Origin of the sequence: Flavobacterium sp. A45 (assembly GCF_002001005.1) — a bacterium.
GTDB lineage: Bacteria > Bacteroidota > Bacteroidia > Flavobacteriales > Flavobacteriaceae > Flavobacterium.
In genome coordinates this window covers 57,672-108,240 of sequence record NZ_MUNX01000080.1, presented here as the reverse complement: position 1 = coordinate 108,240, position 50,569 = coordinate 57,672, and the positions used below count along the sequence as shown (strand labels likewise).

41 protein-coding genes and 2 riboswitches (1 of these 43 running past the window's edge) are annotated in these 50,569 nt (G+C 35.0%); of the genes, 4 read left to right on the top strand and 37 right to left on the bottom strand.

Going from position 1 to position 50,569, the window contains the following annotated elements:
* The first annotated feature begins 265 nt into the window (after nt 1-265).
* Nucleotides 266-913: a flavin reductase family protein gene (locus B0E44_RS09620; RefSeq protein ID WP_077373643.1), complete on the top strand. Its 648-nt coding sequence runs from the start codon at nt 266-268 to the stop codon at nt 911-913.
* A gap of 53 nt (nt 914-966) precedes the next feature.
* Here the strand turns inward: B0E44_RS09620 and kynU are convergent, their stop codons facing one another.
* The 14 genes from kynU to B0E44_RS09550 form a co-directional block, all read right to left on the bottom strand.
* Complete coding sequence (kynU, locus tag B0E44_RS09615; protein WP_077373640.1) at nt 967-2,244, bottom strand: kynureninase; 1,278 nt, start codon at nt 2,242-2,244, stop codon at nt 967-969.
* Nucleotides 2,245-2,696: 452 nt separating this feature from the next.
* Nucleotides 2,697-3,746 carry a tRNA preQ1(34) S-adenosylmethionine ribosyltransferase-isomerase QueA gene (gene queA, locus B0E44_RS09610; RefSeq protein ID WP_077373637.1) on the bottom strand — a complete coding sequence of 350 codons (1,050 nt, stop codon included), beginning with the start codon at nt 3,744-3,746 and terminating at the stop codon, nt 2,697-2,699.
* A 168-nt stretch (nt 3,747-3,914) separates the two neighbouring features.
* Nucleotides 3,915-5,150: a 3-phosphoshikimate 1-carboxyvinyltransferase gene (aroA, locus tag B0E44_RS09605; protein WP_077373634.1), complete on the bottom strand. Its 1,236-nt coding sequence runs from the start codon at nt 5,148-5,150 to the stop codon at nt 3,915-3,917.
* A gap of 80 nt (nt 5,151-5,230) precedes the next feature.
* Nucleotides 5,231-5,557: a nucleotide pyrophosphohydrolase gene (locus B0E44_RS09600; protein ID WP_077373631.1), complete on the bottom strand. Its 327-nt coding sequence runs from the start codon at nt 5,555-5,557 to the stop codon at nt 5,231-5,233.
* Nucleotides 5,558-5,599: 42 nt separating this feature from the next.
* Nucleotides 5,600-7,591 (bottom strand): DUF3857 domain-containing protein, encoded by a 1,992-nt coding sequence (locus tag B0E44_RS09595; protein WP_077373628.1) that lies wholly within the window; start codon nt 7,589-7,591, stop codon nt 5,600-5,602.
* Between the two features lie 3 nt (nt 7,592-7,594).
* Nucleotides 7,595-9,607, bottom strand: coding sequence for a DUF3857 domain-containing protein (locus B0E44_RS09590; RefSeq protein WP_077373625.1), 2,013 nt, complete (start codon nt 9,605-9,607; stop codon nt 7,595-7,597).
* Between the two features lie 7 nt (nt 9,608-9,614).
* Entirely contained in the window at nt 9,615-11,531 is a 1,917-nt protein-coding gene (locus tag B0E44_RS09585; RefSeq protein ID WP_077373622.1) for a DUF3857 domain-containing protein, read from the bottom strand.
* Nucleotides 11,532-11,585: 54 nt separating this feature from the next.
* The gene (dtd, locus tag B0E44_RS09580; protein WP_077373619.1) at nt 11,586-12,038 is read right to left on the bottom strand and encodes a D-aminoacyl-tRNA deacylase; all 453 of its coding nucleotides are present in this window, start codon (nt 12,036-12,038) and stop codon (nt 11,586-11,588) included.
* Nucleotides 12,039-12,092: 54 nt separating this feature from the next.
* Nucleotides 12,093-13,070, bottom strand: a complete 978-nt coding sequence (gene rsgA, locus B0E44_RS09575; protein WP_077373616.1) for a ribosome small subunit-dependent GTPase A — start codon at nt 13,068-13,070, stop codon at nt 12,093-12,095.
* Nucleotides 13,071-13,261: 191 nt separating this feature from the next.
* A complete protein-coding gene (locus B0E44_RS09570; RefSeq protein ID WP_077373613.1) occupies nt 13,262-14,344 on the bottom strand; it encodes a bifunctional 3-deoxy-7-phosphoheptulonate synthase/chorismate mutase type II in 1,083 nt (360 codons plus the stop codon).
* Between the two features lie 153 nt (nt 14,345-14,497).
* Nucleotides 14,498-15,355: a prephenate dehydrogenase gene (locus tag B0E44_RS09565; protein ID WP_077373610.1), complete on the bottom strand. Its 858-nt coding sequence runs from the start codon at nt 15,353-15,355 to the stop codon at nt 14,498-14,500.
* Nucleotides 15,356-15,495: 140 nt separating this feature from the next.
* Complete coding sequence (locus B0E44_RS09560; protein ID WP_077373607.1) at nt 15,496-16,641, bottom strand: pyridoxal phosphate-dependent aminotransferase; 1,146 nt, start codon at nt 16,639-16,641, stop codon at nt 15,496-15,498.
* 75 nt (nt 16,642-16,716) lie between these two features.
* Nucleotides 16,717-17,544 (bottom strand): prephenate dehydratase, encoded by an 828-nt coding sequence (locus tag B0E44_RS09555; protein ID WP_077373604.1) that lies wholly within the window; start codon nt 17,542-17,544, stop codon nt 16,717-16,719.
* A 595-nt stretch (nt 17,545-18,139) separates the two neighbouring features.
* Nucleotides 18,140-19,384 carry a dicarboxylate/amino acid:cation symporter gene (locus B0E44_RS09550; protein WP_077373601.1) on the bottom strand — a complete coding sequence of 415 codons (1,245 nt, stop codon included), beginning with the start codon at nt 19,382-19,384 and terminating at the stop codon, nt 18,140-18,142.
* Between the two features lie 165 nt (nt 19,385-19,549).
* Here B0E44_RS09550 and gldA point away from each other — a divergent pair, with 165 nt between their 5' ends.
* Complete coding sequence (gldA, locus tag B0E44_RS09545) at nt 19,550-20,446, top strand: gliding motility-associated ABC transporter ATP-binding subunit GldA (protein WP_077373598.1); 897 nt, start codon at nt 19,550-19,552, stop codon at nt 20,444-20,446.
* 105 nt (nt 20,447-20,551) lie between these two features.
* On the opposite strand, the gene B0E44_RS09540 is transcribed toward gldA, so the two are convergent.
* The 15 genes from B0E44_RS09540 to B0E44_RS09470 all read right to left on the bottom strand — a co-directional run bounded on the left by B0E44_RS09540 (nt 20,552) and on the right by B0E44_RS09470 (nt 38,042).
* Nucleotides 20,552-21,406: an alpha/beta hydrolase gene (locus B0E44_RS09540; protein ID WP_077373595.1), complete on the bottom strand. Its 855-nt coding sequence runs from the start codon at nt 21,404-21,406 to the stop codon at nt 20,552-20,554.
* 55 nt (nt 21,407-21,461) lie between these two features.
* On the bottom strand, nt 21,462-22,874 hold the full coding sequence (locus B0E44_RS09535) for a pyridoxal-dependent decarboxylase (RefSeq protein WP_077373592.1): 1,413 nt from the start codon (nt 22,872-22,874) through the stop codon (nt 21,462-21,464).
* An 85-nt stretch (nt 22,875-22,959) separates the two neighbouring features.
* The gene (metF, locus tag B0E44_RS09530) at nt 22,960-23,916 is read right to left on the bottom strand and encodes a methylenetetrahydrofolate reductase [NAD(P)H] (RefSeq protein ID WP_077373589.1); all 957 of its coding nucleotides are present in this window, start codon (nt 23,914-23,916) and stop codon (nt 22,960-22,962) included.
* Nucleotides 23,917-24,026: 110 nt separating this feature from the next.
* Nucleotides 24,027-26,708, bottom strand: coding sequence for a methionine synthase (gene metH / locus B0E44_RS09525; RefSeq protein WP_077373586.1), 2,682 nt, complete (start codon nt 26,706-26,708; stop codon nt 24,027-24,029).
* Nucleotides 26,709-26,983: 275 nt separating this feature from the next.
* Nucleotides 26,984-27,439: a hypothetical protein gene (locus tag B0E44_RS09520; RefSeq protein WP_077373583.1), complete on the bottom strand. Its 456-nt coding sequence runs from the start codon at nt 27,437-27,439 to the stop codon at nt 26,984-26,986.
* A gap of 73 nt (nt 27,440-27,512) precedes the next feature.
* Nucleotides 27,513-28,562: a homocysteine S-methyltransferase family protein gene (locus B0E44_RS09515; protein ID WP_077373579.1), complete on the bottom strand. Its 1,050-nt coding sequence runs from the start codon at nt 28,560-28,562 to the stop codon at nt 27,513-27,515.
* Nucleotides 28,563-28,794: 232 nt separating this feature from the next.
* Nucleotides 28,795-28,902, bottom strand: a riboswitch (SAM riboswitch).
* Between the two features lie 179 nt (nt 28,903-29,081).
* Nucleotides 29,082-30,134 (bottom strand): NAD(P)/FAD-dependent oxidoreductase, encoded by a 1,053-nt coding sequence (locus tag B0E44_RS09510; protein WP_077373576.1) that lies wholly within the window; start codon nt 30,132-30,134, stop codon nt 29,082-29,084.
* 114 nt (nt 30,135-30,248) lie between these two features.
* Complete coding sequence (locus B0E44_RS09505; RefSeq protein WP_254423278.1) at nt 30,249-30,827, bottom strand: bifunctional precorrin-2 dehydrogenase/sirohydrochlorin ferrochelatase; 579 nt, start codon at nt 30,825-30,827, stop codon at nt 30,249-30,251.
* Between the two features lie 62 nt (nt 30,828-30,889).
* The gene (gene cobA, locus B0E44_RS09500) at nt 30,890-31,666 is read right to left on the bottom strand and encodes a uroporphyrinogen-III C-methyltransferase (RefSeq protein ID WP_077373571.1); all 777 of its coding nucleotides are present in this window, start codon (nt 31,664-31,666) and stop codon (nt 30,890-30,892) included.
* The gene (locus B0E44_RS09495) at nt 31,659-33,749 is read right to left on the bottom strand and encodes a HEPN domain-containing protein (RefSeq protein WP_077373568.1); all 2,091 of its coding nucleotides are present in this window, start codon (nt 33,747-33,749) and stop codon (nt 31,659-31,661) included. Before B0E44_RS09495 ends, cobA begins: the two co-directional genes overlap by 8 nt.
* Nucleotides 33,750-33,831: 82 nt before the next feature.
* Entirely contained in the window at nt 33,832-35,076 is a 1,245-nt protein-coding gene (locus tag B0E44_RS09490) for a sulfate adenylyltransferase subunit 1 (protein WP_077373565.1), read from the bottom strand.
* A 128-nt stretch (nt 35,077-35,204) separates the two neighbouring features.
* Complete coding sequence (gene cysD / locus B0E44_RS09485; RefSeq protein WP_077373562.1) at nt 35,205-36,104, bottom strand: sulfate adenylyltransferase subunit CysD; 900 nt, start codon at nt 36,102-36,104, stop codon at nt 35,205-35,207.
* Nucleotides 36,105-36,217: 113 nt separating this feature from the next.
* Nucleotides 36,218-36,919: a phosphoadenylyl-sulfate reductase gene (locus tag B0E44_RS09480; RefSeq protein ID WP_077373559.1), complete on the bottom strand. Its 702-nt coding sequence runs from the start codon at nt 36,917-36,919 to the stop codon at nt 36,218-36,220.
* A gap of 111 nt (nt 36,920-37,030) precedes the next feature.
* Entirely contained in the window at nt 37,031-37,441 is a 411-nt protein-coding gene (locus B0E44_RS09475) for an Rrf2 family transcriptional regulator (RefSeq protein ID WP_077373556.1), read from the bottom strand.
* Nucleotides 37,442-37,505: 64 nt separating this feature from the next.
* Entirely contained in the window at nt 37,506-38,042 is a 537-nt protein-coding gene (locus tag B0E44_RS09470) for an alpha/beta hydrolase (protein ID WP_077373553.1), read from the bottom strand.
* 188 nt (nt 38,043-38,230) lie between these two features.
* Between B0E44_RS09470 and B0E44_RS09465 the strand changes: the two genes are divergently transcribed.
* Nucleotides 38,231-38,884 carry an outer membrane protein gene (locus tag B0E44_RS09465; protein ID WP_165688784.1) on the top strand — a complete coding sequence of 218 codons (654 nt, stop codon included), beginning with the start codon at nt 38,231-38,233 and terminating at the stop codon, nt 38,882-38,884.
* Nucleotides 38,885-38,976: 92 nt separating this feature from the next.
* Here B0E44_RS09465 and B0E44_RS09460 read toward each other — a convergent pair whose 3' ends face one another.
* From B0E44_RS09460 to B0E44_RS09430, 7 genes are all read right to left on the bottom strand, one after another.
* Nucleotides 38,977-40,149, bottom strand: a complete 1,173-nt coding sequence (locus tag B0E44_RS09460; RefSeq protein WP_077373547.1) for a PLP-dependent aspartate aminotransferase family protein — start codon at nt 40,147-40,149, stop codon at nt 38,977-38,979.
* Between the two features lie 39 nt (nt 40,150-40,188).
* On the bottom strand, nt 40,189-40,623 hold the full coding sequence (locus tag B0E44_RS09455; RefSeq protein ID WP_077373544.1) for an OsmC family protein: 435 nt from the start codon (nt 40,621-40,623) through the stop codon (nt 40,189-40,191).
* Nucleotides 40,624-40,656: 33 nt separating this feature from the next.
* A complete protein-coding gene (thrA, locus tag B0E44_RS09450; protein WP_077373541.1) occupies nt 40,657-43,071 on the bottom strand; it encodes a bifunctional aspartate kinase/homoserine dehydrogenase I in 2,415 nt (804 codons plus the stop codon).
* Nucleotides 43,072-43,090: 19 nt separating this feature from the next.
* A complete protein-coding gene (locus B0E44_RS09445; RefSeq protein WP_254423276.1) occupies nt 43,091-44,053 on the bottom strand; it encodes an alpha/beta fold hydrolase in 963 nt (320 codons plus the stop codon).
* Nucleotides 44,054-44,130: 77 nt separating this feature from the next.
* Nucleotides 44,131-44,238, bottom strand: a riboswitch (SAM riboswitch).
* A gap of 237 nt (nt 44,239-44,475) precedes the next feature.
* Nucleotides 44,476-44,685 (bottom strand): hypothetical protein, encoded by a 210-nt coding sequence (locus tag B0E44_RS09440; RefSeq protein ID WP_077373538.1) that lies wholly within the window; start codon nt 44,683-44,685, stop codon nt 44,476-44,478.
* Nucleotides 44,686-45,546: 861 nt separating this feature from the next.
* Nucleotides 45,547-46,548 (bottom strand): alpha/beta fold hydrolase, encoded by a 1,002-nt coding sequence (locus B0E44_RS09435; protein WP_077373535.1) that lies wholly within the window; start codon nt 46,546-46,548, stop codon nt 45,547-45,549.
* 91 nt (nt 46,549-46,639) lie between these two features.
* Entirely contained in the window at nt 46,640-47,932 is a 1,293-nt protein-coding gene (locus tag B0E44_RS09430) for an O-acetylhomoserine aminocarboxypropyltransferase/cysteine synthase family protein (protein WP_077373532.1), read from the bottom strand.
* A 688-nt stretch (nt 47,933-48,620) separates the two neighbouring features.
* Here B0E44_RS09430 and metK point away from each other — a divergent pair.
* Nucleotides 48,621-49,871, top strand: coding sequence for a methionine adenosyltransferase (metK, locus tag B0E44_RS09425; protein ID WP_077373530.1), 1,251 nt, complete (start codon nt 48,621-48,623; stop codon nt 49,869-49,871).
* 109 nt (nt 49,872-49,980) lie between these two features.
* On the opposite strand, the gene rodA is transcribed toward metK, so the two are convergent.
* Nucleotides 49,981-50,569, bottom strand: the final stretch of a protein-coding gene (rodA, locus tag B0E44_RS09420; protein ID WP_077373527.1) for a rod shape-determining protein RodA. The gene runs 647 nt beyond the window's last position; only the last 589 of its 1,236 coding nucleotides appear in the window; its start codon lies beyond the right edge, outside the window; its stop codon occupies nt 49,981-49,983.

Genomic DNA, 50,569 nt, shown 5'->3' with positions numbered 1-50,569 from the left:
TTTAACATACTTTATCAAACTTATACAAAAATCAACAAATTTCACACTCCTTTTTTTTGAAAAGCACATTTTAAAAAGGATGTTTTTTTACTAAATGCAAATAAAATACAATTATAATAAATTTTAGCATTATTGTTAATTTTTTATTATAAAATGAAGAATAAACATCTAAGAAGTTAAAATTCATTATTTAAATTGAGATTTTTACAATTAATTAGACATGATTAACCACCAGTTTATTATATTTGTTCAAACATAAAAAATCATGAAAAATATTTCAAAAGAAACCATTTCGCAAATGGATAAGATTGAAAAATTAAATTTAATTAATTCATGTACTGGTTTTAAATCAGCTAATTTAATTGCTACAAAATCAATCGAAGGCAATACTAATGTAGCTATTTTTAGTAGTGTTACTCACTTAGGAAGCAGCCCATCGTTAATCGGTTTTATCATACGACCAACTACTGTTCCCAGAGATACTTATAAAAACATTATGGAAACTGGTTATTTCACCGTAAACCATATTACAATTGACATGATTGCCGATGCTCATCACACTTCTGCCAATTATGATTCCGGAATTTCTGAATTTGACAAAACCAATCTGGAAGAAGAATATAAAGACGGCTACAACATTCCTTTTGTAAAAGGAAGTCCGGTACAGCTCTACTGTAAATATGTAAATGAATACATCATCAAGGAAAATGACACAATTCATATTATAGCTTCAATTGAGCATGTTTTTTTCGATGAAACTTTAGAGCATAAAGATGGTTGGTTACAATTGGACAAAGGAAATATCGTTGCGTTGAATGGTGTAGATGGTTATTTTTTACCCAAACTAATTGATCGCTTTCAATATGCACAGCAAAATGTTCCTACAAAATCATTTAAAAAAGATAAGGAATAAAAAAACTATATGGTTCAAAAAAAGGGAATAGTTACTACAACTATTCCCTTTTTTTATTTTCCTAAAATTCCTGTTTTCAGAATCTGACCGAAATGATACATATCCTCATAAGACGTATATAAAGGAACCGGTGCAAGACGAATTACATTGGGTTCACGCCAATCTGTTATAACACCATTTTTCATTAAATAATCAAACAAACTGCGACCTTCCCCATGAAGAAAAACCGATAATTGACAAGCTCTTTCGGATGGTACTGTTGGAGTAATAATTTCAAAAGATCCGTGTACTTCTTTGCTTATTTCGTTCAGAATAAATTCTAAATAAGAAGTGATTTTATCTCTTTTTAAAATTAATTGATCCATTCCAATTTCGTCAAACATTTCAACGGAAGCTAAATAAGGCGCTAAAGATAATATTGGCAAATTACTTATTTGCCAACCTCCTGCTCCATGAACAGGGTCGAAAACTGGTTCCATCTTGAAACGACGTTCTTTGTTATGTCCCCACCAACCCGCAAATCGAGGCAATTCTTTATTTTCATGATGCTTTTCATGAACAAAACAACCAGAAGCATTTCCTGGGCCCGAATTCATGTATTTATAACTACACCAAGCTGCAAAATCGACATTCCAATCGTGCAATTCCAATTTAATATTTCCTGCTGCATGGGCTAAGTCCCAACCCACGTAAGCTCCTTGTTTGTGTCCCGCTTCGGTGATGGTTTTCATATCGAAAACCTGACCTGTGTAATAATTCACTCCGCCAATTAAAACCAATGCCAACTCCTCTCCTACATCTTCAATTTTTGCCAATACATCTTCCAATCGGATGTTATGTTCTCCTTCACGACGCTTGATTTCCACAATCACATCTTCAGGTTTATAGCCGTGAAAATTCACTTGGCTTTGAAACATATATTGATCGGAAGGGAAAGCTTTTTCTTCGCAAATGATTTTGTAACGCTTTGTAGTCGGTCTATAAAATGAAACCATCAACAAATGAAGATTCACAGTTAGTGTGTTCATTACGGTGATTTCGGTTGGCAATGCACCTACCAATTTACTTAATGGATTGGCAAAACGCTCTTGATAATCCCACCAAGGTTTTTCGGCATAAAAATGACCTTCGACAGCTAGATTTGCCCAATCGTCCATCACTTCATCAATATATTTTTTGGTTCTTTTTGGCTGTAATCCCAAAGAGTTACCCGTAAAATAAATTACTTTTTTCTCGTTGATTTTTGGAAATATAAACTCGTCTTGGTATTTATGTAGATGATCTTGTGAATCGAGTTGCTTAGCAAATTCTAATGTATTTTTGAAATCCATTTTTTGATTATTTTATGTCGTAAAAATAGAAAAAGAAAAATAGAGAAAAGAAAATAGAATAGAGAAAATAGATAATAGCCAAAATAAAAGTGACAATTCAATAAAAATTGAATTCATTTAAGCTTATATTTTGAATATAAAACAACACATTACTTCTTATGAAAAGGAATTACGCTAGGGATTGCTTCGCCTGTTCGCTATCGCTCGAGTGAAATAGAAAGTTTTTACCTGAAACCATTTAGTGATACTGCAACGAGGAAGCGACCAACGGAAGCTCCCGCAGTGCTAGTATTACTTTGATTTTGGGTAAAAACTTGTAATGGATAGCCCGTAATACGCCCTTATTCAGAAGGCAGTGATCAGATTGCAGTATTCAGTTTGTAAAATTAGTTTTCAGGCAAAAAAAATCTCGCCATTGCTGACGAGACTTGTATTTATAATTTTGAATGTGATTAGATAATCAACATTGCATCTCCGTAAGAGTAGAACTTGTATTCTTCTTTGATTGCTTCTTCGTACGCTCTTTTCATTAAATCGTGTCCGCAGAAAGCTGAAACCATCATTAACAAAGTAGATTTTGGTGTATGAAAATTAGTAATCATACAAGTTGGAATGCTGAAATCGTGAGGAGGAAAAACGAATTTATTTGTCCATCCATCATAAGGATTAAGTGTGTTTTGAGAAGAAACTGAACTTTCTACGGCACGCATAGAAGTAGTTCCTACCGTACAGATTCTTTTCTTAGCAGCTTTGGCAGTGTTCACAATATCACAAGCTTCCTGAGTGATTTTTAACTCTTCAGAATCCATTTTGTGTTTCGATAAATCTTCAACCTCAACTGGATTGAAAGTTCCTAAACCAACGTGAAGCGTAACTTCGGCAAATTTAACTCCTTTGATTTCCAATCTTTTCAACAAATGTTTAGAGAAGTGCAAACCAGCAGTAGGTGCTGCAACAGCTCCTTCTTCTTTGGCATAAATTGTTTGGTAACGTTCCGCATCTTCTGGAGTTACATCACGGCTGATGTATTTAGGAATCGGAGTTTCGCCTAGTTCGGTTAATTTATTTCTGAATTCTTCATAAGATCCATCATAAAGAAAACGCAAGGTTCTTCCACGAGAAGTTGTGTTATCAATTACCTCAGCAACTAATGAATCATCGTCACCGAAGTATAATTTGTTTCCAATTCTAATTTTACGGGCTGGATCTACTAATACATCCCAAAGTCTTTGTTCTGCATTTAGTTCTCTAAGCAAAAATACTTCGATTCTCGCTCCAGTTTTTTCTTTATTTCCATACAAACGAGCTGGAAAAACTTTGGTGTTATTTAATATTAAAACATCGCCATCGTCAAAATAATCGATAACGTCTTTAAACATTTTATGTTCTATCGTTTGCTTCTTACGGTCAATAACCATCAATCGAGACTCATCTCTATTTTCGGCTGGATATTCTGCAAGAAGTTCTTTTGGTAAATTAAAATTGAAATGAGATAATTTCATCTGATAAAGTTATGAGTTATGATTTATAAATTATAAGTTTTGAAATCAAAATTTTAAATCGTGTGCAAATATACGATTGTGAGATAGGCGTTGTCAAGTGTTTAGGTGTTTATTTTTACCTCACCCCTAGCCCTCTCCAAAAGAGGAGAGTCAAAACTCAGCAAAAGTCTATGTAAACGACCATTTTTGAATCATCAAAAAACCTATTTTTTTTAAATCATCCCAAAAATCAGGGTATGATTTTGACACAACATCAGCATTATTGATAATTATTGGCACTTTTAAGCCTAATGGAGCAAATGCCATGGCCATTCTGTGATCGTTATACGTATCGATTCTTACTTCTGGATTAATACTCCTTGTAGCTATTAATGTCAAACTATCATTGGTCACGGAAATATTGGCTCCCAGTTTGGTTAATTCGATGCGAAGCGCTTCCAATCTATCTGTTTCTTTGATTTTTAAGGTATGTAAACCTGTAAGATGACAGCCAATTCCTAACCCTAAGCAGGTAACCACAATTGTTTGTGCAATATCTGGAGTATTATTTAATTCTAAATTCAAGTCTTTGTATTCAAAATCAGTTTGCTTCGTCAAAGTCAATTTGTTTCCTTCGAAATATGAAGTTACCCCCATTTCTTTGTATATCTCAATCAAAGCAGAATCTCCCTGCAAACTGGTTTCTTTGTAACTGGTCAAAGAAATAGACGCTGTTTTTGCCAATGCTACTAAACTAAAAAAGTAAGATGCCGAGCTCCAATCAGATTCTACGGTCATTACTTTTGTTTCTACTTCTTTCTTTTGCTTTACTGTTATTACGTTCCCAACAAAACTCGTTTCAATATTCAAATCATTTAACAAAGCTAAAGTCATTTTGATATAAGGAACAGAAGTTATCTCACCAACCAAAGTCAATTCAATTCCGTTCTCTAATTTTGGCGCTACCAAAAGCAATGCCGATATATACTGGCTACTCACATTGGCTGGAATACTGACTTTATGAGCTGTTATTTTTTGTCCTATGATTCGAATAGGCGGATAACCCTCTTCTTTTTCATAGGTGATTTTTGCTCCTAATTGTTGTAAAGCCTCTACCAAAACTTTAATTGGGCGTTCAGTCATTCTTTGAGATCCTGTCAACACAACTTCACGTCCTTCGTTTACCGCAAAATAAGCCGTTAAGAAACGCATTGCCGTTCCTGCATGATGAATATCTACTATTTCATCGTTCCCTACTAAAGCTTTTTGCATTACCTCGCTATCATCAGAATTGGATGTATTGGCTAAAGTAATATTTGGAAATAATGCTTGAAGTAACAACAGTCGGTTGGTTTCACTCTTGGAGCCTGTAATTGCAATTTGTTCTTGTAAATCGAGTTGGGAAGTTTGTAACAGTAAATTCATTATAGATGTGTTGATAGGTGTGTTTTGGCAAATTTATTTTAAAAAAAGGATGTACCAAAACTTTGTCCTGACTTATAACATTATTTTAGTTTATCGTTGTTTTTGTGGCGGTCTTTGTCTCGAACGGATTTTAAATCCATCTTCTTGTCAAAAGCGGCCTGCAAATCAATCCCTGTCTGATTGGCTAAACACAAAACCACAAAAACAACATCGGCCAATTCTTCTCCAAGGTCTTTGTTTTTATCGCTTTCTTTTTCGGATTGTTCTCCGTAACGACGGGCAATAATTCGGGCTACTTCACCAACTTCTTCGGTAAGTTGCGCCATATTGGTCAATTCATTAAAGTAGCGTACTCCGTGTTCTTTAATCCAAGTATCTACGTCTTGTTGGGCATTTTTTAGGTTCATGGTTGAATTTTTATCACAAATATACAAATGCACAAAGTCTTACTATATTCTTTTAAGAACTATTTTCTCATTTTGCTTGTTAATCATTTTTTGATAAAAATCTTTAATTGATTCATAAAAATTACCTGAAATGACAGCAAAATTTATCTCTTTAATTACAGCAATCTGTATTCTATTATCTTGCGAATTCACATTCATCGAGAAAGACAACTCTTCGCCCTCTGTTGAAATTTTCAAGGGTTTAGGAAGCGATTCTATAACATAACCCTCTGGAATTTCATAACTTATATTATACCTTTCAAATTTTGGATATTCAAAATTGATTGGCATCTTTCTTTTTTCTTGAACGAAAGGATTATGAGATTCCGTAAAAAATAACATCGGGTTGATATATATTTTATCGCCAATAATATCTGAATGATTATTAGTTGAAAAAGCAAAAGTCTGCATAACAGGATTAGCAAGATTAGTCTTTTTATTATCTATGGTATACCCTTGAATTCTAATTCCGTTTAAATTATTTTCTAATTTCTCGAGATAGTTATCCGTTTCCATTTCTGCATACTTATCTCTAAAATTATATGCTTCATAATCAGCTAACTGTGATCTACACCTACCCTCCATTCCGCCAGTTTTATCCAATTTTACCATCAGAGTATAATTTTTACCTGAATTTTTTGTCGACACTAACTCCACTTCCTGAGAAGTTCCATCTTGCTTAATAAGCCGTCCTTTCCAGTTTAAAACATTCAAGGGTAAAATATTTTGTGTAGTGTATTTATGAGTAGCATCTAATAAAATTTGCTTTCCATCAATATTCACAGCCGCTATAACGTAATTAAAACCCGTTCTATTAGGGAAAACTGGCCTTCCATAATCTTTTGTGCTAATCAATACTGGATTTGCATCAAAACCTACCAGTTTTAACATTGAAATGAGTATAAAATTTATTTCAGCAACATTTCCAGTTCTGGCAATATAGGCTTGCTTTACTCCTTTATCTGTGAAGTATCCGTTATCTTTATTCCAATGCATTCGTTCTTGAACAAACTTAAAAACTACTGCTAGTCTTTCTTCCTTAGAATCAATTCCTTTTAAAATCAATCTAGTATCGTCTAGAAGATAAAAACTCTCTTCTAACTCTTTACCAAATTCTTTATCTGCATAAATAGTTTTGGCTACGCCATCCCAATCTTTTGAGAAATTTTTCTCTTTTTCGTCAGGAAAATTTGTTTTTTCAAGTTCATGATACAATGACGATTGGTAATTTCGAATATTATCAACAAAACTTTCTTCCTTTAATGCTGGAACATTTTCTGCACTATATTTATTCTTCAATAGATTGAAACTCAAACTAACTGTCTGATGATATTGATTATCAAACGAAAAACTTCCATTTGCAACTTTTGAATCTACTTTGAGATCTATAAAACCAATTTGAATAGGTTTATACGTAAAAAACAAGGGAATATTAGTAGTGTATTCAGCTGAATTTACTGGAATTTTATCTTGAAAATAGTACACGGGAAATTTAACAATGTTTTCAGTCTTCAAAACATATTTAAACTCTAAAACCGATCCCTCTTTTACATTTGGCAATGTTATGGAGGCCTCATTCCAATATTCATTTACATTTTTTTTAAAACTTCCTTCGTTATTAAGTTTTGTTTTTACAATTGAACCATTCTCAAGATTATAAGTTGCTGCATTCGAAAACTTAACAACATCGTCATTATAATTTTCATACCCCACATAATAAGGCAAGGTAAAATTAGCCCAATCAGACCCTTCTTTTTTATATATTTTAATACGCATAGTCACTTCTGTGATTGCTACAAATCCATCCTTCAAAGAATAATTGAAACTAGTTTTACCGTTTTTAAACAAAACCGCTGCCACAGCACTTGTATCTTTGGGATGTTGCGCTTCTCTTAATTCTGCCACAGACACTTTCCCTAATTCAAAGTTTTGGGCATTTATCTTTATAAAAGAAAAAAAAATCAATAACCTCAAAACGGCTTTATAGTTTCTCATTATTTATACTTTCTTTAAAACAATTTTCTCGGTTTCCTTAGCAATCATACCTTGATAATATTCCTTTAACATTGAATAATATTCTGATGAAACTATAGGTGTATTAATTTGATGACTAATGGATAGCTGTATACTACTTCCGGACGCATTCGATATAAATTTAAAGCTACCAATATTATCCTCCATATTAAACACGGATGATTTTGGAAGTGTTTCTATCACATATCCTTGTGGAATATCTATATTGACAGTAAAATTGTCCATAAACGGGAAACCATAATCAACTGGGTATTCTCTTTCCTCCTGTTTAAATGGATTTTGTTCTTTGGTGAAAAATAACAATGGATTGATATATATTTTTTCGCCTATAATTTCACATAAATTAGTTCCAGTAAAAGAACAGGTTTCCACAATCGGCAATTTAACATCCTTCTCATTTGTTCTTTTATAATCAGCAATTTCAATTTTTGCATTTTCATTTTCCATCCTTTCCAAATAGTCTTCTTCCTTTATGTTTTCAATCTCCGATCTAAAACTCATGGCGTTATGGTCTGTTCGTTGACGTCTTAATTTACCAGTAATTTTACCGCTGGCATCAATTGCATACATGATTACAACATTGTTATTAGAAGCTTTTTTAGGCATTAAATCAACTTCTTGCGATGTTCCGTCTTTTCGGATTAACCTTCCCATCCAATTCAGGTCTCTAAACGGCAAAACATTTGGGGTTGAAAATTTACTTGTTGCATCTAGCAAAATCAGCCCTTCATTACCTTCTACAGCAGCGATTACATAATTGAATGCACTATGGTTTGGAAAAACCGAAACTCCATTAGCGCGTGTACTAATCAAAACAGGATTTGCTTTAAGCCCTGCAGAACGCAACATTGCAGTAAGCATAAGATTAATTTCAGCCACATTACCGGTTTTGTCTTTATAGGCCTTTTTTACCCCATCATTACAGGAATAACCATAATACTCATTCCATTTCACTGTGGATTTCAAATAATTGAGAATAGCCAAAACAATCTCATCCTGAGTGGTCAATCCAACAACAACCGCTTTCAAATCATCCTCAAAATATCCTGTTTTATTTAATTCAGCTCCAAAATCATCATTATCATAAATAGTTTTCACTACGGCATTCCAGTCCGTAGAATATGGCTTAAGAGGTTCATTTGGATATTTGGTCATCGATAATTCCTGCACCAAGCTTGTGGTGTAATTATCGATATTATTTACGAATGCCTCTTCCTTCATAGCTGGCATATTTTGCGCAGTGTACGTTGTTTTTGTTTCTTGATATTCGATTTTATCTGCTGAGAAATTAGTCGAAGAAACAAGACCTTGTGATCTTTCCTTACTGGTAATATTAAACGATTTTTGTGATTTCTCAACATTAATTTGCGGTGTGGTAAACCCTTTCATTTCACTATTATAAATAAAATATTCCGGCACATAGGTTTTATATTCTGCATAGTCTACAGGAATATCCGTTTGAAAATAAAACTCCCTAAGCATCCCAATTCTATTTGACATTATCTTATATCTAAATTCCAATATCGAACCTTCTTTTACATTGGGCAAGGTTATTTTCTTTCTACTCCAATATTTATCTATCTTTTCTTCAAATTCACCTTCACTTTTTAATTTTGTTTTTTCAATCTTTCCAGCCACCAAATTATATGTCACCGCATCCGCAAACAAGACATTCTCTTTTATTGAGCCAGTTCCTGGGATAAATCTTACCGCTTGATTTGCCCAATCATAACCATCTTTTTTATAAATCTTAATACGCATGGCCACCTCGGTAACCACCCTAAAGCCTTCACTTTGCATGAATTCAAATCTTGTCTCCCCTTTTTTAAACAATATTGCTGCAACTGCAGCTGTATCTTTGGGATGTGATTTTTGTTCCAATTCGGCTATGGAGACTTTTCCTAATTTGAATTCTTGGGCATTTGTAGTAGAATAAAATAGTACAAATAATAAAAAGATTAAGTGTTTGGTTTTCATTTTGTAATTAAGATTTGGTTAGAATTATTTTGGCGTTATCATTTCTTGAAATCTGCTCCATAAAAAGGCGGAATTCATCGTATTCTTTATTAGTATACAAACCTTTTTTCAAAAAAAACTTTCGTTTGTAAACAATAGTATTATTATCTTTTTTGACAATCTCTGTTTTATATTCCCCGAATTTTCCATTAATTTCAACATTTCCTGGAAGAAATTCAATCGAGAAATTAACAGGCAAAGCAATTTCTATTTCATCAATATCTACTGAGCCCCTTTGTATTTCTAAAGGATTTTTTCGGTTTCGAATTCGTTTGACACTTTGAGTTAATGGATTAAAGGCATTTATAGCAAACATCATTTTATTAGCCGATACGTTCCCATAATTCACGGCAGTTATTTCGGCATTTTCTGTAAAACTAATTTTTTCAGTATCATTCTTGAAAGTGACTTTTTTAATTTTTAAATTATTAATGGTACTCCAATAATCTTTATAAAAAGCTTCCATTTCCGTTGGGGAAAGCTTATCATTATTAAATTTTTGATTGTATTGAGTACCCTCTGAAACGATACCTATTTTTCCTAAAAAATCACCATTTTCCGCAATAGAATAGACTCCTTTACTTACTTGGGTATTAACTGTATCTTCGTAAACTTTTGTTCTTACAATCTCTCCTCCTTCAGGTTTTACCACCAAAACATTCCTATCATCGGTAAACGTTCCTTGATAACCAAAAGGATCCACCTGACTTGTACATTCCAAAAAAACATATTTATCTTTATTGGGTATAGCCAAAATCATATGATTTCCTTGCATTGAAACAAAATCAGACTCAATATCACGTTTTCTTGGGTTGCCATATAAAACTACATTATAAGACGGTACATCAACCACGTTAAGAAGGGCTTTTGTATAATTGCTCAAAGCTTTGCAATCTCCGTATCCTAAACGATCCACATCATTCGCCTGCATCGGTTTCCATCCTCCAATCCCGACTTGAATGCTAACATATCTTGATTTTTCCTGAACGTATTTATAAATGATTTGTGCTTTCTTTATAGGATCAGTTTCGGTACCTACCAAAGCTTTGATTTTAACTTTGGTCATTTCGGATAAATCAGTGGTTCCCTGCAGAATTTTTTCGCTGTACCATTTTCCAAATTCTGTCCATGTTTTGGCTGTACCGTCAACTCCTTCAAGATGAAACAACTCTAACCCCATCATTACTCTTGGGAAAAGATTACTAACCGAAGGACTAGCGGTTTCTTCTTTTTGAGCCCACATTTTTGATGCTGTATAAGAAAGCTGAGTAGAAGTGTCTATAGTTTTCTTGATATTAAAATTCGAAAAATTGAATTCTTTATATTTAAAACCAAGGCTTGAAGGATAACTTATATTGAGAACGCTTTTTTCTATGCTTACGGCATAATCATTCAAAGGTATCCATTGGGGAAGGAAGGCAGTATTTGATGTTTCTGTTTCACTCTCAAAAACGACTGTAAATGGGTATTGTGTTGGCGTATAATCTAAGTAAATATAACGGCTCTCCGAAAAAAGTGTACTCCCACTTACAGCACTTACATCTCTGAAATCGCCTCTTTTTATTTTTTTTATTTCCTTTCCTGAAACATCATAAACTGTTGCCAATATACTTTTGACAGGACTCGATTTATCGTAATTTTCATAGGCTTCAATAGCATCCAACCCATTTTCATTCAAGACTGTCACCACACGTTTGTTCTTGATATTCATACTGCGTTGAGAGGCAATTACAATATCAATTTGGTTCAAACGAACCACTGCATTGGCATTTTCTTTGAGACTGTCAGAAAGAGTAAGAGTACTGTAATCGCTCTTTTGAGCAAAAATAAATGTCGTGGTAAATAAAAAAAACAGAGAAACAATAGGAGTAATTTTATATGTCATAAAAAATATTTAGCTCCGAAATATAAGAAAATTTCGTTTAAATAAAAGCTAAAATTATTCTTTATTTTTACTATCAATCTGAATAGTAACAGGACCGTCATTCAGCAATAAAACTTTCATATCTGCTCCAAAAATTCCAGTTTGCACTTTTTTACCCAACTCCTTTTCGATTTGTTTTACGAAGTTTTCATATAGCGGAATAGCAATTTCTGGCTTTGCAGCTTTTATATAAGAAGGGCGATTCCCTTTTTTGGTAGATGCATGAAGAGTGAATTGAGAAACAACAATTATTTCGCCATCAATATCTTTTACAGAAAGATTCATTACCTCATTTTCATCTCCAAAAATGCGAAGATTGGCAATTTTTTGGCAAAGCCAATTGATATCGTCTTGGGTATCGGCATCTTCAATACCAACCAAAACGAGTAAGCCTTTTTGAATATCAGCTACTATTTTATTGTCAATGTTTACGGAGGCTTGGAAAACTCTTTGAAGAACAACTTTCATTTATATCAAATTGCAGATTTAAAAATATTACTTTTGACATTGATATTGACATTACTACTCTCTTGATTTATCACTAATGATTCGATCCTCGTTGTAATCATCTGTGCGATAATGTTCATCGTCACCTTCTAATATTTTCAAGTAACTATTGTATCGAGACCAAGCAATCTCATCTCTTTCTAATGCGGCTTTTATGGCGCAATGCGGTTCTTCTTTATGCAAACAATTATTGAACTTACATTGATCTTTCAATTTAAAAAATTCCGGAAAATATCCGCTAATTTCCGCAGGATCCATATCAACCATTCCAAAACCTTTGATTCCGGGAGTGTCTATAATTTTGGCTCCAAAAGACAAATCATACATCTCTGCAAAAGTGGTTGTGTGTTGTCCCTGCTTGCTTGCCACCGATATCGTTTTGGTTTTTAAATGTAAAGAAGGTTCCATCGCATTTACTAATGTTGATTTCCCCACGCCTGAATGTCCAGAGAACATACTTACTTTACCCACCATCATTTCTTGTAAAGCTTCGACTCCCTTATTCTCTGTCGAGGAAACCCGCAAACATTTATACCCTATTTCCTGATACACATGTTGCATATATAACTGTTCATCAAGCGTGACCTCATCCAAAGTGTCTATTTTATTAAAAACCAAAATAGCCTCAATTCCATAAGCTTCTGCGGTTACCAAAAAACGGTCGATAAAATTGAATGTAGTTGGAGGATTGTTTACAGTTACCAACAGAAATACTCGATCAATATTGGAAGCAATAATATGCATTTGATGTGATAAATTTACCGCCTTACGAACGATATAATTCTTTCTTTCATGAATATTATGAATTGTTCCAGTAATAGTATCTGAGGTTTCTTCAAGCTCGTAATCGACAATATCACCCACAGCAATTGGATTGGTACTTTTAATTCCTTTGATTCGGAATTTCCCTTTCATACGGCATTCTATAAAATCTCCTTGTTCTGATTTTACGGTGTACCAACTTCCTGTAGATTTGTAAACGAGTCCTGTCATTCGGCAAAGGTAGTAATTTGTTTTAGGATTCAAAAAGTTTAAGCGGTTTAGGAATTTAGAAGGCTTAATTGCAATCGACATTCATCAATCCTTTCCTAAAACTTAAATATTAAAAGCAAGAAAAGTTTAGACTTTAGTTTTTAAACTAAATTTCTAAACTTTTCTAAATCTTTTAAATAAAAAACTCTTATTTATGAATTCAAGACTTTTTCTTGGTGACCAATACTTTCTTGGTGGATATTTTTGAACAATTTAACTATAAATTCTTCTGTCAATCCTTTTTTAGCACCTTCTGCAATCATTTTTTCTTGGATTTCGTTCCAACGATTGTTTTGAAGAATTGCAACGTTATTTTCTTTTTTCACTTGACCAATTTCGTCAGCCACTTTCATTCTTTTTCCTAATAAGTCCAATAAATTAGCATCAAGCACATCGATATTAGCTCTTAATTTAGTCATTTTACTTGTAAACTCATCAGTGTCTCCACTCACTTTTCTCACTTTCAAATCTTTGAAAATTTGTTTCAAAGCATCAGGAGTTACTTGTTGAGCAGCATCACTCCACGCATTATCAGGATCATTATGAGTTTCGATAATCATACCGTCATAATTTAAATCCAATGCTTCTTGAGTTACTTCAAGGATCATATCACGGTTTCCTGTAATATGCGAAGGATCGATGATCAAAGGTAAATCAGGGAATTTGTTTTGCAATTCAATAGCAATTTGCCATTCTGGAATATTTCTGTATTTAGTTTTTTCATAAGTAGAAAAACCTCTGTGAATTACTCCCAATTTCTTGATTCCGGCAGCATATAAACGCTCAACTCCTCCTAACCATAAAGCCATATCTGGATTTACAGGATTTTTAATCAATACAATTTTATCAGTTCCTTTTAAGGTATCTGCGATTTCTTGAACAGCAAAAGGATTTGCCGTTGTACGAGCACCAACCCATAAAACATCAATATCATTTTCTAAAGCCAATTTACAGTGCGCTGCTGTAGCAACCTCTGTACCCATAAGTAAACCTGTTTCTGCTTTAGCTTTCTTTAACCATTTCAATCCAATCTCTCCAACACCCTCAAATCCTCCTGGACGTGTTCTTGGTTTCCAAATACCAGCTCTAAAAACACTAACGTCTGAATCTTTCAATTCATGCGCGATTTTCAAAACTTGCTCTTCTGTTTCAGCACTACAAGGTCCTGCAATTACAAATGGATGAGACAATTTGAATTCGTTCAACCAATCTCTCATTTCTTTCTTGTTTTCCATCTTTTCTAAAATTATTTACTTTTCCCCTCTCCTCCCGATAGCTATCGGAACTCCCCAAACAACTGGAGGGAGCAAGAGAGATCTTTATTATTAATTGCTTACTACTACTTTATTTTGTTGTTCTGTTTTTATTTTCCTTTAAACGAATTACTGCTACTTTTTAGCATTCATTCCGTTCAATATTTCCTTAATTCGGTTAACGCTCTCCATTTCGTGATAAATCGCTTCGTAATCATCATTCACCAAAAGATCTTTAAACTTGGATAAATTTGATATGTATTCTTCCAATGTTTTAACCACCTGTTTTTTGTTTTGTTTAAAAATCGGTGTCCACATCGCTGGCGAACTTTTGGCCAAACGAACAGTACTTTCAAATCCGGAACCTGCCATATCAAAAATATCTTGTTCATCTTTTTCTTTATTGATCACCGTTTTCCCAAGCATAAAAGAACTGATATGCGATAAATGCGACACATAAGCAATATGTTTATCATGTGATTTTGGGTCCATATAGCGAATTCTCATTCCGATTGCCGAAAAAAGCAACAATGCCCTTTCCTGTAATTTGAAAGTAGTTTTTTCTACTTCACAAATGATATTAGTCTTACCTTGAAACAATCCTTTTATCGCAGCCGATGGTCCAGAAAACTCAGTTCCTGCAATTGGATGCGTTGCTATAAAATTTCTTCTTCTTGGGTGACCCGCAACCGCTTCACATATTGGTGTTTTGGTTGAACCTACATCAAAAACAATAGCCGAATCCGAAATTAAATCCAGTACTGTTGGCAAAACCACAATCGCCGTATCCACCGGAACCGAAACAATCACAAAATCTGCTTTTGACAAATCATCAAAAGTGGCAGCTTCATCAATAACTCCAAGGGCAATCGCTTCCTGCAAATGCTTTTCATTACTGTCAATCCCAAAAATTTTGGCATCAGGATTCAAACCTTTAGCGTCCAATGCTATTGATCCCCCTATTAATCCAACACCTATTACGTATATATTCATCCTTTATTTTTTTAGGAGCTAATCCTGCTATCCGCCATATCTTTTTTGAGGCGAAGAAAAATCGCCTCAAAAAAGGATGCCGCTGCTATCAGGGCTAGGGCTTTCCGTTTTTTCAGAAAATTTATTTTATGGCTATATTTCTAAAATCGATCAATAGCTTCCTGTACTTTCTCTTCTTTTACACAAAGTGCAAATCGAATGTAACCTTCTCCATTGCTTCCAAAAATGGTTCCCGGTGTTATAAAAATAGATTTCTCGTATAATATTTTATCGATAAAATCCTCAGCTGATGCTATTCCTGCAGGTAATTTGGCCCAAACAAATAGTCCAACACCTTCTTTGTACACTTCACAACCTAATTTTTCGGCCAATTGCTCAGTAAGTACACGACGCTTTTTGTAAACGGCGTTCATCGAGTCAAACCAAGATTGATCGCTTTTCAATGCTTCAACAGCCCCTTTTTGGATTCCGTAGAACATTCCGCTGTCCATGTTGCTTTTTACTTTAAGAACAGCGTCAATCAGCTTTGCATTACCCAAAACCATTCCGACTCTCCATCCTGCCATATTGAATGTTTTACTCAAAGAATTCAGTTCTAGCGCCACATCTTTGGCTCCTTCTACTTGCAACAAACTCATCGGTTTATCATTCAAAACAAAACTATACGGATTATCATTGACTAATAATATGCTGTGTTTTTTGGCGAAAGCCACTAATTTTTCAAACAATTCCAAACTTCCTCTTGCTCCTGTAGGCATATGCGGATAACCAATCCACATGATTCTCACTTTTGACAAATCTAATTTCTCTAAAGCGTCAAAATCAGGCTCCCAATTATTCGCTTCTTTCAAATCGTAATAAACAGGTACAGCACCAACCAGATTCGTTACAGAACTATATGTAGGATATCCTGGATTCGGAATCAAAACATGGTCTCCTTCATTCAAAAAAGCCAAGGAAATATGCATAATTCCTTCTTTGGATCCCATCAAAGGCAAAATTTCCACATTAGAATCCAAAGCAACACCATAATTATTTTGATAAAAATCGGCCATTCCTTTTCTAAGTTCTGGCAATCCCTGGTAACTTTGATATTGGTGTGCATTCTCATCCTGCATTGCTGAAACTACAGCGTCCATAACTGCTTTTGATGGCTTTAAATCTGGACTACCAATTCCCATATTGATAATTGGTTTTCCCTCTGAGGCCAATTGTCTCACTTCCCTCAACTTGGAGGAGAAGTAGTATTCTTCAATGATATCGAGACGTTTTGCTGTTGTAATCATGCTTTTTTATATTTCTATTTTCAGAGTTTTTATTCTTTTATTTTTTTGACTTTCGCCCTTTGACTTTCTGACTAATTAAGGTTTTGTGTTTTTGTATTCTCCTAATACTTTAAAAAATTCTGCCATTATTGTTAGCAATTTTTTGGCTTTGGCGAAATCTTCATATTTTTCAAAAGTCACATCTACGAAAAATGAATATTTCCAAGGTGTTTCAATTTTTGGCAACGATTGTATTTTAGTCAAATTCAATTTGCAGTCACTCATTACATTCAAAACTGCCGCCAAACTTCCACGTTTATGATCCAATTCAAATTTTAACGAAGCTCTGTTTATTTCACTTTCTGGCACAAAATGATTCTCTCTATTAATAATCACAAAACGAGTCATATTATTGTTTATCGTTTGGATTTCTGGTGCCAGAATTTCCAAATCGTACATCTCCGAAGCCGTTTTACTAGCGATAGCTGCAATTCCTGTTAACTGTTTTTCGTGAATCCTTCTAGCAGTTTCAGCAGTATCCTTGTCTTCAACTAATTTTATGTTTGGGTATTTTTTCAAGAACTCCATACATTGCAACAAAGCCATCGGATGAGAATGCACTTCTAGAATATCTTCTATTTTTTGACCTTTCAGCGCCATTAGATTTTGATGAATATCAAGATAATGTTCACCAATAATGTGCAGATTGTTTTTGTCAATCAGTGCGTAATTTGGAATGATTGGTCCGGCGATAGAATTCTCGATGGCCATTACCGCCTGATCTGATTTCCCCGAAAGTAAACTAGCTACCAATTCCTCAAAAGACAGACATTCATCCACTTCGATATTTTGATAAAAATAGTCTTGAGCCACTTGATGGTGGAAAGATCCTTTAATTCCTTGTATTGCAATTTTCGTTCTCATTGGGTCAAAAAAAAATCCTGATTTTCATCAGGATTGTATATTAGTTTTATTTGTTTTTTGTTCTTCAAATAACCATAGCACAATCCCTTACTTCCTAAAGAAGAAATAAAAAGAGTTGCTAAAATAAAAACGGTTATTAGACATGATGTGCTTTGTTGATCAATTATTTATTGCAAATGTATGACATATTTCGAGTCAGCCAAAATAAAAATAATCTTTTATGTAACAAAAAAAGATTCGTTTGTTAAAAGGGATTTTAATTCATTATTCCATAAAAAAGAAGCTTTTTAAATGCATAAAATTATTGATTTCAAAACCATCAAACAGACTGCAACTCTTGCTTTCTGTAAAAAGGATACTTTTTGAATCCTTTTCTTTTGGATGTTGATGAAAAAAAGGCGCGTTTCTGGGTTAATCTAAAGATCTTGAAAACCGAGTGAGGGATAGAAATAAGCTACCGAAGTAGCATGGATAGCCCGACCCTGTTGAGTAAAGGAGCCGAATAAGCGGTATCTAAAGTTGGCTCCTTTGCTCAACAGGGTCACTCCCAAACGAGCTTTTGCGAACTGACGAAGTAAATGATTTTTTACATTATTTAGGTGCTCTTTTGGGTAATCCACTTTTTGCCTTCGGAGATTCGGGCAACTACCATTGCGGATACCACATCGCCATTGGCATTCAATAAAGTTGCGATTGGGTCGACCAAGGTTCCAATAATCATTGCTGCCGGCAAGGCTTGCTCCATAGGGAATCCATAAACGGTTATGGCGAGAATCTCTCCTATATATCCACCGTTTGGAATACCACCTTCGACTACAGATACAATTATGGTGATGCCGATTGCGGTTAATAAAGTGTAGGGATCTGTAAAATCCTTCCCAAATAGTGCAAAAATGACGGCGATTTTGACAATCGACGACATACTGGAACCGTCTTTATGTAGAGGCGCTCCGAGTGGAATTACTAGATTTCGAATGTGACTTGGAATATTCATTTGCTCTGCGGCTTCGAGATTGGCAGGAATGGTTGCAATGCTACTACATGTTCCCACGGCGGTCAATGCGGGTGTGATGTTATTTTTCCAAAATATTTTAAGTCCTAGATTTCCTCCAGCGAAAAAAGCATACAAACTGAAAAACACAATAAAGTAAAAAGTACAAACGGCATAATATAACGCCAATGGCTTGGCATAAGCTCCGAATAATTGTGGCCCGAAGATACCGACTTGATAGGCAAAATAAGCCCCAAGACCTATTGGTGCCGTTTTCATAATAAGATGAAGTAATTGTTTCATCACTTCGTTTCCAGAATTAAGGAACCTTGCAAAATCTTTTCCTTTTTCACCTGCACGCAAAGTTGAAAAACCAATTAGAAAAGAAAACAATATAAGCGCCAACATATTTTTTCGGGACAATATTTCATAGAAATCATTGACCGTTACTAATTGAGTCATTTGGGAACCAGTGCTGCTTTCCTGAATGTTTTCTAATGCAACATTTGAAATTACTATACCTTGATGTATTGGAAAAATCAAAACACCAATAATCATTATAATAGCCGAAATAATCACAGTTGTTAGAAACACTCCTAAAACTATCCCGAAAAGCTTTCCTAGTTTTTCAGATTTTTGCAAATTGGCAATTGAGGAAGCAATGGTAAAAAACACCAATGGTATGATAGCTGTAAAAAGTAAATTCAGGAATATATCTCCTAATGCCTTTATGACTTCAACCCCATTTCCAAAAACTAGACCTAAAATGCTACCAACGATTATTCCACCAAGTAACAACAGAATACTACTGTAATTTTTCAAGAAACTGCCAGATTGATTATTTCCCATATTGATTTAGTTTAATTGTAAATATATAAATCTTAACGATAAAGCCGTCATTTCTGACTAACCTTTGTCAAAGTTCAAAACTTTGACAAAGGTTAAAGGGTCATTATTGGACAAAAAGAATAAACAAAAGTTTTTTCTGTTTACTTTTGCAACAAATAAAGTTTTATGTCAATAGAAGTAAAAAACATTTCGAAAAGTTATGGTGCCCAAAAAGCATTGGACAACATTTCATTTTCTGTTAAAAAAGGAGAGATCGTTGGTTTTTTAGGACCAAATGGTGCCGGAAAATCGACCTTGATGAAAATTTTGACGACTTATATTCACGCTGATTCTGGTGTTGCGTTAGTCAATGACTTTGATGTAAACACTCAGGAAAAATCGGTGCAGCTTTCTATTGGATATTTACCAGAACACAATCCGTTGTATTTAGATTTGTATGTGAGAGAATATCTGGCCTTTAATGCTGATGTTTATAAAGTAGATAAATCAAGAATCGAAGATGTGATTCAGTTGACAGGCTTGCAAACCGAAAGCCATAAAAAAATAGGCCAATTGTCCAAAGGCTATCGTCAAAGAGTAGGTCTTGCAAATGCTTTATTACACAATCCCGATGTTTTGATTCTAGACGAACCTACAACTGGATTGGATCCTAATCAATTAGTCGAAATCAGAAATGTGATTAAAAATGTAGGGAAAGACAAAACCGTTTTTCTTTCAACACACATTATGCAGGAAGTAGAAGCGATTTGCGACCGAGTGATTATTATTGACAAAGGACAAATAGTTGCCGATAAAAAACTAGACAATTTAATCTCTGCCGATAAAGAACAAGTAATCGAAGTCGAATTTGATTTAAAAGTAGAAGAAGACCTTATTGCTCAAATTCCACATTTGAAATCGCTTAAAAACATCAACGGTTGTTCTTGGGAATTGACTTTTGTTTCGGATAAAGATATGCGCCCAACGGTTTTTGATTTTGCTTACGATAATGGATTGAAAACTTTACAGCTGAATCAAAAGAATAAAAATCTGGAGGCGGTGTTTAGGGAAATTACGAAGTAAGTTGGCAGGTTGCAGATTTTAGTTTGCAGATACATATAAAAAAACAAGCTCGTTTAAAGTTATTTTAAACGAGCTTGTTTTTTTACCAATATTTAAATAACATTTTTACTTCACAAAATAGTTATTATCCTCGAACCAATCCGTTAGTCTTTGCGGCCAAGTTTTTAAAGCGTTCGTTTTGGCTCTTTTTCCCATATTGAAGGCGTGTCCTCCCTTGGAATACAAATGCATTTCTACAGAAACATTTGCTTTACGATACCCGTTCAGTAATTCAACAATTGGACCAGAGCAACATAGGTCATCATTTGCCGCACATAAAAATGCTGACGGTACTTCTGTTTTGATTTCCTTTGGAATAAACAACGGCCCAGGGTAAATCAAGATTTGGAAATTGGGTTGTGCGTCCAATTTATCTATTGCATCCGAAGTGTCTTTTACAACATTATTGGAATTATAAGCTATCATCGCAACAACTTCTCCTCCAGCCGAAAATCCCATTGCTCCGACGCGGTTTGGATCAATTTTGAATTCAGCAGCCTTGCTTCTTATCAATCGCATTGCTCTTTCGGCATCCTGTTTAACGTGTATTTCCAATTTGTACGGGGATTCTTTTTCTCTTGCCAAACGGTATTTTAGCACAAAAGCTGTTATACCAATACTTGCAAAATATTCCGCAGCATCTCTGCCCTCTGAGTTGAAAACCAAATTTTCATGCCCCCCGCCAGGGCAAATAAGTACCGCCATACCATTTGGCTTTTCTGGAAAATAAGCAGTTATCGACGGATTATGAATATTCCTTACCCACCAATCTTTGGCTTGTTCAGGTTCGTCTTTACGATTTTCAAAACCAGGGGCGCCATTTTCCCAAAGAGAAATTTTTAAACCCTTTTCTTGTGAGAACCCTTTATTACAAATAGTTAAAAAAAATAAACAGACATACAGTTTCACCATTGTTTTCATTCAAGATACATTTAAAAATACTAATTCCTAAATATACTACAAAAACATTTATAATCTACTGTGTCACAACTGTTGAAATAATTTTCTTCATTTCTTCTATCACTATTTTAATATCATTTTCATTCGTTCTCCAATTGACAAACGAAGCTCGAATTCCTTTGCGGTTTTGATATACTGTTGGTGTCATAAACACTTTGCCTGTATCGTTGAGATGAGTCAAAAATAAATTTACTTTTTCCTGATTGTGTTCTCCCGCCAAAGTAAAACAAACATTATTGAGGCGGGTTGGTGCCAATAATTCGAAACTTTCATCATTAGTTATAAAAGCATCCAACTGCAACGCCATCGCAACGCTATTCTCTACAATATCTTGAAACCCTTGTTTTCCATACGCCAATAGTGAAAACCAAACAGGTAAAGCTTTTAATCGTCTGGAATTCTCAGGCAGGAAATTTAGGTAACTGAAATTCTCCAATGGATCTCCCAAATAGGGAGCATTCGAATTTTGAAACGTTTCCACTTGAAGATTCTTATGTTGTTCTTTTACCAAATAAAAAGCACTTTCGTAAGGAACATTCAGCCATTTATGGCAATCTATGGTAATACTGTCCGCGTTTTCCCAACCGTTTACCAAATGTTTGTATTTTGGAGAACAAGCAGCAAAACCTCCGAAAGCAGCATCAATATGCCACCAGAAATTGTATTTTTCTTTGAGTTTCGTAATTGCATTAAAATCATCAAAATCGGCTGAGTTGACTGTTCCTGCACTCGATATCAAAATAAAAGGCTGACCATTTAAACTTTTTATGTTTTGTTCCAAATCGCTTATATGAATGGCTTCACGGTTTCCTTCAACTGTTTTTATTTTGGTGAAATTTTGACTTCCAATTCCTAACATCGCCAAACATTTTACCGAAGACGAATGTGGTGTAGCCGTAAGAATATTTAGAGGAGCGGTAATTCCGTTTTTTGCAAAATCCTTACCCAATTGCTTTCCGAACCATTGTCGAGCTACCGCCAAACTTGTAAAATTTGACATTGTTGCACCTGTTACAAATCCTCCTAAAAATGATTTTGGCAAATCCAATAATTGCAACAATAGATTAATCGTTTCTATTTCTATCAAAGCCGAAACACCTCCCTGTGCTTTTGTAGCCTGTGCATTTGGGTCATAAATAGTAGTTAACCAATCGCCAACAATAGAAGCAGGTGTCGCTCCACCCGTAACAAAACCCCAATATCTAGGTCCAGACTGTGAAACCATCAAAGGAGCCAAACGTTGATTAAACTCTTCCAAGGCAGACATTGCTCCCAAACCAGAATCGTTTAAATTCCTATTGGTCGTAATTGTATTTTGGGTTGAAGTCGGAACATCATCAATAACATTAAGAAAATCTATTCCTTGTTGTTTTACTTTTTCGAGAATGTTTTCAATGTCTTTTATATCTTTTTGGAGGGTTGGATTCATTTGATTATTGTTGTAAAAAAAATACCCGATTAGTTAAAAATAACCAATCGAGTATTTCAAATTGAAATTAATAATAACTTTTTATTTAAAAAACCTGACTTGCTATTTGTCTGATATTTTCTGATTTTCCCATAGAATAATAATGCAACACAGGAACTCCCGCCGCTTTCAATTCTATTGATTGCTGGATTGCCCATTCGATTCCCACTTGACGTATTTCGACATTATTCTTGCATTTATCGACTGCGTTTATCAAATCCTCGGGTAAATCAATACGGAAAATTTGTGGCAATACTTGTAAATGTCTTTGTACCGCAATTGGTTTAATTCCCGGAATAATAGGAACGGTAATTCCCATTTCACGTGCTTTGGCAACAAACTCAAAATATTTAGCATTGTCAAAAAACATTTGAGTCACGACGTAATCGGCTCCGGCATCTACTTTTTCTTTCAGCCTTTTTAAATCCGATATTAAAGAAGGAGATTCCAAATGCTTCTCTGGATAACCGGCCACTCCAATACAAAAATCAGCTTTGTTGTCGATGTCCATTACATCGTGTAAATACTTTCCGTTATTCAATTGATAAATTTGACTGACTAAGTCGGATGCATAATTATTCCCTCCTTCTTTGGGAACAAAAGACTGCTCATCTTTCATGGCATCTCCACGAAGCGCCATAACATTGTCTATTCCCAGATAGTGACAATCGACCAATAAATATTCTGTTTCCTCTTTGGTGAAACCACCACAAAGTACATGAGGAACCGTATCAACATTGTATTTATGTTTGATAGAAGCGCAAATTCCCAAGGTTCCAGGACGCATTCTAGTCAGTTTTTTTTCTAATAAACCATTGCCTTTATCCACATAAATATACTCCTCACGAGAAGTCGTTACATCTATAAATGGCGGTTTGAACTCCATCAACGGATCGATGTTGTCGTATAATTCCTGAATACTTTTACCTTTTTGTGGCGGAATAATTTCGAAAGAGAATAACGTTTCTCCTTTGGCTTTTTCTATATGTTCTGTTACTTTCATAATCCTCCCCCGACCCCTCCAAAGGAGGGGAGAACTCGGGTAATTTTAATTTAACAATATTTTTTTATTCCTTTTCAACTCCTCCCCTTTGGGGAGGCTGGGTGGGGATTTTAATCTGCAATATTTGGATTCAGCCATTTCATGGCAACATCAGTTGAAACACTTCTTCTTTTGGCATAATCAATGACCTGATCTTCTTTTATTTTTCCAAGACCGAAATACTTACTTTCTGGGTTTCCAAAATAATATCCCGAAACCGATGAAGCTGGCCACATCGCCATACTTTCGGTTAAGGTTACTCCAATTTCTTTTTCTACGTTAAGTAGTTTCCAGATTGTTGGTTTTTCCAAGTGGTCTGGACAGGCAGGATAACCAGGTGCCGGACGAATTCCTTTATAATCTTCTTCGATAAGTGCTTGTTTGCTCAAAACCTCATCGGCTGCATAACCCCAGATCTCTTTACGGACTTTTTCGTGTAAATATTCGGCGAATGCTTCTGCAAATCGATCAGCCAAAGCTTTGACCATAATCGAATTGTAATCGTCCAAATCCTTTTCAAATTCGGCCGCCCATTCGTCAACGCCAAAACCAGTGGTTACACAAAACGCTCCCATGTAATCTACTTTTCCGCTTTCTTTCGGCGCAATAAAATCGGCTAATGCAATATTTGGAGCTCCTTTTGTTTTTTGTGACTGCTGACGCAAAGTCAAGAATGTCTGTAATGGTTTTCCGTTTTCATCAGTCAACTCAATATCATCATCATTGATTTGGTTCGCAGGGAAGATTCCGTAGATTCCTTTGGCTTGTAATTTTTTCTCTTTCAGAATCACTTCCAACATTGCTTGCGCATCCGCAAAAACAGAAGTGGCTTGTTCACCAACAACTTCATCGGTTAAAATCGCTGGATATTTTCCGAATAATTCCCACGTTCTAAAAAACGGAGTCCAGTCAATATATGGAACCAATACATCCAAATCTACTTCGACAATCTGCTCACCGATAACTTTTGGTTTTACAGGTTCAAAATGCCTCCAATCCAATTGCAATTTATTCTTACGGGCTTGCTCAATCGTTAAGAAATTCTTGTCTCGTGAACGGTTCAAGAATGTTTCTCTAAACGCATCATAATCGGCTCGAATATCGCTTGCATAAATTTTTCTATTGTGATCCAATAAGTTTCCTGCCACCGTAACGGCTCTCGAAGCATCGTTTACGTGAATCACGGTTTCTCTATACTGAGGTGCAATTTTCACGGCAGTATGTGCACGTGAAGTAGTAGCTCCACCAATCATTACAGGAATTTTCAATCCTCTTTTATCTAATTCTTTCGCCAAATAAACCATTTCGTCCAAAGACGGCGTGATTAATCCGCTCAATCCAATAATATCTACTTCATGTTCTATAGCAGCTGCAATAATTTTTTCGGGAGGCACCATAACTCCAAGATCCACAATCTCATAATTATTACAAGCCAAAACCACCGAAACAATATTTTTACCAATATCGTGTACATCCCCTTTTACGGTTGCCATTAGGATTTTTCCGTTTCCAGATTTATCGCCAACCTGTTTAGCAGCTTCAATAAATGGCAATAAATAAGCCACCGCTTTTTTCATCACACGAGCCGATTTTACAACCTGCGGCAAAAACATTTTCCCAGAACCAAACAAATCTCCAACAACATTCATTCCTGTCATCAAATTGATTTCGATAACTTCGATAGGTTTTGTGGCAGCCAATCTCGCTTCCTCAACATCAATTTCTATAAATTCGTCCACTCCTTTTACCAAGGAATGCGTGATTCTTTCCTGAACTGTTCCCGAACGCCATTCTTGAACCGCTTTCTCGTTGCTCTTCACATCACCTTTTACGTTTTCGGCAAAATCCAATAAACGTTCAGTAGCATCGTCGCGTCTGTCTAGAATTACATCTTCTACGTGTTCCAATAAATCTTTTGGAATCTCATCATAAATCGACAACATTTCCGGATTTACAATTCCCATTGTCATTCCGTTTTGAATGGCGTGGTACAAGAAAACCGAGTGCATCGCTTCTCTCACAGTATCATTCCCTCTAAACGAAAACGAAACGTTACTCACCCCACCACTGATGTGCGCGTGCGGTAAATTTTCCCGAACCCATTTGGTTCCTCTAAAGAAATCCAAAGCATTCAAGCGGTGTTCCTCCATACCAGTCGCTACGGGGAATATATTCAAATCGAAAATAATATCCTGTGGAGGAAAATCTACTTTGTTTACCAAAATATCATACGAGCGCTGGCAAATTTCAACTCTTCTGTCAAAATTATCGGCTTGTCCAACCTCATCAAAAGCCATTACGATAACCGCAGCTCCGTAACGTTTGATTAGCTTAGCGTGATGGATAAATGCTTCTTCTCCTTCTTTTAACGAAATCGAGTTTACCACACATTTTCCTTGCACAACTTTCAAACCAGCCTCAATGATTTCCCATTTCGAACTGTCAATCATAATGGGCACACTAGAAATATCCGGCTCGGCAGCAATCAAATTCAGGAATTTGGTCATCGCATAAACACCGTCAAGCATTCCCTCATCCATATTGATATCAATGATTTGCGCGCCGCCTTCTACCTGCTGTCTAGCAATATCAAGTGCTTCCTCGTATTTTTCTTCCTTAATCAATCGAAGAAACTTTCTCGAACCTGTAACATTGGTACGTTCCCCAACATTCACAAATACGCTATCCGGCGTAATGATCAAAGGCTCTAATCCCGATAATACAAGGTTTCTTCTATTTTTATTGTGTCCCATTTTTTTATTTTGAGTTACTAAGTTTCTAAGCAGCTTAGATCCTAAGTTTTTATTATTTTGTCTACAGCTAAAAAACTGTAGTTATATTTTATTTTAATTTTCAACTTTATTTGGGCGTGTCCCAAAGGGCCGGGCTATTCGTTTCAAGTCCTCGTCCAATTCCGTTATCACTCCATTGGTCTAAGGGCTTTCCACTACTATCCCTCACGCGATAATCGGTTTCATAACAAATTTATATTTCCCGAAAATTTCAATTTTATTCTTCAATTTAAAAATCATTTCCATTTTAACTTCTCTATATATTTAGATGACACTGCAACGTCATAGATATAATATTTAGTTTTAGTGAAACCAGCTTTAACAAGTGTTATTGAATCAGGGTTTAGTTCTTTTTCTAAAATAATATAGTTTTCTTCAGGGTCTTTTAAATTATATTTTACTTTATAAAACTTATTTATCAATTCTGATTCATCACCATAATAATCGTGTATACTAATCGCTGATATAACTTTTTTACCTGAATAAAAATAGTATTTCAAAGACCTACCTTTACCTGAGCTCTTAATTCTAGTTGCTAATGCAATAGTCTCTCCTTTCAGCGATTTTCTGTAATTCTCATATTCATTATTATTATAATATAAAGAGAATATGAACAAACCCACTAATACAAAAAAGATAATTACTTTCACCCAATTCGTTTTATGAGTAATTCTAACGTCTTCTTTTATCATTTTTAATTTCCGATAAATGCGAAATATTAAATATCGCAGATTTACAATCTACTATCATTTTAATTATGTCAATTTACATCACCGCAGTCGAAACTCTCGGCTTATAATCCTTGGCGATATCGGCAATCAATTTGATATGGTTTGGGGTTGTTCCGCAACAACCACCAATGATGTTTATTAAATTATCGTCTAAATAGCTTTTAATTTGTGCTTGCATTTCCTCTGGTGTTTCATCGTATTCTCCAAAAGCGTTTGGCAATCCTGCATTTGGATGCGCCGACACGTTGAAAGAAGTATTATGCGACAAAGTCTGCAGATACGGTTTCAATAAATCGGCACCAAGAGCACAATTGAATCCTACGCTTAACAATGGAATATGTGATACCGAAACCAAAAAGGCTTCTACCGTTTGTCCCGAAAGTGTTCTTCCTGAAGCATCGGTAATCGTTCCTGAAACCATAATCGGAATATCAAGATTGCGTTCTTCTTTTACTTCTTCAATGGCGAAAAGTGCTGCTTTGGCATTTAATGTATCAAAAATAGTTTCCACCAAAAGCAAGTCGCAACCGCCATCCATTAAGGCTTCGACTTGTTGTTTGTAAGCAATGCGCAAATCATCAAAAGTTACTGCTCTGTATCCTGGATCGTTTACATCTGGCGACATACTCGCCGTACGGTTTGTCGGGCCAATTGAACCGGCTACAAAACGAGGCTGGTTTGGATTTTTGGCAGTGAATTCATCGGCTACTTCACGAGCAAGTTTTGCCGATTCGTAGTTCAATTCATAAACATATTCTTCTAGGTAATAATCCGCCATACCTATGGTCGTTCCTGAGAAAGTATTGGTTTCCACAATATCGGCTCCTGCTTCAAAATAGGCTGCGTGTACTGCTTTGATAGCCTGTGGTTGCGTTAAGGACAATAAATCATTGTTCCCTTTTAGCGGATGCGGAAAATCTTTGAATCGTTCGCCACGAAAATCTTCTTCAGAGAAATTATAACGTTGCAGCATGGTCCCCATTGCTCCGTCGAGCACGAGTATTCTCTTTTTTATTTCTTCTTGAATTGTCCTCCTAACCCCCGAAGGGGGAATTCCAACACTGTCTTTTAAATCTTTTGACATTTTATTTTTTTATTTCTCGCAAAGACGCAAAGGCGCTAAGCTCATTATTAATTCCAAAAATTCCTGATTTTGGCTCTTTAGCCCCGATTGCAGTGAAAATCCCACGCTTTTGGGCGTGGATTGCAACGGAAAGCGGGAACGTTGACTGCAAAAAATGCACCAATCATTCGCTCTAAAAAAATTATCGAAATGTTGTCAGGAAAAGGTTTGAAAAATACAGGGATGTATTCTTGTGTTATCTATCCGCGCAATGCGTGGTAGAATGTAGCACCTTCTTTAAAAAAGTAAAGGGTTGCTAAGGTTTCATCGGGTCTTTTCCCTCCGCCTTTCGTGATAACTTTCAATAAAAATAGGAACAGTGCAAAGAAACGACATAGCGCCGATACTTGCAAGTTTTTTTGAAGGTTTAGGATTGTTTAAAAAAAGTTTAAATTGTTTAAAGTTGTTTAAGATTGTCTGCGAACCCACGCAACACTTAAACTTTTAAACAATTTAAACTTTTAAACCTAATAAACGAAACTACACAATCGCTTTCACAACTGCTTTTGGCGCTTCTTTACGAGTACCGTCGAATCCGTCAACTCCGGAAACAGTGGTGTATTTCATAACATATTTTTTACCTGGATTGATGATTTGGTAAGCCGCTTGACACATTAATGTGGCTTCGTGGAATCCGCAAAGAATCAATTTTAGTTTTCCTGGATAAGTGTTTACGTCACCAATGGCGAAAATTCCAGGAATGTTCGTTTGGTAATCCAAAGCGTTGTTTACTTTAATTGCGTTTTTTTCAATTTCCAATCCCCAGTCAGCGATTGGACCTAATTTTGGCGTAAGACCAAAAAGCGGAATAAAATAATCAGTTGGAATATTTCTGTGAGCGCCTTCAATATCAACATCTACAGATTCTAAATGCTCTGCTCCGTTTAAACCTACAACTTCTCCAGGAGTGATCATTTTGATTTTTCCAGCGTTTTTCAATTCCTGTACTTTCTCAACAGAATCTAATGCTCCACGGAATTCGTTTCTTCTGTGAATCAAAGTTACCTCTGAAGCAACATTTGCCAAGAAAATACTCCAGTCCAAAGCAGAATCTCCTCCTCCGGAAATCACAACTCTTTTGTCTCTAAATTTCTCTGGATTTTTGATAAAATATTTAATTCCTTTGTCTTCGTAGAATTCGATATCTTCGATTAATGGTTTTCTTGGTTCGAAACTTCCTAATCCTCCAGCAATGGCTACAACAGAAGCGTGAAATCTCTTACCTTTATTTGAAGTAACAATAAAACTTCCGTCTTCTTGTTTTTCGATAGTTTCTGCACGCTCACCAAGAGTAAATCCAGGTTCAAATTGCTTGATTTGTTCCATTAAATTGTCCACCAAATCACCCGCTAATACTTCCGGAAATCCTGGAATATCGTAGATAGGTTTCTTTGGATATAGTTCTGATAATTGTCCTCCCGGTTGTGGTAAGGCATCCAGAATATGACATTTTAATTTTAATAATCCTGCTTCGAAAACGGCGAATAGACCTGTTGGTCCAGCTCCTATTATAAGTATGTCTGTTTTAACCATTATATTTAAATTTACTCTTTATATTATTTTTTTATTTGTGCGCAAATAAACGAATGCTTTCAATTTCTGAATATGATAATTATCAGAGAATTTTATCCGTTATTTCTATATTCATTATTTTTTCAATCCTTCTGTAATTTCGTTCATCTTTTGAACTTTCTCTTCAAAATCACCTTTTAAAGTTTTTCGATATTCATTCAGGTTTTGAACCATTTTATTGATGTCTTCCGGAATTACTTCTTCAAAAAACTCGCGTAATCTTTTGGCTGTTGTTGGCGATTTTCCATTAGTTGAAATGGCGATTTTTACGTTTCCTTTGGTTACGATGCCTCCCAAATAATAATCGCATAAATCGGGTGTGTCGGCAATATTGCAAATCAAATAACGCTTTCGAGCTAAATCATAAACTCTTTTATTGACTTTCAAATCATCGGTACAAGCAATAACCATGTGCCGTTTTTTCAACATTTTTTTCTTGAACTTCGCTTGAGTCAATTTAACCGAAGAATGTTTTTCGGCTAATGCTTCCAATTCAGGTAAGAACTTTGTCGCCACTACCTCAACATTCGCATTGGGACTGGATTTCAACATGAACGACAATTTTTCTAACCCCACATTTCCTCCACCTACAATAAGCACATTGATGTTATGCAGTTTTAAAAAAATAGGATATAATTCGTTCCTCACCCCCAGCCCCTCTCCAGAAGAGAGGGAAGCCGAGTTCTGATTATTAGAAAATGAATCGTTTTGTTCCATTATAATTTAATTTCAGCAGTTACGAATTGCTCGTAAAAGCCTTTTAATTGATTGCTTTCTTTCACTACATTTCCAATTACAATAATGGCTGGCGAACTTAAATTCTTTTCAGCAACCACTTCTTGAATGGTATCAATAGTTCCTGCTCCTATCTTTTCGTTTACTGTCGTTCCGTTTTGAATAATTGCTACAGGAGTTTCTCCTTTGCCTTCTTTTTGAAATAAAGTTACAATCTGCGAAAGTTTACTCATTCCCATCAAAATCACAACAGTTGCTGATGATTGTGCTGCAAGAGTAATATCATTAGACAAATTTCTATCGGAAGTTGTTCCTGTGATTACCCAAAAACTTTCAGAAGTTCCTCTTTTGGTTAATGAAATTCCTTGATAAGCGGGAACCGCAATTGCTGATGAAATTCCGGGCACTACAAATGTAGGGATTCCAAAACTTTCTGCGTACTCTATTTCTTCACTTCCTCTTCCGAAGATAAATGGATCTCCTCCTTTTAACCGAACCACGTGCCCGTAAGTAAGCGCATTATCGACAATCAATTGGTTGATTTGATCTTGCGAATATTCGTGACATCCGATTCTTTTTCCCACAAATATTTTTATGACATTTTGAGGAGCATACTTCATTATTTCCTCATTGGCCAAGGCATCATACAAAACCACATTCGCTTCAGCAAGTGCTTTTACGCCTTTTAGCGTAAGCAAGTCTGGGTCGCCAGGTCCTGCGCCTACTAAAGTTACTTTGGGTTGTATCGTTTTATGCATTAGCTAAATCTTTTGTTCTGTATGCTTCTATTTTTCCGAAGAAAGCTATAGCATCTTGTATATATTTTTGTGCAAACGCTTCTGATGGTTCGTTAGCTCTGATTTGATAAACCAAATCTTTGAAATCTGACCCCAATTCTATTTTTTTGCTTTCGATGAAAACAGTATCAAACAAATCAATAATTCCAGCGTGGTGGTTTGTTTTTTCGTTTTCAGCCAATAATAATGCTTTAGCTCCATTTACAAATCCAGCGTAAGCCAAATAAATTGCATCTGACCATTTTTTATCGTCAAAAGCTTCTTGAGCAAACGTTAATTTATCTTTGGCTTCAAATAATAATGTAGCTACTAAATCAATTACAACACCGGCACATTCACCAACTCCAACTGCTTTTACATAGTTATCGGCATTACCCCAATCCACGAAATCAGCTTCGGTTAAATTCGTTACATCAGCCAATGGTTTCAAGAACTCATAGAAATATTTCTCACCTTTGGCATCGTAATAATCCACAAATGGTTGTCCGTTTCCATTGGCTTCAAAATCATTTAAGATTAATCGCAAGGCATCTGGTCCTCTTCTGCTAGGTATTTTGATTACTTTATCAGAAAAACGTCCAACGCCGTTGCCTATATTTTTTCCTCCTAATAATACCTGAAGTGCTGGAGCTACCAGTTTTCCAGCATTGATGGACATTCCTTGAAAACCTATTTCGGACATATTGTGCTGTCCACAGGCATTCATACACCCGCTAATTTTTATGGCAATATCAACATTGCTATTAAATTGCGGATATTCTGTTGCAATAACTCTTTCCAATTCTTCAGCAATACCAGTACTGCTCGCAATTCCTAAATTACAGGTATCAGTTCCTGGACAAGCCGTGATATCAGCCACGGTATTGTATCCTAAAGTCACAAAATCCAATTTGGCTAATTCCTGATAGAAAAAAGGAAGGTTTTCTTCTTTGATATTACGGATAAGAATGTTTTGTCTTAACGAAAAACGCAATTCATTAGCACCATAATTTTTAACCAAATCAGCCAATAATCTTGCTTTGTCAATATAAAAATCTCCTAAAAGAATTTTAATTCCAATAGCAACATATCCAGCTTGTTTTTGTGCAATAACGTTCGATTTTTTCCAAGCTTCATAAGCATCTACATCATCAATCGTTACTGAAGGTACTTCCAATAAAGGCTCTGTAATTGCTCCTTCAAAATCAGTAGTATCTATTTCGTATTTATGGAAAGCCAATGCTTTTCTCTCTTCGTCAACCAAACGCATAAATTCATCACGTCCCAAATCTTTGATTAAGAATTTCAAACGCGCTTTCAAACGTTTTGCTCTTTCTCCGTGACGGTCAAAAACCCTAATTACTCCTTCGGCAGTTGGAATAATTTGGTTAACCGGCACAAATTCTGAAAGCAATTCAGCGTGGCTTGGTTGTGAACCTAAACCTCCACCTAACATTATTTTGAAACCTTTTTCACCATTTACAATTTTTGGAATAAATCCTAAATCGTGCAAATAACTCAAAGCGGTATCTTTATCAGAAGATGAGAATGATATTTTGAACTTACGCCCCATTTCTTGACAAATTGGGTTACGCAACAGATATTGAAACAAAGCGTGTGCATAAGGTGATACGTCAAATGGCTCATCTACATCAATTCCGGCAGTTTCACTAGCCGTAATATTTCTTACCGTGTTTCCACAAGCTTCTCTCAAAGTAATATCGTCTTTGGCCAAATCTGCCCAAAGTTCTGGCGTTCTGTCCAAACTCACATAGTGAATTTGAATATCCTGACGCGTTGTGATGTGCAAACGACCTGTCGAATATTTTTCCGATACATCGGTGATTCTTCTCAATTGCTCACTAGATACTTTTCCGTATGGCAATTTGATACGAATCATTTGCACGCCTTCTTGACGTTGACCGTAAATACCACGTGCTAAACGAAGACTACGAAAACGCTCATCATCAATTTGTCCGTTACGGAAAGAAAAGATTTTTTTCTCTAAATCAATAATCTCTTTTTGGACAATTGGGTCCTCTATTTCTGTTCTAAAACTTTGCATCTTATCTAGTTTTTTTTGTCTATTGTTTATTGTTGCTGGCTAATGGTTATTTACATCATAACTATTAACTAAAAACCATCAACTATTTAATAAAACCAACTCCTGCTGTTGTGTTGGTTGCGGCATCTATCAAAATGAAGGCTCCATTAGATTTATTTTCTGTGTAAGCATCAAAATAGATAGCTTTACTTAATTTAATGGTTACTTCCCCAATTTCATTAATAGCCAATTGAGTTGCTGGAGTTGTTCCAGAATAATCAGTTGCGATTACGTTTTTCACACTGTCAATTTTTGCCAAAACTCTGTTACTGTTGTGCTGTACAAAATATTTTGCACCTGCCACTAATTTTTTGCTGTCCATCCAACAAACTGTCGTTGTGATGTCTTTTTCAATTTTAGGAAGCTCACTTGATTTTACAATCATATCGCCTCTTGTAACATTGATGTCATTTTCTAATTCAATAGTGATCGAAGAACCAGCCGTAGCTTCATCAAACTGTTTGTCAAAAAAGTGAATGTTTGTCACTTTAGATTCTGTTAATGAAGGCAATACTGTAACAGCATCTCCTACTTTAATATTGTTTCCAACTAATTTTCCGGCATATCCTCTAAAATCGTGATATTCCTCAGTTTTTGGTCTAATAACCGTCTGAACAGGGAAACGTGCTTTTCCATTTTCGTAAATATCTTTTGGCTCCAAACCTTCCAAATGCTCCAAAACAGTTTGTCCAGTGTACCAAGGCATATTCTCTGACTTATCCGCCACATTTCCACCATTAATAGCACTTAACGGAATGTAACTTACGTTTTGCTCTTTGTATGCGCTTTTTGCATTTAATGCTTGAAAATCGGCTTTGATTTTGTTGTATACTTCTTCCGAATAATCAACCAAATCCATTTTGTTTACCGCAACAATCACATCTTTTACTCTCAATAAATTATTGATGAAAAAGTGACGGTACGTTTGCTCAATCACACCTTTACGAGCATCGATCAAAATGATAGATACTTGTGAAGTCGAAGCTCCGGTAACCATATTACGAGTATATTCTACGTGACCTGGAGTATCGGCAATGATGTAACTTTTTTTCGCTGTAGAAAAATAAATATGTGCTACGTCTATCGTAATTCCTTGTTCTCTCTCTGCAACCAAACCATCGGTAGCCAAAGAAAAATCCAGATAATCGTATCCTTTTTGCTTGCTGCTTTTTTCTATTGCTTCAATCTTATCTGTAGTCAATGATTTTGTATCGTACAACAATCTTCCGATTAAAGTACTTTTCCCGTCATCTACACTTCCTGCTGTTGCTATTTTTAAAACTTCCATTTTATATGAGTTTAAAGTTTTCCTCACCCCAGCCCTCTCCAAAGGAGAGGGAGTCAAGGCGGAAATAATAATTTTTTTTTTCTTTATTCTTCCACCCTCTCCTTTGGAGAGGGTCGGGGTGAGGTTTTCTAAAAGTACCCTTGTTGTTTTCTTTTTTCCATTGCAGCCTCAGAACGTTTGTCATCAATTCTAGCTCCTCTTTCAGAAATAGTCGAAGTACGAATCTCTCCAACTACTTCCTGAATGGTTGCTGCATATGATTCAACAGCGGCAGTACAACTCATATCCCCAACGGTTCTGAAGCGAACAATTCTTTCTTCGATTTGTTCGTCTTCTTCTTGGTACACAAAAGGAGAGTGTGACCAAATTAAACCGTCTCTCAAAAAAACTTTACGTTTGTGTGAAAAGTAAATCGATGGAATTTCGATTTGCTCTTGTTCGATATAGCTCCAAACATCTAATTCAGTCCAGTTTGAAATTGGAAAAACACGAACGTTTTGACCGTTTTCAATTTTTCCGTTCAAAAGGTCAAACAATTCAGGACGTTGATTTTTTTCATCCCATTGTCCGAAATCATCACGAACGGAGAAAATACGCTCTTTGGCTCTTGCTTTTTCCTCATCACGACGCGCTCCACCTATACAAGCGTCAAATTTGAATTCTTCGATAGCGTCCAGTAATGTAGTTGTCTGTAAACTGTTTCTGCTGGAATATTTACCAGATTCCTCTACAACTTTCCCTTCGTCAATAGCGTCTTGCACATTACGAACGATTAATTCCAATCCTAATTCGGCTACCAATCGATCTCTGAATTCAATCGTTTCCGGAAAATTGTGCCCTGTATCCACATGTAACAATGGAAAAGGAATTTTTGCCGGAAAAAATGCTTTTTGCGCTAAACGCACTAATGTAATTGAATCTTTACCGCCAGAAAAAAGCAAAACGGGTTTGTCGAATTGAGAAATCACTTCTCTGAATATGTAAATTGCTTCGCTTTCTAAAGCATTTGTTTTTAAAACTGAACTCATTTTTATTAGTTTAAAAAGTTTAAAAGTTTAAAGTTGTTTTTGACCTCAGCTAAAATCTCTTAACTATTATTATTTTTCTGTTCTCTTTATTCTATTTTCTAAAATCTGCCTTCTTATTTTTGGTGTAAACCACATTCTTTATGACTGGATTCCCACGACCATCTTCCTGCTCTGATATCTTCTCCTTCGGCAATGGCTCTCGTACACGGCGCACAACCAATGCTTACAAATCCTTTTTTGTGCAAAGCATTTTGCGGCACATTATTCTCATCAATATATTTTTGAACATCTTCCAAACTCCATTTCAACAATGGATTGAATTTTATGATATTGAAATGAGCGTCATATTCAAAAGCAGCCAAATCATTTCTGTTTTCCGATTGCTCGGCACGTAAACCTGTAATCCAAATTTCATTTCCTTTCAAGGCTTTGGTCAACGGCGCTACTTTTCGAATAAAACAACATTCTTTTCTGTTCTCAACCGATTCATAGAAACTGTTCGGTCCTTTTTTATTCAACAAATTTTCTACTGATGCAGCTTCTGGAAAATAAGTTTGAATAGCTACTTTGTATTTTTTTATTGTTCTATGAAAAACATCATAGGTTTCTTGAAACAATCTTCCGGTGTCAAGTGTGAATATATTAATTGGTAACTCATTCTTAGCAATCAATGCAGTTATAACCTGATCTTCTTGCCCAAAAGAAGTTGAAAAAATCACTTTTCCTTTGTACTCATTAGCCAAAAAAGCTAATGTTTCCTCAATGGAAAAACCTGCTGTTTTTTCTAATAAAGTATTTGCTACTGCTGCGCTCATTTTCTTTTGCTTTTAATTTTAAATCTATTACCCTATCGGCTTAGTAGATTACTTTGCAAAAGTAACACTTTTTTTTAAATTCAAAATTATTTTTAAATAAATTTTAATAAATTAGAATGCAATGTCTGCCAGAGAGTTACTCTCAAGGATCTTAAGTGTATTATCCCTAACCTGAGTCATTAAGCGACGTGCGGCACAAGTAGTTTCGTCATCACAATCATCACATTTTTCATAAAAATTGTGACTTGCGCAAGGTAATAAAGCAATTGGCCCTTCAAGAATGCGATATACTTTGGCCATACTGATATCTTTTGGATCTTTTATCAAGTAATAACCACCGCCTTTTCCTTTTTTGGCACCCAGAAAACCAGAATTTCTGAGCAATAACAAAATACTTTCCAAAAATTTAATCGAAATATGTTCATTTTTAGCAATTTCAGCAATTTGAACAGGTGTATTATCTTTTTGACGTGCCAAAAAAGTAAGTGCCTTTATTCCGTATTTAGTTTTCTTTGAAAGCATTATGATTTTAAATTGTAGATTTTTGATTTGTATTTGTTACGAAACTACAAACTTTATCCTTTTATCAGCAAATTGTATGAATCTTTTTTAAAATTTCATTACAAATTAAAGTTGTGCAATCTATTTCAGTATAAAAATCGTGTTCCATATTTTTTATAATCTCAAAATCTATTGAAAGTGTTTCAAACCAATCATTGTTTGGAATATTGCTGTCATTTTCTCCATAATAGAGTTTTATAATTCCATTCGGAGTTTTATCCTCATAGCGTAATCTTGTTGATGAAACTGCAAATAAATTTCTAAAATTCAATCCTTTTAGAGCCGATTTCCAAGCAATTGTTCCGCCGATACTGAAGGCTAAAATGTCGATTGGATTCTTTTCTGTTTTCAAAAGATTAGCAACTGCTTTTTCTATTCCTCCATTAATAAACTGATTGTGAAGATTTTCTTCGACATAATTTGTTTTGTCAATTTCACCCAATTCACAGCAATCGTAATATTGAATTTCGAATTTATCTTTCAATAATTCAACATAATCAGAAACCCATTTTGATTTTTCTTTTCCCCACAAATCCGATAAAATGATTAATCTTGGTTTCATATAATTTTAAGATGACTAAAACCAAATTTAAAATTTTGATAAATTAAAAACAGATTTATTTTGTGGCAACTAACGAGTGTATTTCGGAGATGAGTAAAATATCTTATAATTATAAGTTAAATATTGTTTATTTTCTCACAAACAAAAAACAATGCACTATTTTTGGTAGACAATCAAAAAACAAAAATATGAAAAAAAATTTTTTATTAGTTGCCTTATTATTTTCAACCATATTAACTGCACAGACCGAGAAAGGTACTTTTGCAATTAGCGGAAAAACCGGATTAGGTTTCAATTCAACAACCGTAAAACAGGAAACATCAGGAAATTCTATCGATGGACCAAAAACAAGTTCCTTTAATATCTCCCCAAGCCTTGGTTATTTTATAATTAATAATTTATCGTTAGGTTTGGATTTCGATTATAACACCGTTACCACTAAACGAAAAGCTGTTTTTTTAGATTCAGGAGCTACTGGTGGATTCACGATAGTTGATGAAAAAATTACTCAAAATACACTTTCAATTATACCAACCGCAACCTATTTTTTTGCCAAAGGAAAAACGAGACCGTATATAAATGCAGGGATGGGTTTTGGCAACACTAAACAAAAATATAATTATTCTGGTTCATCAACAGATGCTGATATGTTTTCAAATTATAACACTAGCAACAATGGACTTATTTGGGGTGCTGGCGGTGGTCTTGCTTATTTTATTTCAAAAACAATTAGTTTTGATTTAGGCGTAGAATATTCAGAATTCACTTATAAAGAAAATGACGTAAAGATAAAAACTGGAGCATTTGGTGCTAATATAGGAATTTCCGTATTCCTAAAATAGAAAAATCCTGATGTGGCAAATTCACAATTCCATCTCTCCTAGAAACACAAAACCCACAGTTTGAACTGTGGGTTTTTGCTATAATTATAAACTTAATAAAGCGCCTGCTCCAAATCGGCAATAACGTCTTCTACGGTTTCGAGTCCTACTGACACACGTACCAATCCATCTGTAATACTCACTGCCAAACGTTCTTCAACAGTTAATTTACTGTGGGTTGTAGAGGCTGGATGTGTAACAATTGTTCTTGTGTCTCCCAAATTTGGCGACAACGAACACAATTTTATTTTATTCAAAAATGCTCTTCCTGCTTCAATTCCTCCTTTGATTTCAAAAGCAACAATATTACCACCTAATTTCATTTGCTTTTTAGCAATCTCGTATTGAGGATGTGATTTCAAGAATGGATATTTAACGGTATTTACGTTTGGATGGTTTTCTAAAAATTCAGCAACTTTCATTGCATTTTCGCAATGTCTATCTAAACGAATTGCCAAGGTCTCTAAACTTTTAGACAATACCCAGGCATTAAATGGAGACAATGAAGGACCTGTAAGTCGAGAAAACAAATAGATTTTTTGAATCAATTCAGCCTCACCAACTGTTATTCCGCCCAAAACTCTACCCTGACCGTCCATTAGTTTCGTAGCAGAATGCACTACCAAATGTGCTCCCCATTTTATCGGTTGTTGAATATATGGAGTAGCAAAACAGTTGTCGATAATCAGAATCAAATTATGTTTTTTGGCGATTGCTCCCAAGAGTTCCAAATCAATAATATCAACTGCAGGATTTGTTGGCGATTCAGCAAAAAGTATCTTCGTATTTGGCTTTATAAAACTTTCAATAGTTTCTGGTTTCGTAAGATCGAAATAAGATGTCTCAATTCCCCACTTTGGGAAAAAATTGATAAACAAGGAATGAGTTGCCCCAAAAACACTACTCGCAGAAACAATATGATCCCCTGATTGCAACAAAGCCGCAAAAGTAGAATAAACTGCCGCCATACCCGATGCAAATGCAAAACCAGCCTCAGCACCTTCCATTTTGCGAACTTTATCAATAAATTCGTTGGTATTTGGATTGCTGTATCGGCTGTAAATATTTCTATCTTTCTCTTCTGCAAAAGAGGCACGCATATCTTCAGCATCTTCAAATACGAAACTAGATGTTAAGTAAAGAGGCACTGAATGCTCTAAAAATTGTGTTCTTTCTAATTGATTACGGATGGCTTGAGTTTCAAAACCAAATTCTTGTTCGTTCATTTTAGTATGTTTATGATTGATAGTTTGTTGTTTATGGCTTTAGATTTTCGCTAATTCCACTCCGTTCAAAACTACTTTATAATGTATTGTTGCTGTTGGTTCCAATGTTTTAGAAACCGAACAGTATTTATCAAAAGACAACTGAGCTGCTTTGGCCGCTTTGTCTTCTTTGATGTTTCCTTCCAAAGTAAAAACCACATGAATATCTTTGAATGGTTTTGCTTCACCTACTTGAACACGTTCCCCTTCGACATCAGCTTTGAAAGAAGTAATTTCTTGGCGTTGTTTCTTTAGAATAGAAATCATATCAATTCCGCTGCATCCTGCAACACCCATTAATACTAATTCCATTGGGCTTGGTCCCTTATCGTCTCCGCCAAATTCCGGACGGCTATCTACATTTACTATGTGTCCTCTTTCATTTTTTAATTCAAAATGGAAGTTGTCGTTTACTCTGTTTAAGCTTACTTTCATTGTTGTTGTTTTTATGTCTTAAATCTAAAATCATTATCCTTTATCAGATAATCTCAAAATATCCCCAAAAACTCCTCTCGCCGTTACAGCCGATCCTGCTCCTGCTCCTTGAATCACGATAGGTCGGTCTCCATACGATTCTGTGTAAATTTCGAAGAATGAATCCGAACCTTTCAATCCACCCAAAGCGGTTTCTTTTGGCACCGAAACCAATTTCACTTCAAGATTTCCTTTATCGTTTTGCAAATCACCAGATAATTCTCCAATGTAACGCAATACGTGATTTGGCTCTTGATCTGCTTTAATTTTAGCATAAATCGGATCAAACTCTGACAATTTGTTTAAGAAATCAGAAACATCTCCTTCACGTAAATGCTCCGGAATTAAGTTCTGAATCGAAATCTCCTCGAACTCATTTTGTAAGTCCAATTCTCTAGCCAAAATCAATAATTTTCTACCCACGTCGTTTCCACAAAGGTCTTCTCTTGGATCTGGTTCGGTGTAACCGCTATCGATAGCTTCTTTTAATATTTCGCTGAATGGAGCGTCTTTAGCAGAGAAATTATTGAACAAATAACTCAATGTTCCTGAGAATACTCCTTTTATCTTAGTTATATTTTCACCCGAAAGGTGTAATAATTTTATAGTATCAATCAATGGTAAACCAGCACCAACATTAGTCTCATAAAGGTACGTTTTTTGATTGTCTTCTAATACTTGTCTCAATTGTTTGTAAAATGAGTAACTCAACGTATTGGCTACTTTATTGGACGAAATCAAATCAAAACTATTCTCTGCTAATTTTATATAATTTTCAACAAAAGAGGTACTTGCCGAATTGTCAATCGCAATCAAATTCTCCAAGTGATGCTCATTTGCAAAAGCAATAACGTCATCAATTGTATATGAAGTTCCGTTGGTTTGTATTTCATTTCTCCAGTTTGGCGAAACACCATCTTTATTCAAAAGCACACTTTTAGAATTGGCAATTGCAAAAACATTCAGTTTGATTCCTTTGCGTTTTTCGATCGCGCCAGCTGATTCTAAAATTTGATTAATCAACGTTCCTCCTACCAATCCGTGACCAAAAATCGCGATATTGATTTTTTTGGAAACCCCAAAAATCTCTCCGTGAATTACGTTTAAAGCTTTGTTCAACTCCGATTTTCTCACCACCAAACTCACGTTTTTTCCCGTAACCGTGTTGTTAAAAAGGATTGGAACAATTTTATTTTTGATTAAAGCTGTGTAAGGTTTGTGAAACGTACTCAAATCCTGCCCGATAATGGAAATTACCGAAACATTGTCTGTAACCGTAATTTTATTGACATCTTTCGAATAAAAATCATTTTCAAATTCTCGTTCGAGTTCAATCATCGCTCGAGTTGCTTTATCGGCATCGACCACAAGCCCAATTCCTCTTTCGGATGAACCTTGCGAAATGATGCTAACGCTAATTTCGTTGTCTCCCATCACTTTGAAAATACGTGCATCAACCCCCGTTTTTCCTAGTAATCCTCTTCCTTCCAGATTTACCAAAGCCACATTTTCCAAAACGGAAAGTGTTTTGATTCCTTCTTTGCCGGCATTTGAAGTAATTAATGTTCCTTGATTTTCGTGATTAAAAGTATTCAAAATACGAAGAGGAATATTTTTTTCCAACAAAGGAATAATAGTTTTCGCGTGTAAAATTGTCGCACCAAAATTGGCCAACTCATTTGCTTCGTTAAAAGTCAAATGATCTATTTTTTTAGCATCCAAAACCAAATCAGGGTTGGCAGTATAAATTCCGTCAACGTGAGTATAATTTTGAAGTTCCGTTGCATCAAGATAATTTGCAAGTAACGAAGCTGTGTAATTACTACCGTTTCTTCCTAAAGTCGTAGCTTCATTTTTACTATTGGAACCAATAAAACCAGTAACAACATTAACCGTCGTTCCATTATGCTCCTTAAAATAAGCCACCACATTTTTCTTCGAAAGCTGTTCAACCGGTTGCGCATCTCCGTAATTCGAATCGGTTTTTATCAATTCTCTCGTATCCGAAAAATTTGCTTTTATTCCGTTTTTAACTAAAATAGCCGTAAGCAATTTAGCCGAAATCAACTCTCCTTTAGACAGCACTTCATCCTTAATTTTCACACTGTAATCTCCAATCAGGCTAACTCCTTCAAAAAGTTTTTCCAGTTTATTGAACTCTTCAGACAAATCCACATCGTCATAAACGTCTTGTTGATAGCTTTTAAAATCCTCAAAAAGTGGTTTATAATCACCGCTTTTAGATGCCAAAGCCAATATCTCTTCCAATTCGTCCGTAGCATTTCCACGTGCCGAAACTACAACTGCAATCTGTTCGCCATTATTCACTTTCCCGGCAATAATTGCCACCACTTTATTGATTCCGTCTCCATTTGACAAAGACTTTCCTCCAAATTTTAATATTTTCATCTTGATATATTTTTCTAGCTTAAAAAACCCCCTTAAGCAAATTGTCTAATTGTTTATATTCAATCAAGAAAGCATCATGTCCGTGAATGGAATCAATCTCTTGAAACGTTATATTCCTTTTGTGCTTTTTCAATGTTTCGTATGTCTCTTTATTTTCATTTACCGTAAAAAACAAATCCGAATTGATTCCGATAATATGGATATCAGCTTCTATTTGAGCCGCTACAGAAAGAAAAGATTCCCTGTTTCTGGAAATATCTATTGTTTTCAACAATTGATTCATCAGCTTATACGCCGAAAGCTGAAAACGTTTCTGTAATTTCTTTCCGTGATGATTCAACCAACTTTCGATATTAAAAATGGCCAATTCCTCATTGGTAGTTCGATCAAATTTTGCTTTAAAAGACTCTGGTGTTCTATAGCATAACATCGCGTGAATACGCGCGTCTTCTATTGGCTTAGCCGAATTATTTAAAATTTGCTCCTGAAGGAAGCAATTAGCAATCAGCCAATCAGTCGATTTCCAGTCGGTTGCAATCGGAATTAAGTGTTTTGTTATTTGTGGTGATAATGCTGCAATTTCCCAAGCAATTCCACCACCTACAGAACCACCAATAATGGCAAACAATTGATTAATTTGAAGTGATTTTAGTCCTTCAATAAAAAGTCTGGCCACGTCTCTGGCCGTAAAATCCAAATAGTTTTCAATAATGGTATCATCAAAACCATTTCCCGGAACATTAAAAGCTAGTATAGTGTATTTATTGGTATCTATTGTTCTTTTTTCACCAATAAGTACATTCCACCATCCCTTTAAACCCACAACTTGCGAATTCCCAGTTAATGCGTGATTGACCAAAACAATAGGCGCTGTATGTAATGCTGGGCCAAAAAGATTATAACTCAAATTGATCGTAGCATAAAAAGCCCCACTTTCGGTAGTGAAATTCGGTATGGTAAGTGTTGTTGGTTTATTTTCCAATTTCAAATCTTTTTTGATTTTTTGATTTGTACCTGGAAATATTATGAAGAAAGCTAGAAAAACTAGTTGAATTCTTAGTGTTATCTTTCCACGTTGGGCGTGGTAGAATGCAGCACCTTCTTCGATAAATCGAAGGGTTGCTAAGGCTTCATCGGGTCTAATCCCTCTGCCTTTCTTTATAACATTTCAATACGTTTCTGAACTTAAAGGTGCAAATTAACTACAATTTTATGAAACAACCAAATTATTATTCAATTCATCTTTGAAATAATGATTGTTCATCAATTAAAAAATCGCCATGAAATGCACTAATTCTCACGAATCTCTTTCACTAAAAAAAAAGGATTTCGCGTTTTTATCCGTGCATTTCATGGCAAATAATTTTTACCTACACATTTCTTGAGGTACTCATCATATAAGTCTCAAATAAAAAGAGTTTCGTTTTCTTTAGAGTACATGTGAAACAATAAAGAACTTTTGCCTTTTCTAGCTTTCAAATCGAAGTTCTCATCCACATGAAACCTGGTGTGATCCAACTCTTTCGTTGGGTTAAATGGTTCTACTTTTATTGCTTTTAATATTCCTTTTTTTAGTAACTCTACTCTGCTTGTGATATATGTTATAGTTTTCATGATACTTTATTTTTGTAATTAATGTTTGCTTTGTGGCTTATATTTCAAATGTTTTACAACATTCTCTTTCTTTTTTATAGCACAACGAGTTTTGTTTCCTAAAAATCAATTGTGCGCTTTATATTTTGACCTGACAATATTGAATTTTCAATTGGCATTGAAATCTTACTCCTGTGACGAGATTCATACTGAATCGCTGGTACTTTTTGTTTTGCGCTTTTGAATTCATAATTTCTTTTTTTTTAATTGTTATTTAACCCAAATTCTACTCTCCTTTTATATTTTTTAAGTTTCAATCCTCTCAGGACTGAAAAACAAAAAACCCTTTTAGACACATATCCAAAAGGGTTTTTAAGTTATATAATAAACTTATACTTTTGGAATCAACGGACACAAACACACACCATGGCGTACTTGCGCATCATCATCTTCTTTGCCTTGCAAATAGTAACGTTAATCGTGTAGAGTTGGGGCATGCTTAATTATTGTTTTACTTATTCTTATTATTTTTTTAACCTTGAAATGACAAAAAAAACCTCCCAGTAGATTGGGAGGTTTTTTGCTATAAATTATTTAATTTAAAATAAAGCTATATACACCTCCCCTTGCAGGTTTTCACCTGAATGGCTTTTTTAGACATATTGCATAAATTAAATTTCATTTTTCCTCTTTTTTATTTCTGTTCAACAAATATCTAAACTTTTTTTCAATTATCCAAACACTAAACGCAAATTTAATGTTTTAGAAACAAATACTAAAAACCAAAAACAACTAATTATCAATGTTTTACAAAAATACATTTACAAAAATTTAACAAAATGTTATATTTTTTTAACAAATTTAAAAAGCATAACATTTATTCTATGCACTGACATATCTCTGTTCTTTGTGGAGGTTAAAAATAGGCTTCAAAATATCGGATAGTTGATTGAACTCTATCAGATAGGCATCGTGTCCGTGAATGGATTGAATTTGATGATAAAAAACATTTTGCTTCTTATTGGTCAACTCCCGATAGGTTTTACGCGTTTCTTCGGCAATAAACAAATAATCTGTATCAACGGTTATTAGATGAATATTGGCCTCAATAGCATTAGCTACTGTTAGAAAATCGGGTCTGTTTCTGGTAATATCAATTGTCTTGAGTAAATGATTCATCAGTTTATAAGCGGCCAATCGATACCTGCTTTTTAATTTGAAACCATGATCCAACAACCAATTTTCTATTTGCAAAACGGATAATTCGTCCAATTTACTTCTCTTAAATCTTTGATTTACGTATTCCGGTGTTCTATACAATAATGTGGCATGCAGGCGGGCATCCACAATCGGATCATCTGAATGATTTAGGATTTGGTCTTGAATTAAAACATTGGCAATAACCCAATCGGTAGCTTTCCAATCACTCGCTATCGGAATCAAATTATCAATTTTATCGGGTTGCAAAGCGGCCATTTCCCAAGCTATTGCACCTCCTAAACTTCCTCCAATTATTGCATAAACATTTTGAACTTTTAGAAAAAACAATCCTTCCCAAAAGATCCGTGCAATATCACGAATACTATAATCCCGGTAATTGTCTATCAAATTATCCACATTATCATCAAATCCATTTCCTGGAATATTAAAGGCGATAACCGTAAAATAATTGGTATCAACAGCACGCTTTGGTCCAACGATTCCGCTCCACCATCCTTTTTCACCAGTAACAGTAGAATTTCCCGTTAAAGAATGATTCACCACCACAACCGGCGCACTACCTAATGGTTTACCAAAAACTTGATAAAATAAAGGAAGGTAAGCCCTCTGTCTCCCTATTTCCAAATCAAAATTAAAGAGATCTATTTTTTCTAAATTTTCCATTTTGAATCTTTTTTAAGTTGTTTTTTTTTAAACTGCCTTAGACTATAATCAATAACTAAGGCAGTTTTACCTAACAAAAACTAACACTTTCTTATACCAATTGAGGCGTTTTTATGGTTTCAAAAACAGCTTTCAAATCTGCTTTTAAATCCTCAATATCTTCTAATCCAACTGAAAGTCGAATTAAATCTTTTGTTACTCCGGTTGCAATTTGCTCCTCATCGGACAACTGCTGATGTGTGGTGCTGGCAGGATGAATAATCAAAGATTTGGTATCTCCAATATTGGCCAATAAAGAAAACAATTTGGTATTATCCGCTACTTTTTTGGCGGCTTCAAAACCCGATTTTAGTCCAAAAGTAACCACACCACTTTGCCCTTTTTGCAAATATTTTTGCGCCAAAACATAATATTTACTAGATTTCAATCCCGGATAGTTCACCCAGGCAACTTCATCCTGAATTTCTAGCCATTGAGCTAATGCCAAAGCATTCTCACTATGTCTTCTGATACGAATTTCCAAAGTTTCTAAACCCTGTATGATTTGAAAAGCATTAAACGGACTCAAGGCTGCCCCAAAATCTCGCAACCCTTCAATACGTGCTTTTGCAATAAAGGCTGCGTTTCCTAATGCTTCGTGATAAACTAGCCCGTGATAACCAATAGAAGGTTCCGTAAATTCAGGGAATTTCCCATTGCTCCAATCAAATTTTCCTGCATCAATGATTACTCCTCCTAAGGAAGTCCCATTTCCAGAAATATATTTGGTCAAAGAGTGAATCACGATATCCGCACCATACTCAATTGGATTCAATAAATAAGGAGATGCGACAGTATTATCAACTATAAAAGGAACTTTAAAAGCTTTGGCTTCATCCGAAATTGCTTTTAAATTCAATACATCTAATTTTGGATTCCCTAAACTTTCCACAAAAAAAGCTCTGGTATTTTCTTTGGCGGCTTTGGTAAAATTTTCGGGATCTGTTGGGTCAACAAAAGTGGTTGTAATCCCTAACCTTGGCAGAGTCACTTTTAATAAATTATAAGTTCCTCCATATAAACTGTTGGAAGCCACGATATGATCACCTGCTTTTAGCAATACTAATAAAGCAGTCGAAATAGCCGATGCTCCTGAAGCGGTAACTACTGCTCCAATTCCTCCTTCCAGAGTTGCCAATCGTTGTTCCAGAATATCATTGGTTGGATTATTTAATCTGGTGTAAATGTATCCAGCTTCTGCAAGACCAAATAAATTGGCTGCATGGTCTGAACTATTAAATACATACGAAGAGGTTTGATAAATTGGAACAGCTCTGGTTCCACCATTTTTAGTTACGTCGTGTCCTGCGTGTAATGCGTTTGTTGCAAATTTTTGTGTGCTCATGATTTTAAGTTTTTAAATGTTATATTATTAGTTTTAATGATTTTGCTTTATATTTTGAAATAAATTCGGGAAATAAAAAAACCCTTTTGGATGATTTACCAAGAGGGTTTATAGTTTGACTACAACAAGGATTAAATCCTTCACTTTTGGCAATAGGGAATTGGGATGCACATACACATCATACAACATACCATCATTTTATTTCCTATTGAATTCATTTCTCTCTTTTATTTATAAAAAAACCATGTTGATCACAGCGGCTTTAATTATTGCGTTTTAAATCAATTAACATTTCAAACTCTAGAAGCTCTTCAGAACACAGAACACATATTACACATCTTCAGCTTCAGTTTATTCCTGTTTGATGGAGCAAATGTGCAAACTATTTTTTAAACCACCAAGCAAAAATCAATTTATTTTATAAACTCTATAGAAATAGTGTAGTTTGTTAAATTCCTCTTAATTAATTAAAAAAAACAAAAGAATAATTTGCAATTCAAAATGGTTTCATACATTTGCACCCGAATATAAGAGGAAAAATTTGAACTGATTGCAACCTCTTCATAATGAAACGAATTCATTATGGATGCTGAAAAATTTTCAGTAGAAAAAATGCTAAAGCAGAAACTCTCCTTTAGCCTTTCTAGCAATTGTTTTTCCTCGATTAATTTTAAAATTTATAATTATTATGGCTTATTTATTTACGTCAGAATCTGTAAGTGAGGGACACCCAGACAAAGTTGCAGATCAAATTTCAGATGCATTAATTGATAACTTTTTGGCATTTGATGCTGACTCAAAAGTAGCTTGTGAAACGTTGGTTACGACTGGTCAAGTAATTTTGGCTGGTGAAGTAAAGTCAAATACTTACCTTGATGTACAACAAATTGCTCGCGAAGTGATTCGTAAAATTGGTTATACAAAAAGCGAATATATGTTTGAAGCCAATTCTTGTGGTATTCTTTCGGCAATTCACGAACAATCTGCAGACATTAATCAAGGTGTTGACAGAGCAAGTAAAGAAGAGCAAGGAGCTGGAGACCAAGGAATGATGTTTGGTTATGCTACTAATGAAACTGAAAATTATATGCCATTGGCACTTGATTTATCTCATAAATTATTGCAGGAATTAGCTATTTTAAGACGTGAAAATAATGAAATCACTTATTTGCGCCCTGATGCAAAATCTCAAGTTACTTTAGAATATAGCGATGACAACAAGCCAACACGTATTGATGCTATTGTAATTTCTACACAACACGATGATTTTGACGAAGAAGAAGCTATGCTTGCTAAAATCAAAAAAGACATCATCGAAATATTGATTCCAAGAATCATCGCAAAAAACCCAACACACGCTCATTTATTCAATGATAAAATTCAATACCATATCAATCCTACAGGGAAATTCGTAATTGGAGGACCTCACGGAGATACTGGATTAACAGGAAGAAAAATCATTGTAGATACTTACGGTGGAAAAGGAGCTCACGGTGGTGGTGCTTTCTCCGGGAAAGATCCAAGTAAAGTAGATAGAAGTGCTGCTTACGCTACACGTCATATTGCAAAAAACCTTGTTGCAGCTGGTGTTGCTGATGAGATTTTGGTACAAGTTTCGTATGCAATTGGAGTAGCTAAACCAATGGGTATTTTTATAGATACTTACGGAACTTCAAAAGTAAATTTAACTAATGGAGAAATTGCTAAAAAAGTAGAAGCTATTTTTGATATGCGTCCTTACTTCATCGAGCAACGTTTAAAATTAAGAAACCCTATTTATAGCGAAACTGCCGCTTACGGTCATATGGGACGTACTCCAGAAACCGTTACAAAAAAGTTCTCTGCTCCAGGTGGATTAACTAAAACAGTTACTGTTGACTTATTTACTTGGGAAAAATTAGATTTCGTAGATCAAGTGAAAACTGCTTTTGGATTGTAAAAAATCTAAATTTTATATATAAAAAAAACCATTCGGAATTCGAATGGTTTTTTTATACCCAAAAACAAGGCGAATTTTTTAAATTAAAATTTAAATTAGGATGAATGATCTACCATTCATTTACTTTATTAGCATCCATTTTAATAAAGATAAACAATAAAATAGTGAATCCCCACAAACCGGAACCTCCATAAGAAAAGAAAGGCAATGGCACACCTATAGTCGGAAAAACGCCAACAACCATAGCAATGTTTACAAAAAAGTGTGTAAACAATATACCCGCAACACAATAACCATATACCCTGCTAAATTTGGTTTTTTGTCTTTCGGCTAGATAGATTATTCGAAGAAATAAACCTGCGAAAAGGCCAATAACTAATAAGGATCCAACAAACCCCCATTCTTCACCAACAGTAGTAAAAATATAATCGGTATGTTGCTCAGGTACAAAACCACCTTTGGTTTGTGTACCTTCAAGAAATCCTTTCCCAAACCAGCCGCCAGAACCAACAGCGATCTCAGATTGATTGGTATTATATCCAATACCCTTCATATCTACTTCTTTGCCTAACAATATATTAAAACGATCACGATGGTGTTGTTTGAAAATATTAGTAAAAACATAGTTTACAGATAAAACAAAACCGGATATTAATGCAAAAAGCATTCCACTCAAAACAACGTTTCGGTCTCCAATT

What these genes read in the sequence shown, in the direction of transcription:
- B0E44_RS09620 (WP_077373643.1), top strand. Translation starts at nt 266, where the DNA reads ATGAAAAATATTTCAAAAGAAACCATTTCGCAAATGGATAAGATTGAA.
- kynU (WP_077373640.1), bottom strand. Translation starts at nt 2,244, where the DNA reads ATGGATTTCAAAAATACATTAGAATTTGCTAAGCAACTCGATTCACAA.
- queA (WP_077373637.1), bottom strand. Translation starts at nt 3,746, where the DNA reads ATGAAATTATCTCATTTCAATTTTAATTTACCAAAAGAACTTCTTGCA.
- aroA (WP_077373634.1), bottom strand. Translation starts at nt 5,150, where the DNA reads ATGAATTTACTGTTACAAACTTCCCAACTCGATTTACAAGAACAAATT.
- B0E44_RS09600 (WP_077373631.1), bottom strand. Translation starts at nt 5,557, where the DNA reads ATGAACCTAAAAAATGCCCAACAAGACGTAGATACTTGGATTAAAGAA.
- B0E44_RS09595 (WP_077373628.1), bottom strand. Translation starts at nt 7,591, where the DNA reads ATGAGAAACTATAAAGCCGTTTTGAGGTTATTGATTTTTTTTTCTTTT.
- B0E44_RS09590 (WP_077373625.1), bottom strand. Translation starts at nt 9,607, where the DNA reads ATGAAAACCAAACACTTAATCTTTTTATTATTTGTACTATTTTATTCT.
- B0E44_RS09585 (WP_077373622.1), bottom strand. Translation starts at nt 11,531, where the DNA reads ATGACATATAAAATTACTCCTATTGTTTCTCTGTTTTTTTTATTTACC.
- dtd (WP_077373619.1), bottom strand. Translation starts at nt 12,038, where the DNA reads ATGAAAGTTGTTCTTCAAAGAGTTTTCCAAGCCTCCGTAAACATTGAC.
- rsgA (WP_077373616.1), bottom strand. Translation starts at nt 13,070, where the DNA reads ATGACAGGACTCGTTTACAAATCTACAGGAAGTTGGTACACCGTAAAA.
- B0E44_RS09570 (WP_077373613.1), bottom strand. Translation starts at nt 14,344, where the DNA reads ATGGAAAACAAGAAAGAAATGAGAGATTGGTTGAACGAATTCAAATTG.
- B0E44_RS09565 (WP_077373610.1), bottom strand. Translation starts at nt 15,355, where the DNA reads ATGAATATATACGTAATAGGTGTTGGATTAATAGGGGGATCAATAGCA.
- B0E44_RS09560 (WP_077373607.1), bottom strand. Translation starts at nt 16,641, where the DNA reads ATGATTACAACAGCAAAACGTCTCGATATCATTGAAGAATACTACTTC.
- B0E44_RS09555 (WP_077373604.1), bottom strand. Translation starts at nt 17,544, where the DNA reads ATGAGAACGAAAATTGCAATACAAGGAATTAAAGGATCTTTCCACCAT.
- B0E44_RS09550 (WP_077373601.1), bottom strand. Translation starts at nt 19,384, where the DNA reads ATGGGAAATAATCAATCTGGCAGTTTCTTGAAAAATTACAGTAGTATT.
- gldA (WP_077373598.1), top strand. Translation starts at nt 19,550, where the DNA reads ATGTCAATAGAAGTAAAAAACATTTCGAAAAGTTATGGTGCCCAAAAA.
- B0E44_RS09540 (WP_077373595.1), bottom strand. Translation starts at nt 21,406, where the DNA reads ATGAAAACAATGGTGAAACTGTATGTCTGTTTATTTTTTTTAACTATT.
- B0E44_RS09535 (WP_077373592.1), bottom strand. Translation starts at nt 22,874, where the DNA reads ATGAATCCAACCCTCCAAAAAGATATAAAAGACATTGAAAACATTCTC.
- metF (WP_077373589.1), bottom strand. Translation starts at nt 23,916, where the DNA reads ATGAAAGTAACAGAACATATAGAAAAAGCCAAAGGAGAAACGTTATTC.
- metH (WP_077373586.1), bottom strand. Translation starts at nt 26,708, where the DNA reads ATGGGACACAATAAAAATAGAAGAAACCTTGTATTATCGGGATTAGAG.
- B0E44_RS09520 (WP_077373583.1), bottom strand. Translation starts at nt 27,439, where the DNA reads ATGATAAAAGAAGACGTTAGAATTACTCATAAAACGAATTGGGTGAAA.
- B0E44_RS09515 (WP_077373579.1), bottom strand. Translation starts at nt 28,562, where the DNA reads ATGTCAAAAGATTTAAAAGACAGTGTTGGAATTCCCCCTTCGGGGGTT.
- B0E44_RS09510 (WP_077373576.1), bottom strand. Translation starts at nt 30,134, where the DNA reads ATGGTTAAAACAGACATACTTATAATAGGAGCTGGACCAACAGGTCTA.
- cobA (WP_077373571.1), bottom strand. Translation starts at nt 31,666, where the DNA reads ATGCATAAAACGATACAACCCAAAGTAACTTTAGTAGGCGCAGGACCT.
- B0E44_RS09495 (WP_077373568.1), bottom strand. Translation starts at nt 33,749, where the DNA reads ATGCAAAGTTTTAGAACAGAAATAGAGGACCCAATTGTCCAAAAAGAG.
- B0E44_RS09490 (WP_077373565.1), bottom strand. Translation starts at nt 35,076, where the DNA reads ATGGAAGTTTTAAAAATAGCAACAGCAGGAAGTGTAGATGACGGGAAA.
- cysD (WP_077373562.1), bottom strand. Translation starts at nt 36,104, where the DNA reads ATGAGTTCAGTTTTAAAAACAAATGCTTTAGAAAGCGAAGCAATTTAC.
- B0E44_RS09480 (WP_077373559.1), bottom strand. Translation starts at nt 36,919, where the DNA reads ATGAGCGCAGCAGTAGCAAATACTTTATTAGAAAAAACAGCAGGTTTT.
- B0E44_RS09475 (WP_077373556.1), bottom strand. Translation starts at nt 37,441, where the DNA reads ATGCTTTCAAAGAAAACTAAATACGGAATAAAGGCACTTACTTTTTTG.
- B0E44_RS09470 (WP_077373553.1), bottom strand. Translation starts at nt 38,042, where the DNA reads ATGAAACCAAGATTAATCATTTTATCGGATTTGTGGGGAAAAGAAAAA.
- B0E44_RS09465 (WP_165688784.1), top strand. Translation starts at nt 38,231, where the DNA reads ATGAAAAAAAATTTTTTATTAGTTGCCTTATTATTTTCAACCATATTA.
- B0E44_RS09460 (WP_077373547.1), bottom strand. Translation starts at nt 40,149, where the DNA reads ATGAACGAACAAGAATTTGGTTTTGAAACTCAAGCCATCCGTAATCAA.
- B0E44_RS09455 (WP_077373544.1), bottom strand. Translation starts at nt 40,623, where the DNA reads ATGAAAGTAAGCTTAAACAGAGTAAACGACAACTTCCATTTTGAATTA.
- thrA (WP_077373541.1), bottom strand. Translation starts at nt 43,071, where the DNA reads ATGAAAATATTAAAATTTGGAGGAAAGTCTTTGTCAAATGGAGACGGA.
- B0E44_RS09440 (WP_077373538.1), bottom strand. Translation starts at nt 44,685, where the DNA reads ATGAAAACTATAACATATATCACAAGCAGAGTAGAGTTACTAAAAAAA.
- B0E44_RS09435 (WP_077373535.1), bottom strand. Translation starts at nt 46,548, where the DNA reads ATGGAAAATTTAGAAAAAATAGATCTCTTTAATTTTGATTTGGAAATA.
- B0E44_RS09430 (WP_077373532.1), bottom strand. Translation starts at nt 47,932, where the DNA reads ATGAGCACACAAAAATTTGCAACAAACGCATTACACGCAGGACACGAC.
- metK (WP_077373530.1), top strand. Translation starts at nt 48,621, where the DNA reads ATGGCTTATTTATTTACGTCAGAATCTGTAAGTGAGGGACACCCAGAC.